Genomic DNA, 56,954 nt, shown 5'->3' with positions numbered 1-56,954 from the left:
CCGCGAGCATCGCCTCCCACAACTCGACCTGATTGCCGAGCATCAGGATCACGCGATCGCCCTTGCCGATGCCCAGCTCGGCCAGCCAGGTCGCCACCCGATCCGAGCGCGTGGCCATCTCGTCGAACGACACCTTGGTTTCGGTGCCGTCCTGCTCGCACAACCAGAGCGCGGTGCGGTCGTTGCCGCGAGCGATGACGTCGAACCAGTCGATCGCCCAGTTGAACCGGCCGGTGATGGCCGGCCACCGGAACTCACGAACGGCGGTCTCGTAGTCGCCGATGAGACGGACCATCTGATCTCGCGCGACGCGGTATCGCTCGGTGTTGGTCGTCGAGGGGCTGTCGGTGGCGGTGGTGCTGGTCATGAGTGCATGATCCACGTCACACCAGCGCCGTCAACACCCCCCGAAGTGGGGGCGGGACACCGGCCCATCCACCAACTCTATAGACTATGTTTCATAGTGCGGAATGTCGTTGTGCAGGCGGAGAAGCGGAGGAGCGCAAATGGCCGGGACCACCGGATCGAGTCTGAGCGACCATGTCGCCGGTTGGCGTCCCGAACCGATCACCGAGGTGGACCCCCTCGACGCGGCGCAGGCGACGCGGTTGGCCGCCACGCTCGGACTGTCGGAAACCTTCGCCGACGGCGATCCCCTGCCGTTGCCCTGGCACTGGATCTTCTTCTCCGAGTGGCCGCAGACCGCGGAACTGGGCGCCGACGGTCACCCCGCCCACGGCCATTTCCTGCCACCGATCCCGGACCGCCGTCGGATGTTCGCCGGTGCGCGGATCTCGTCCACGGCCCCGTTGGCTCTCGGCACGCGCACCGAGAAGGTGTCGTCGGTGGCCTCGATGACCGAGAAGCACGGGCGTACCGGCGACATGCTCTTCGTCACGGTCCGCAGTGAATACCGCCAGGGCGGAACCGTTGTGCTCACCGAGGACCAGGATCTGGTGTATCGCAGCGATTCCGGCAACGCGCGGCCCTTCGATCGGCCGAGTCCCGACCTCGCCGACGCGACCGCACCATGGACCGCGGAGCCGACACCCGACACGCCGCTGCTCTTCCGGTACTCGGCACTGACCTCCAACGCCCACCGCATCCACTACGACCGCCCGTATGCGACGGGCGTCGAGGGCTACCCCGATCTCGTCGTCCACGGACCGTTGCTGGCCACCTACATGGCCGAGCTAGCCCGGGCACATCATCACGGTAAATCGCTGCGCACCTTCGACTTCCGGCTTCGCAGCCCACTGTTCCTCGGTGACCGCTTCCGGGTCGAGGCCACCCCGGACGACGACGGTGACGCGGTAGAGCTCGCCGTCGTCACCGGACAGGGCACCGTTCACGTCTCGGGCAAGGGAGAATTCGCATGACCGACACCACCGATCCCATCGCATCGCTGCGCGTCGCGCGTAGCTTCCTGTTCGTCCCGGGTAATCGGCCCGAGCGTTTCGACAAGGCCGCCGCGGCGGGTGCCGATGTGGTGATCATCGACCTCGAGGACGCGGTCGACCCGGAGGACAAGGATGCGGCCCGCGAGCACATCGCCGGCTGGCTTGCAGCCGGCAAGCACGCCGTCCTGCGCATCAATGCCGCCGCAACGCCGTGGCACACAGACGATGTGGAACTCGCGGCCCGGCACGGCGCACCGGTGATGCTCGCCAAGGCGAGCAGCGCCGACGAGGTGATACGCGTGGCGCAGGCGACCGCGGCGCCGGTCCTGCCGCTCATCGAGACCGCGCGGGGCATTCTTGCGGCGCCGGCCATCGCGCAGGTACCCGGTGTCGCTCGACTGGGCTTCGGCGCCATCGACTTCGCCGTCGAGATCGGTGCCGACCCCGATGACCACGAGGCACTGCTGTTTGCGCGTTCGATGCTCGTCACGGCATCGGCCGCGGCGGGTGTCGCCGACCCCATCGACGGGGTGACCACGGCGCTGCGCGACGTCGAGAAACTCGTCGCCGACGTCGGCTACGCCGCGCGGATCGGCCTGACCGGCAAGCTCTGCATCCATCCCGCCCAGGTGGCAACGGTCCACGCGTGCCTGGCGCCGTCGGACACCGAGATCACCTGGGCGCGTTCGATCGTGGCGGCGGCCGGTACCGACTCCTCGGCGGTCGCGGTCGACGGACACATGGTGGACCCGCCGGTTGTCGCACGCGCACAACGGATTCTGGCGTCTGCTCCCCTCACCGAAAGCCCTGGGCCGGAGGACTCAGCGTGAGTCGCGCCGATGCTCGGCGAGCAGACGCCCGGCCTTGCCGATGTGCGCCGACATCGCCGCCCGCGCGCCGGCCGCATCGCGTCGGCGCAGGGCGTCGATGATGTCGCGATGATCGTCGGCCGATGCCTGCGGCCAGCCGTCGACCGACGAAAAGAACCGTCGGGGAGCATAATTGAGCGACGACTTGATCATCCACGACAACTTGGGCGATCCCGCCGCGGCATAGATCAGTCGGTGGAATTCGTGATTGAGCCGCTCGACCTCGTCGTTGTCCTCCGCGTCGGCGGCCGCCTCGAGTTCGACCTGCAGACGGTCGAGAGTGGCCAGGTCCGCGTCGTCGAGACGGGTGGTGGCGCGGGCGGCGAGTTCGCCGGCCAGCAGGGCCTGCCCGGCGAAGACGTCCTCGATGTCGGTGCTGCTCAGGGGTGCGACGACGAATCCGCGCCGCGGTTCGACCCGCAGTAGCCCCTCGCTCTGCAAGGACAGCAATCCCTCCCGTGCGGGCGTGGCCGAGACCCCGAGTTCATCGGCAACGGTTTCCGGGCGGATGAACTCGCCGGGTTGCAGTTGTCCGGAGACGATGAGCTCGCGGACGTACTCCGAGACCTCGTCGGACAACCGGGGACGGCGTCGGCGTCGCGCCGCCGGAGCGGGAGCGGCAGGATCAACCATAGAATATAGAATACAGTCGCGGCCTGGCCCTGTGCCGACCTCCCGGGTTGACCTCCCAGGAAGCGGTCAGTGGCGGGTTCTACAGTGGATGAAATGACTGTGGGTGACATGGCGCAGGAGCGCGAGGGCATGTTCGCCTCGCTGCACATCCACAACTATCGCCTGTACTTCGGTGGGCAGGCGCTCTCGCTGGTCGGTACCTGGATGCAGGCCACCGCCCAGGCCTGGCTGGTCCTGACCCTCAGCAATTCATCGACCGTGCTCGGCGTGATCGTCGCGCTGCAGGCCGTACCGATCCTGGTCCTCGGCCCGTACGCGGGGGTGATCGCCGATCGCGTGGATCGTCGCAAGCTGATGATCATCCTGCAGTCGGTGATGGGGCTGCTGGCGGCGGCACTGGCGATCCTCACCTTCGGCGGTTGGGTGCAGGTGTGGCAGGTCGGGGTCCTCGCCGTGCTGCTCGGACTGAACAACGCCTTCGAGAACCCCTCCCGCCAGGCGTTCATCCACCAGATCGTCGGCGAATCCCGGATCCGCAATGCGGTCACCTTGAACTCGGTGATGGTCAACGCGGCGCGGGCGGTCGGCCCGGCCGTGGCCGGTCTGGTCCTCGCCGCGGTCGGCGCGGGCTGGTGTTTCGCGATCAACGCGGCCAGCTTCGTCGCGGTGGTGGTGTCACTGCTGATGATGCGGACCGCCGAGATCGCCGAGGAGACACCGGTCAAACGCGGCAAAGGCCAACTGCGCGAAGGACTCCGCTACGTCGCCGGACGCCCCGTGCTGTGGGTTCCGCTGACGATGATGGCGCTGGTCGGCACCCTCGCCTACGAGTTCCAGGTGTCGCTGCCTGCCGCCGCCAAGGACGCCTTTCACGGCGGCCCCCAGGCCTTCGGCTTCATGACGGCGGCGATGGGGGTGGGCGCGGTCGTCGGCGGTCTGCTGGTGGCCGCGCGTGGCACCACCGGTTTGCGCACGTTGATCCTGGCCGCCATCGGGTTCGGCATCACCATCGCGGTGACCGCTGCGGTCCCGCACCTGTGGATGGCGATCGTCGCCCTGTTCTTCGTCGGCTGGCTCAGCGTGTCGTTCATGTCGACCGGAAACGCGACGCTGCAACTGAATTCGGACCCGCAGATGCGTGGCCGGGTGATGTCGTTGTGGTCGGTGGCGTTCATGGGGTCGACGCCGATCGGCGGACCGCTGATCGGGTGGATCAGCGAGGCGTCCGGGCCGCGGGCCGGCCTCGCCGTCGGCGCTGCCTCGTGTTTCGTCGCCGCGGCCATCGGCCTGGCCATCCATCGCCGCCGCGCGCCGCACCTACCGCGGATGGAATCGACGACCTGACGGCCACCCGCGACGCTCGGCGACGAAGGCGAGCACCGCGGGCACGGCACCGACGACGGCGACCACCCAGATGCGCGTACGCAGTGGTGCCACCACGGTGTCGAACACCGCGCGGGCCGCGTCCGGCGTGATGACGTCGGCGGGAACGGCATCGAGATACCGGCCGCGGGCCACCACCGATGCGACGGCGAGCAGCAGCATCACCGTGGTGATGCCCAGGCCCAGCCCCATCACCGCTCGCCACCGGCGGGTCGGAGCAGCGACACCGATCGTCGCGATGATCGCCAGCGCGGTCATCCAGGGCAGGACCAGCGCCGCGGTGTTCAATGCGGACACCGCGCGTTGAGCGCGGCGCAGTGCGTCGGACTGCCACAGGACGACCTGATGATGAATCGCCGGAATCTGCTCGGCGGCGGTGAATCCGTCGTCGATCAATCGCTGTCGGATCCGGGCAACCATCGGGGCCAGATCGATCGCGACGATTCCGGTGTCGCCGGCGAGAAGCCGATCGAGGGTGGCGTGCGCGGCACGATTGGCGGTCGTCCACGCGGTCGCGAACGCCGACGAGGACACGAAGCGCTCGACCGTGTCGTGGAGGTAGGACTGGAGTTGCGCCGCGATCAGCGGTGAGAGCACCTGCGCCGCTCGCGTACCGGTGCCGGGCGTCAGCGCCGAGAACGCCTCGGCGCTCAGTGCCGCGATGTCGACGTGATCGTCGATCACCGTCACGAGGGCATCGGTGACCTCGGCCCGGATCGCCGGGTCGGATGCCAGCGGAGCCACCATCGCCACGTAGCCGTCGGTGTCGAGCAGATCGGACCGCAGATAGCCCGCAAGCAGCGTCAACACCACCAGCACCACCGACACCACGGTCAGCAGCGCCGCGCCGACCGACCGGAGGCGACTGCGTCCCCCGCCGACAGTGGGATATGTCACGTCCACCGGGGAGGGTGTCGCCGCTCGATCCGCGGCATCACCTCCGGAGGAAACACCCGCATCGAGGTCCCCGTCTTCCTGCGGTTTTGGTGCCACGATGACATCCAAGCACGTGACATCGGCCACCACGCGGCATCCGCAGCGCCCCCGAGCGGTCGGTGTGAACGCCTCCGATGGCGTCACGGGCCGACTTCGGAACTTTCAGCAACAGGGAGTAGCCTCACCCTCTGCGACGTGCGAAGAATTGGACGGAGGTCTTCCGATCGTTACCGAACAGCCATCGACCGGTACCCCGGCGTCCGCGAAACGTCCGGAGACCGATCCGGTGACCGTCCCCGACCCCGTCGCAGGCGACGTCACCCCGACGGACTCCGGCGCCGAACCGGCCGCCAAGCCCGCGAAACGCGACAAGCACCTCTACCAGATCGACTTCGTCCGACTGGTGACCTTCGGTGCGGTGATCCTCGACCACGTGATGCTCAGCGTCACCGCCCCGACCAGTGTGGCCGCAGGCGCCGTCGAGGTCTTCCTCCGCTACACCCGCTACAGCTTCTTCGCCCTGACCGGCTTCGTCCTCGGCTACCAGTACCGCAACCGCGAGCTCAAGGCGATTCCGTTCTGGAAGCGACGTTACAAACTGATCGGCCTGCCCTTCCTCGTGTGGAGCCTGTTCTACTGGTTCTACGTCCGCTATCACTTCGGTGGCGTCGACGCGATCGCCAACGCGTGGAACAGTCTCGACGCCGCCGAGCGCTCGGTGAAATCGATCGTCTACGACCTCATCACCGGAAACGCCGCCTACCACCTGTACTTCCTGTCGGTGAGCATGCAGATCTATCTGGTGTTCCCACTGATGCTGTGGATTCTTCGGCGCACCTGGGGTTTTCACCGCTACCTGCTCGCGGTGAGCTTCATCTTCCAGATGGTGATGATGTACGCGATGGTGCGCTCACCCATCTCGTTCTTCACCTGGGGTATCCAGGGTGAGATCTGGAGCCACCTGGTGGTGACGATCTTCCCCTACCAGTTCTTCATCCTCGCGGGCTGTGTGTCGGCCATGCACTACGAGGCATTCCAGGCCTTCATCAAACGGTGGCGCTGGCAGCTCATCGGTGTCGGCGTCGTGGTGATCATCGCGACCTGGCTCTACTACCTCTACATCGTCGACCGCGGCGAGGACCTGTTCCGGGCGACCAACGTCTTCATGCTCCACAACATGTGGGCATTCATCGCGATCATCGTGATCCTGTACGGCCTCGGCACGCTCTGGCAGGAACGCCGCCACCCCGGCTCGATCCCCGACCGGTTCATGAAGACCGCCGCCGATCGCTCCTTCGCCATCTATCTCGCACATGTCCTCGCGATCTATGCACTGCTGCCACAGATCGCCGACGAACGCATCCACGCCCTGCCGCGCGTGATCCTGGCCTACCTCGCCACCGTCGTGTTGACCGTGTTCGTGGTGGAAACGTTGCGCCGCAGCCCGATCAGCCTCATCACCACCGGACGCAATCGCATCGACTGGCGTTCCCAGAACGCCGGACGGTCCGCGCTCGTCGGACTCGCCGCCATCATCGTCGGCCTGATCGTCCGCCTCGGCTTCGGCTGGTGGGCGGGCAATCTGATCGCCGCGACCGGCGCCTTCCTGGTGTTCTCGATGGCGATCGTCTACTGGCACCAGATCCGCCACCGCGACGCGGAGTACGTCGAAGAAGCGGTGTGATCAGCCGACGCAGCGCGTCGAAGAATCACCGACGCAGCGCGTCAGCGCAGCGCATCACCGACGCAGCGCGTCGACGATGAGGCGGGCGACGCCGGCCTTGCCGGAGGCGTTCGGGTGATACGGCACCGGGAGCTCGAATCCGCGCAGCCACGGGTCGGGTGAGCACACGGTGTGCTCGGCACCGAGCGGACCGGTGGTGACGAGCTCGGCACCCGAGATCTGCGCGGCTTCGGCGGTCACCTGGGCAAGCGCGTCATATACCCGGATGGTCGACTCGATCTCCTCCGGCGTGAGTGCGAGTTTGGGGCAGATCGGGCCGCCTGCGACCACCACCGGTGGATAGTCGACGAGGACGATCCGCGCCGCGGGGGCGCGCATCCGGACGGCGAACACCGTTTCGATCATTTTCTGCTCGACGGCTGCATACCGTTCGAATCCGGGTTCGGGAGAGATCGGTCGGCCGTGTCCACACACCCGCTCGGCGATGTTCTTGACCGGGTCGGCGACAGAGTTCTTGCAGCCCATGGCGATCAGGCGCTGCACGTACCCGATGTCGTTGCCGCCAGTGGTGATCGTCACCAATGCCGTGCCGGGCGTGACGGCGTCGATCTGGGGTTGCTTCACGAACCGCTGCGGACGGTCCAGGATGTTCTCGGTCGTCGCCCCCGAACACGTCGCGTCGACCAGGCTCATGTTCATGGCCTGGGCGACCTGGTGCGGATAGTTGTCCATGGTGCGCAGGCACCGGTTGCCGATCGAGTCCAGCCCGCCCGGGCCTGCGGCATAGGAGCTACCCAACGCCACATACTTCTGCGGCGCGGCGGCAGATGAGAGGGCGGTCTCGGGCTGGCGCTGCGCGGCGGTCTGCACCGTCGTCGACTCAGCCGCCGACGGCACGCTCGCACTCCCGGGGAGTACGACGACGGCGGCGGCGACCAACGCGGCGACGGCCGTGGCGACACGGCCGAAAAGTGCTCGAGACATCGTCGTACAGTTTCACACACCGCGATGACGGGAAGCGTCAACGCCCCGTGTTGAATTGCCCACGTGGCCTGCAGAAAAGCCGCTTTCGGGCGATTTCAGGAGAAGATCTCGGGCAGATCGGTCGCCACCGAATCGGTGAAGGTCGGTTCACGCTTCTCCAGAAACGACGTCACCCCCTCGGCGACGTCGGGCATCCGACCCCGCGCGTAGATCGCCGCGGAGTCCGCGTGATGGGCGTCGAGCGGGCTCGGCGCCCCGGCCATACGCCACAGCAACTGCCGGGTCAGCGCGACCGATACCGGCGCGGTGCCCGACGTCATCTCCCTGGCGGCGGCGATCGCCGCGTCGAGGACCTCATCGGGAGCGACGACCTGCTGCACCAGACCGGCCTCGAGCGCCTCTGCGGCGCCGACCATCTGCGCCCCCAACGTCCAGCGCAGCGCGGTCGGCAGCCCGACCAGGCGCGGCAGGAACCAGGTGGACGCCGCCTCGGGCACCAGTCCGCGCTTGGTGAACACGAACCCGAAGCGGGCGTTCTCCGAGGCGATGCGGGCATCGGCGGGCAGCGTCATGGTGACGCCGACGCCTGCGGACGGGCCGTTGATCGCCATCACCACGGGCTTGAGCGAGGCGAAGATCCGCAGCGTCAGCCGGCCACCGGAATCCGGCGGCACCTCACCGGGCTCCTTCTCCTCGAGCTCGAATGTGGTTGCGCCACCGGCGAGGTCGGCGCCGGCGCAGAACGCCCGGCCGGCGCCGGTGATGACCACCGCGCGCACCGAGTCGTCGGCGTCGGTCTCGTCGAAGGCCGCCTGGATCTGCTCACCCATCTCGAAGGTGAACGCGTTGAGCCGGTCCGGGCGGTTCAGGGTGATGACGGCGATCTCGTCGTGCCGGGTGACCGTGATGACCGGTTCGGGGGCCGCTTCGGCCAGGCCCTGCGTTGCTGATTCGGTGCTCACGGTGTGACGCCTCCACTCGGTGATATATGACGGCGCACCTGATGTTGCGCCGGTCACCATTGTGGCGGTGTCCTCATGATGCCCACACTCCGGGGTCGGACCCGGCGCCGACAGCCGACGGCGATGATGCCGACAACCCACGACGCCCGCCGCTCCAGAGAAGGAGTCGACGGGCGTCGTGGGTGTTCGCGGTCGGGCCGATCAGCTCTCGCTGCCGGCGTCACCTGCCTTGCTCAGCTCGACCGGGGCGTCGGGCAACTCACGCGGCTTCTCCGAGCCGGTGAAGGTGAACTTGGCGTCCTCGCCCTCACCTTCGCCATCCCAGTTGTCGACGTCGACCAGCACGATCTGTCCCGGGGTCAGTTCGTTGAACAGGATCTTCTCGCTCAACTGATCCTCGATCTCGCGCTGGATCGTGCGGCGCAGCGGCCGGGCGCCGAGCACCGGGTCGAAGCCGCGCTTGGCCAGCAACGACTTGGCCCGATCGGTGAGCTCGATCGCCATGTCCTTGTTCTTGAGCTGCGTCTCGACGCGATTGATCATCAGATCGACCATCTGGATGATCTCGTCCTTCGTCAGCTGGTGGAAGACGATGACGTCGTCGATACGGTTCAGGAACTCCGGGCGGAAGTGCTTCTTCAGCTCGTCGTTGACCTTCAGCTTCATCCGCTCGTAGTTCGACTTCGAGTCGTCACCCTTGCTGAAGCCCAGTCCCACGGCCTTCGAGATGTCGGCGGTACCGAGGTTCGAGGTGAAGATCAGCACCGTGTTCTTGAAGTCGACCGTGCGACCCTGGCCGTCGGTGAGACGACCGTCCTCGAGAACCTGCAACAGGGTGTTGTAGATCTCCGAGTGGGCCTTCTCGATCTCGTCGAACAGGACCACCGAGAACGGCTTGCGGCGCACCTTCTCGGTGAGCTGGCCGCCCTCTTCGTAGCCGACGTAGCCGGGAGGGGCACCGAACAGGCGCGACGCGGTGAAGCGGTCGTGGAATTCGCCCATGTCGATCTGGATCAGGGCGTCGTCCTCGCCGAACAGGAAGTTCGCGAGCGCCTTGGACAGCTCGGTCTTACCCACACCGGACGGGCCGGCGAAGATGAACGAGCCGGACGGGCGCTTGGGGTCCTTGAGACCCGCGCGGGTACGACGGATCGCCTTGGAGACGGCCTTGACCGCGTCCTCCTGGCCGATGATCCGCTTGTGCAGCTCGTCCTCCATGCGGAGCAGACGCGTGGTCTCCTCCTCGGTGAGCTTGAACACCGGGATACCGGTCCAGTTGCCCAGCACCTCGGCGATCTGCTCGTCGTCGACCTCGGCCACGACGTCCAGATCACCACTGCGCCATTGCTTTTCACGCTCGGCACGCTCGGCGACGAGTTGCTTCTCCTTGTCCCGCAGGCCGGCGGCCTTCTCGAAGTCCTGCGCGTCGATGGCGCTTTCCTTCTCCTTGCGGGCGTCGGCGATGCGCTCGTCGAACTCGCGCAGGTCCGGCGGTGCGGTCATCCGGCGGATGCGCATCCGCGCACCGGCCTCGTCGATGAGGTCGATCGCCTTGTCCGGCAGGAACCGGTCGTTGATGTAGCGGTCGGCCAGGGTGGCCGCGGCGACGAGCGCACCGTCGGTGATGGACACGCGGTGGTGGCTCTCGTAGCGGTCGCGCAGACCCTTGAGGATCTCGATGGTGTGCTCCACCGACGGCTCGCCGACCTGCACCGGCTGGAACCGGCGCTCGAGTGCGGCGTCCTTCTCGATGTACTTGCGGTACTCGTCGAGGGTGGTGGCACCGATGGTCTGCAGCTCACCGCGGGCCAGCTTCGGCTTGAGGATGCTGGCGGCGTCGATCGCGCCCTCGGCGGCACCGGCACCGACGAGCGTGTGCAGCTCGTCGATGAACAGGATGATGTCACCGCGGGTGTTGATCTCCTTGAGGACCTTCTTGAGGCGTTCCTCGAAGTCACCGCGGTAGCGGCTGCCCGCCACCAGCGATCCGAGGTCGAGGGTGTAGAGCTGCTTGTCCTTGAGCGTCTCGGGCACCTTGCCGTTGACGATCGCCTGCGCGAGGCCCTCGACGACGGCGGTCTTGCCGACGCCGGGCTCGCCGATCAGCACCGGGTTGTTCTTGGTGCGGCGGGACAGCACCTGCATGACCCGCTCGATCTCTTTCTCGCGGCCGATGACGGGGTCGAGTTTGCCCTCGGCGGCCGCGGCGGTCAGGTTTCTGCCGAACTGGTCGAGGACCAGCGACGTCGACGGGGTGCCGGACTCGCTGGACCGGCCACCCGTGCCGGCCTCCTGCGGCTCCTTGCCCTGGTAACCCGACAGCAGCTGGATGACCTGCTGGCGCACCCGGTTGAGGTCGGCGCCCAGCTTGACGAGCACCTGTGCGGCGACGCCCTCACCCTCGCGGATGAGGCCGAGCAGGATGTGCTCGGTGCCGATGTAGTTGTGGCCGAGCTGCAGCGCCTCACGCAGCGAGAGCTCGAGGACCTTCTTGGCGCGCGGGGTGAACGGGATGTGCCCCGACGGAGCCTGCTGGCCCTGACCGATGATCTCCTCGACCTGACTGCGGACCCCTTCCAGGGAGATGCCGAGCGATTCGAGGGCCTTGGCGGCGACGCCTTCGCCCTCGTGGATCAGGCCGAGCAGGATGTGCTCGGTGCCGATGTAGTTGTGGTTGAGCATCCGCGCCTCTTCTTGGGCGAGCACGACAACCCGCCGAGCGCGGTCGGTGAACCGTTCGAACATTGTTCTCCCTCATTTCGCTTTCGCCCCGGCCGTCGTGGTTGTCCCGGTGATCGGAAACCGCGGGCGGCGACCGATGCGAGGCGACAACTGCGATGGTGTCGGGGTACACGACGACCAGCTTGCTTCCACTCTAGAGGTCGTGCGGTGTGCACCTGCAGTTAACGCCCACCAGAAGTCAACGTCATGCACACGTCAACGGGGGTCTGCGCGGTACAACCGCCCTGCACATCAGCATGTTCCGAGCAGCCCGGGATAGCGCTACGCCCAGAGCGAACGGCCCCTGGGTCGGCCTACGACCCGAACGGCAAAGCCGTGATGTCGCCGGTGGACGGGCACCACAGCTGGAACTTGATCAACGGTCGGCCGGCTCCGCGCCGGTCCACCAGATTCGTGTACCACTGCTTGTCACCGGTGTGCTTGCCGTACGTCGCAAGCAAACACTGGACGGTGTTGTCGCCGAATCGAACGGTCAACGGAACGTTCTGCGCGAGATGACGGCCCGGCAACTGGTTCACGTCCACGATCTGCAGGCCCCACCGCTGTTCGAGGATGGCGGCTTCCACCTTCTGATCCCGATGCCCCGTCCCATGCGTCAGGAGCGACCCGGCCGTGGTCACCACGAACAGGACGATGACAAGCCACCGGGCGATCCGGGTGACACGCTCGGATTTGACCCCGTGGCGCTTGGCGATACGTCGGTTGATCACAGTCGCAGCGATCATGACGGCAATCATCGAGGCGTATCCGCCGAAGAACAGTGCGTTGGTCAGCACGGTCTCCGACCCCTGGTAGGTCCACACGGTCTCGTAGGTCGAGTGCGGCGCCAAGCCGTCGGGCGCTGCCAGCGGAAGGACGTAGACCACGCGAGCACGCTACGCGCCATCGCCACGTGCGGCCCGACACCGCCGGAGCAGGTATCGCACCCGAATGACAACAGCTACGCCTGGCTAACGAGAGCGGCGAAACACGCGAACAGGCCACTACGGGACATCGCTCCCGAGGTCGGGACCTGACACCACCACCAGGAAGGCCACATCATGACCTCTGCTCGACGCTCTCCGTCCACCCGACCACCGACCGAACTCCGGCGACTGCTCGTCCTGTGCCTCGCGGTGACCGGCGTGCTCGCCGGCTCACTCTCGGCCACCGCCCTCGGAGCCGGCGACGCCGCGGCCGCCCCGCCCGGCAGCGGGCACGGGCTGTGTTTCGATCTCAACTCGGCCCTCGCCCGTGACTCGCTCACCAAGATCGGCCGAGACGTCAACGGCGGAAGTTGGGAGCCTCGCAGCGCGAGCACCAATCCCCTCTCCCGCGGCTGCAACCTGGATTGGATGCTGGTCACCGGCAACGGGATCGGCGACGCCACCTACCAGTCGCGCGTCCTGCTCTTCCACAACGGCCGTTTCCTCGGCACCGTCGATCCGAAGCCGTACTCCTACACCTCCATCGCCGGCTGGACGCGTGACCACGTCACCGTGAAGTATCGCTGGCTGCGCGCCGACGACCCGTTCTGCTGCGCGAGCGGCGGACCGACCTACGTCACCGCATTCCAATTCGGCGGCAGGGTGATTCGTCTGGGGTTCTTCCCGCCGGCCTGATCGGCGGGCGCGAGTGTCGCCGGTCGTGCCGTACGGGCACGGCCGGCGACGCATTTTTCTGCCCAACACGCGTCGGGTTTGCGCCCCGGGCGACGACGATGAGGGTGTGAGTGGCGAACACACCGGCCCCGAGGCCCTCCTCGAGGTCTACGACACGGCTCTACCCGCGGTGTACGGGTTCGTCGTGCGACGGTGCTCGGACCGACGGGTCGCCGAGGACGTCACATCGGAGACCTTTCTCGCCGCGATGGATTCGGTTCGTCGCGACGCCGACCTGACCCCGACGGTGCCCTGGCTGATCGGGGTCGCCCGGCACAAGCTCGCCGACCACTGGCGACGGGCGCAACGCACGCCCGAGCCCGTGCCGGACGTGCCCGATCCGCCGGGCGAGGATCTCGCCGAGGTCCATCTGGACCGGATGATCGCCCACCACACCCTGGCGCAGCTCACACCGATCCACCGGTCGGTGCTCACGCTGCGCTACGTCGACGACCTCCCGGTCGCCGAATGCGCCGAGATCATGGGCCGCACCGTCGGTGCCACCGAGGCGCTGTTGACCCGGGCCAAGCGCGCCTTCCGCGCGGCCTACCCCGACCAACCGGCCCGATCCACCCGGAAAGGAGGACGCGCATGAGCCACGACGACGCCGAATTCGATTCGGCCCCCAACTCCCCCATCGGCGACCCGTTCGCCGTGTTGCGCGCCTCGGACACCCCCGGGTGGGACGCACCGGTGGCCCCCGATCCCGCCTTCGCCGCCCGTCTCCGTGATCGACTCGAACGCGGCGTCACCCTTCCGAAGGGAATCCTCATGTCCGATGCTTCCCGGCCCGCTCGCTTCGCTCCCGGCGCCGACACCACTATTGACAACGCCGTGAACGCAGCGGCCGTCTCAGCACCCGCCGCATCTCCCGTCGGACGCCCCGGCGCCCTGCCGTATCTCACGGTCCGCGGTGCGCGGCAAGCGATCGATTGGTACCGCGACAACCTGGGCGCGCGTCTACGCGGTGAACCGATTGTCATGAACGACAACCGAATCGGGCACGCCGAACTCGAGATCGGCGACGGTGTGCTCTACCTCGCCGACGAATCCCCCGACCTGGGTCTACACGCTCCGCAACCCGGGCACGTCTCGGTGAGCCTCATGCTTCCCGTCACCGACACCGATGAGGCCCTGGCCCACGCACAGCGCGGTGGCGCCGCCGTCACCCGCGAACCCTACGACGCCTACGGCACGCGCTCGGCGACCATCATCGATCCCTTCGGACACCGGTGGATGCTGACCGGTCCCGCACGGACCGCAGTGACTGCCGAACGTGTCCGGGTCGGCGACATCGTCTACCTGTCGCTGCAGACGCCCGACCGTGAGCGGGCCGCCCGCTTCTACGGCGCGGTTCTCGGCTGGGAGTACGACCTGGAAACCCGGCAGGTCACCAACATCGGCCACCGGCTCGGGATCTTCGACGGAGACGGCTACGGAACGGCCGGGACCCTCTACTGCGTGTACGCCGTGGAGGATTTCGATCGAGCCCGCGCAGCCATCCTCGCCGCCGGTGGTCGCGTCGGCGAGATCAGCACCGTCGCACGCGACGGATACCTCGTGATGGACGCCGTGGACGACCAGGGCGTCGCCTTCTCGGTCCACGTACCCGACCCCGGCGAGACCCGCGGGGAACAGCACCCTCGCACGCTCGGCGCGATGTCGTATCTCACCGTGCACACCCCGGACTCGGCCCGGTACCGCGATTTCTATGGCACCGTGATGAATTGGCGGTTCACACCCGGTCGTATCGACGACGGTTGGGAGGTCGACGGGGTGCATCCGCAGATCGGGATCTCCGGGGGCGCGGATCGGTCCTTGGCCGAACCGATGTGGAACGTGGCCGATATCGACGAGGCCGTCGACCGGGTGCGCGCTGCCGGCGGAGCCGTGATCGAGGAGCCCAACCGTCAGGTCTACGGCGCGGTGGCGCGATGCACCGACGACCAGGGCGCGCGGTTCTACCTCGGTCAGTTGTTCTGACGGGTCGCGTCGTAGGCCTCGCGTGCCCGCTCGACCGCCGCGAGATTGCCTTGGACGAGGTGTATCAGGGCGCGCAATTGGGTCGCGGCGTCGGCACCCAGGTCGGTCAGCGAGTACTCGACCTTCGGCGGGATCGATTGCAGCACAGTACGTGTGACGAAGCCATCGCGTTCGAGGTTGTGCAGCGTCTGCGAGAGCATCCGCTCGCTGACCCCGTCGACGCGGCGCCGTAACGCGCTGAATCGCAGGTCCCCCTCGGCCAGCGCCGCGAGCGCCAGCACACCCCACCGACTGGTCACGTTCTGCAACACATCACGCGAACTGCAATCGCGGGCGAAGACGTCGGCCTCCAGAGTCGGATCGACGGCGTCCGGGTCGGAGGCTGCGGAGCCGGGGGCGGCGGGGGTCATGGGCGCCATTCTAGGCGCATCGGGACGATGGTGCTAATTGTCACACATGCGCATGCTTACAGTTATTGCACCGTACGAATAGTAAGTGCATCATGAGTGAGAAGCTCGCACTTCCCGCCACCTACCCAGGAGGAACCATGACCATCTACGCCGTCACCGGAGCGACCGGAGGACTCGGTAGTGCCGCCGTCGAGGCGTTGCTCGAGCGGGGCGTCGCGGCACGCGACGTGGTCGCCGTCGTCCGCAACCCGGAGAAGGCCGACGCACTGCGGTCCGCAGGCGTCGACGTCCGGGTCGCCGATTACGGCGACCCGACCGCATTGCGCGCCGCCCTGACCGGCGTCGACCGCGTGCTGCTGGTCTCCGGCTCCGAGGTCGGGCAGCGAGTCCCGCAGCACCGCAACGTGATCGAGGCCGCGACCGATGCCGGCGTCTCCCTCATCGCCTACACCAGCATCCTGCGCGCCGACACCTCGCCGCTGGCCCTGGCGACCGAACACGTCGCCACCGAGCGCGTGCTCGCCGAGTCCGGCATCCCCACGGTGCTGCTGCGCAACGGCTGGTACTGGGAGAACTATCTGGCCGCCGCTCCGCAGGCCGTCGAGACCGGAGTGCTGTACGGCAGCGCCGGCAACGGGTCCGTCGCGGCGGCGTCGCGTCGTGACTACGCCGCTGCCGCGGCGACCGCACTCGTCGAGGCCGCAGGTGGTGAGGTCTACGAGCTCGCCGGCGACGAGCACCCGACCTACGCACAGATCGCCGCAACCCTTGCCGAGGTGAGCGGGAAACCGGTGCGCTACAACGATATTCCCGAGGCCGACTACGCGGCGGCGCTCACCGAGGCCGGCATCCCGGCACCGATGGCCGAGATCCTCGCCGACTCGGACGCCGGAGTCGCCCGGGGTGCGCTCGACTCCGACTCGACCGACCTCGCGACGCTCACCGGCCGGCCGTCCACGCCTCTGGTCGAGGTGTTGCGCGCGGGCTTGGCGGCCGTGACCACCTGATCTGCATGTCAGCCTCCCCCACGCAGGGCATGAGTGATTGACTGTCGCCATGCGTGTGGGGAGCAAGCGGGGCCGTCGACTTCCGTTCGGTATCGGCACCGTCGTGGTCGTACTCGCCGCCGTGATGGTTGTGTGCGTGGGGGCGGTGCTGGCCATCGGCACACCCGATCGCCCGGCGACCGGCTACACCTACGGCCAGCTGCGGTCCTACCCCGACCAGCCCGCCGTCGCGTGGAGGGTGTCGAGTCAGACCCTGCCCGACTACACCTCCAGCGATCAGATCAAGGTGGTCGCCACCGGCGCCGACCGCTGGCTGCTGAGCTACCCGTCGGGTATCGGTCGCGCCTATGTGATGGTCGATCGCAGCGACGGACATCTGCTGTGGAAGCATCCGCTGCGCGCGGGCACCGGGAGCTGCGGGATGACCGACGACGGCGTGGTCGGCTGCGCGGTCAACGCCAGCAGCGATCTCGCACAAGGCTTTTACCTCGTCGACGACGACGGCACCCCGTCCGGCCCGACCGCCCTCGACGACACCGCATCGGTCCTCGGCGCCGGATCGGACTTCGTCCGTATCTCCTCCTCCGGCTACCGGGTGTCGATGGCCACCCCGGACGGCCACGGACTGTGGTCGCGTACCTTCGCCCGCGCCGCGAGCGCCGAGGTGCTCACCGACGGGCTGCTGCAGATCACCACCAGCGACGCGGGCCGGTTCATCGTCGATCCGCGCACCGGCGCCGACCGTCTCCACTGCACCGACTGCACGATCACCGCGTTCCCGACCGGCATCACCGTCGAGTACACCGACCCCGACCACCGCATGTTCGAGACCTATGCCGTGACCGACGGCGTCCTCGATCCCCGTCGCATCGCGCATGTCGCGGGGATGCGGGTGCTGCCCGGGCCGTCCACCCTGCCCGTGTTGACCCAGACCGGGACCGCGCAGATGGAGGCGATGCAGGGCACCTACGTCGTCGTCGATCCGGCCAAGCCGGGAGCGCTGTGGCAGATCTCCGACGTCGAGCTGTCCAAGGCCAACACCCGACCGTGCGGTACCGCGGTGGCGTTCGCGTTGAAGAGCCGGTCGCGGTCGATCTACTCCCTCGCCGACGCCAAGCACCTCGGCTCATTGCCCGCGCCGGGCTTCGACGATCCCGACGCGAACCTCGACAACCTCACCTGCGTCGGGTCGAGCGGTGATCTCCTGGTGCTCGCCAGCAACAGCAGGATCAGCGCGGTCGACCCGTCGGCCGGCAGTTTCGCGTGGACGGTCGACGTGAACGGCCAGGTGGCGGACGTCGACGGATTCCTCGTCGCCTTCGAGGGCACCAGCATCCGGGTGTTCGCGCCGCACTGACCCCGCCGGCGCGGCATGTGGCCGGACTCACATCCGGGACTTTGGTCCCGGCATGACCTGCAACGGCAGCGATGACACTCAGCCGACTCCCAGGTTTCGGTAACGGCCAGATAACGGAACGGACACGGAAGTCGGTAGCCTCGTCCGCGGCCCACTGCCCCATGAAGTCGACGAACACCGCAATCGACGAGCACCGCGGCAGTGGGTAAACGATGTACCCGAGTCTGTAGTGAGGTCCGAAAGTTGGGGAAGCACTCCAAAACGCGCTCACCGTTGCTGCCGCGTTCCCGTAAACCGATGCTGGCCACCGCGCTGATCCCGATGGTCGGCGTCTGCGCCGCGGCCGCTGCTGCGGCCACCGACGACGCACAGGTCACCGCGGCTCCTGCCGCGTCGCCGACCACCGCGGCCGCACCCGAACCGGCCACGGCCGGCCATCCGGCACCGGCCCGCTCGAACACCCCGACGTCGCTGCCGACCCGTCCGGCCCACGACCTGACGGTGGCCCCCGTGCGTGCGACCCCGCCGCCGCCCATGCCGGCGAGCGTCACCGACGGCCAGGTCCCGGCCACCAACTACCGCGCCTACAAGCAGGCCGCCGACACCATCGCACGCACCGAACCGGTCTGCGGGATCGACTGGAAGCTCATCGCCGGAATCGGCAAGGTCGAATCCCACCACGCCGACAACGGCGACGTCGACCCGTCCGGCCGCCTGAAGACCCCGATCTACGGGCCCACCCTCGACGGCTCGCTGGCCGGCAACCAGGTCATCACCGACACCGACGGTGGTGCCATCGACGGCGACCCGGTCCACGACCGGGCGGTCGGACCGATGCAGTTCATCCCGCAGACCTGGAAGAAGTACGCCGCCGACGGCAACGGCGACGGCATCGCCGACCCGCAGAACATCTACGACGCCGCGCTGACCACCGCGCGCTACCTGTGCGACGGCGGGCTGAACCTGCGCGACATCGCCGGACAGACGGCCGCGGTGCTGCGCTACAACAACTCGATGACCTACGTCGACAACGTGCTCGGCTTCGCCCGCAGCTACTGAGGCGCTTCCACCGAGGTTGTTTGACCGGGCATCCGCGCCGGATAGGGTGGCGGAGCACCGAGGGCGGATTCGCTATCGCGAACTCTCCCGGACCTTTGTCACCACGATCGGAGAGCACCTTGCGTCGTACCCTGCGCATCCTGACCGTCCTCGTCGGACTCCTGCTCGCACTCGCGCCCGCCTATGCGGCGCAGGCAGCACCGCGAGCCACCGTCGGCGGCGGCAGTGCCATCGTGATCGACGGCCGATTCGGCTGCACGATGACCACGGTCGGGCACGATCGCGCCGGACGACTCATCGGCCTGACCGCCGGGCACTGCGGCCATGTCGGATCGAAGGTCTCCCTCGAGGACAACCCCGCCTCGGGTGTGGTCGGTCGTTTCGCGCGCAAGAGCGAACCGGGTGACTACGCGGTCATCACCCTCGACCCGAATCGGGTGAGCGCCGTACGCACCGCGGGCGGCGCGACCATCCGCAGCGTCGGGGCGTTCCCGCCGGCCGGCGCCAACGTCTGTAAGGCCGGACGCACCACCGGCTTCAGCTGTGGGCCGGTCCTGCAGACCAGCAGCACCGACAGCCTCAGTTATGTCTGCGCCAACCACGGCGACTCCGGCGGCCCGATCGTGATGGGTGATCGTGTCGTCGGCATGCTCAACGGCGGCCTCATCCTCGGCATCCCCGGCACCCCGATCAAGGGCGCGATCGGATGTGTGAATCCGGCGATCCCGATCTACAGCCCGCTGGTCGCCACCAAGATGACCGCGATCCTCGCCGACCTCAACGCCCAAGGCAGCGTCGGCGCGGGATTCCGGCCGGTCTGACCGACCGGCTCAGGCCACTGTGATCAGGCCTCTGTGCTCAGGCTTCGGTACTCAGGAAAGCTTGTAGCGCAGCGGAATACATCGGTACATCGGCGGCACCCATCAGCTCGCGGGCACTGTGCATCGCGAGTTGGGGTGCGCCGACGTCGATGGTCGTCAGACCGGTGCGCGTGGCGGTGATCGGCCCGATCGTCGATCCGCAGGGCAGGTCGGCGCGGTGGATGTAGCGCTGCATCGGGACCCCCGCGGTGTCGCAGGCCAGCGCGAAAACGGCCTCCCCGATCGCATCCGAGGCGTAACGCAGATTCTGGTTCACCTTGAGCACCGGACCGCCGTCGATGGCGATCTGGTGGGTGGGCTCGTGCCGCTCGGGATAGTTCGGGTGGGTGGCGTGGGCCATGTCGCCCGACACACAGATGCTCGACGCCATCGCCTGCAGGTAGTCGGCCCGGCTTCCCCCGCGGGACAACACGATTCGTTCGAGGACGGTGGACAGGAAGTCCGACGCCGCGCCGCGCTCGGAGCCGCTGCCGACCTCCTCGTGGTCGAACAGCGCGAGTACTCGGGTCGCGATGGCGGGCGAGCCGTCGAGCAACGCCCGCAGCCCGGCGTAACAGGTGCCCTGATTGTCCAGACGCGGTGCGCTGAGCAGGCTTTCGTCGGTTCCGATCAGCCGCGACGGTGCCACGTCGTGGGTCATCAACTCCCAGCCGAGCACCGAATTCGGTGCGATACCGGCATATTCGGCCACCCAGTCCAGCACGTCGGGCACGTCGGCACCGATCCCCCACACCCCGTCGAGGTGTCGTTGCGGGTCCAGGGTGACGCCCTTGCGGTCGGCGGAGAGGTGAATCGCCAACTGCGGCACCCGGACCACCGGCTCGGTCACATGCACCAGCACGTGCTCGACGGCGTTGCCGGAGCGATAGGCGAGTCGGCCGGACAACCCGAGATCGCGGTCGAGCCAGGAGTTCAGCCAGGCGCCACCGTAGGGTTCGAGCGCGATCGTGCGGATACCGGCACTGACGCGATCCGGGCGTTGCTTGAGACGCAGGTTGGGACTGTCGGTGTGGCCACCGACGATCCGAAAGGCATTGCCGTCACCGAGATCCCACGCGATGATCGAACCGCCGCGGATGACGTAGAAGCGACGCGTGTCGTCCAGTGACCACTCGCGCTCCTCGAACAGGCGCCGGAAACCGGCCTCCTCCAATTCCGCCGCCACCGTCGCACAGACGTGGAACGGAGAGGGCGAGGCGTCGATGAAGGCACCGAGCCCCCTTGCGGTGGCCGTGGTGGTCAGACGAGGAGCACTCATGCCGTGACCCGCCGCATCGTCACGCGTTGGCCAGGACGGCGTCGATCGCCGAGTAGAACAGGCCGAGGCCGTCGTCACTCGGACCGGTCAGGGCCTCGGTGGCGTGTTCGGGGTGCGGCATCAGTCCGACGATCCGGCCGTCAGGGCTGCTGATGCCGGCGATGTCGAGGGCCGAACCGTTGGGATTGCCACCGGCATAGGTGAACACGATCAGCCCCTCGCCCTCGAGTTCCTCGAGTTTGCGTTGCGGGGCGACGTAACGGCCCTCCCCCGACTTGAGGGGGATGAGGATCTCCGCGCCACGCTCGAACCGGGTGGTCCAGGCGGTCGTGGTCGACTCGACACGCAGCCACTGGTCGCGGCAGATGAAGTGCAGTCCCTCGTTGCGGGTCAGCGCGCCGGGCAGCAGTCCGGCCTCGCACAGGACCTGAAAACCGTTGCAGATTCCCAGAACCGGCATACCCTTGCCGGCGGCTTCGATGACCGAACCCATGACGGGGGCGAACTTGGCGATCGCCCCGGCGCGCAGGTAGTCGCCGTAGGAGAACCCGCCGGGCACGACGATGGCGTCGACGCCCTGGAGATCGGCGTCGCCGTGCCACAACTCGACGGCCTCGGCCCCGGCGAGACGGACCGCGCGGGCGGCGTCGACGTCGTCGAGGGTGCCGGGAAAGGTGATGACCCCGATGCGTGCGTTGCTCACAGTCGTCTCCGCCGCCTACTCGGCAATCCGGGAGACGTTGAAGTTCTCGATCACCGTGTTGGTCAACAACTCCTCGGCGATGCGCTCCAACGTGACGTCGTCGACGGAGTCGTCGACCTCGAGTTCGAAACGCTTGCCCTGGCGGACATCGGCGATGCCGGAGAATCCCAGACGGCCCAGTGCCCCGACGATCGCCTGACCCTGGGGATCGAGGATCTCGGCCTTGGGCATCACGTCGACCACCACTCGTGCCATCGGCAATAGCTCCCTATCGAATATCTCCTGGCCGTCGGACGACGAGGAGAAGGTTGGCTGAACACCGGTTACCTTACCGGCAGCGCCGCCTCGATCGCCGCGACGACCTCGGGTGCGGTCGGCTCGGTGCGCGGACGGAAGCGGGCGACGGGCTCGCCGTCGGCGCCGACGAGGAACTTCTCGAAGTTCCACTGGATGTCACCGGCCTCGCCGTCGGCGTCGGCGAGTTTCGTCAGCTCGGCGTAGAGGGGATGCCGCCCGTCACCGTTGACGTCGGTCTTCTCCAGCAGCGGGAACGTGACGCCGTAATTGGTGGAACAGAAGGTCGCGATCTCCTCCGCGCTGCCCGGTTCCTGGCCCATGAACTGGTTGCACGGCACACCCACGACGGTCAGTCCGCGCTCACCGTAGGTCTGGGCCAGTTCTTCCAGGCCCGTGTACTGGGGCGTGAGGCCGCATTTGCTGGCGACGTTGACGACCAGCAACGGTCCGGTGAAATCGGACAGCGACAGCGCCGATCCGTCGAGTGCGGCCACGGGGATGTCCTTGACATTGCTCATGGCTCCCGACCCTAATCGCCCTGGCGCGGTGGTGCAGATCACCGACTTTTCTGCGCTATGACACATATCACCGATAATTGTGTTCGCGCGATAGTTGCGTCCCCGTTAGCATTTTCGGGTGTCCACTTCGATCGATTCCGCGTGCCGCGCACTGCACGAGTTCCTGGATCGACTGACCTGCCTGAGCAAGGCCGCCGCCGTCGACGACCTCGCCACCACCGACCTCACCTTCTCCCAGATCCGGGTGTTGTTCGTCGCCGGTGACGCCCAGGCGCCGATGTCGGTCCACGAGATCGCCGAGGCCATCGGCTTGTCGCTGGCCGCGACCGGCCGGACCGTCGACCGCCTCGTGCGGCTCGGATTCGTCGATCGCCGCGAGGACCCCGCCGACCGGCGCGTCAAACGCGTCAGCCTCACCGCGGGCGGCCGGCACCTCGTCGACGAACAGCTCAGCGTGCGCCAGGAGATCATCAGCGACTTCGTCGTCGGCCTGCCCGCCGAACACCGTGACGCGTTGACCGACGCGCTGCGACCCATCGTCGACGCCGACACCGATTACTTCGACCTGACCCACCCCACTCTCGACACCCATCGGACCCACGACCAGAAAGTGCACTCATGACGAGTTCCACCTCCGCCGGCGGGACGGCCCACGCCGGCCCACCGGACACCAAACTCGACCGGCACGTGCTGACCGTTGCCGGCGTCGTCGTGCTCGGCGCCATCATGTCGATCCTCGACGTGACCGTGGTGTCGGTGGCGCAGAACACCTTCCAGGAGACCTTCAACACCAACGCCGCGGGCGCCGCGTGGACGATGACCGGCTACACGCTGGCGCTGGCCGCAGTCATCCCGCTCTCGAGCTGGGCCGCGGCACGATTCGGCACCAAGAAGGTCTACATGACCTCGCTGGTGCTGTTCCTCGTCGGTTCCGCGCTGTGCGCGGTCGCCTGGAACATCGGTTCGCTGGTGGCCTTCCGCGTCGTCCAGGGACTCGGCGGTGGTCTGCTGATGCCGATCGGCATGATGATCCTCACCAAGGCCGCCGGTCCCGAACGCGTCGGCTCGGTGATGGCCGTCCTCGGTATCCCGATGCTGTTGGGCCCCATCGCCGGACCCATCCTCGGCGGTCTGCTCATCGAGAAGGCCAGCTGGCACTGGGTGTTCCTGATCAACGTCCCGATCGGCCTCGTCGCCCTCGTCTACGCCTGGCTCGTGCTGCGTGACGACGAGGAGAAACAGCGCCCGACAATCGATTTCGTCGGATTGTTGATGCTCTCACCGGGTCTGGCGTTGTTCCTTTACGGCATCTCCTCGTCCACCGACGCCGGCACCTTCATGGACACGAAGGTGCTCGTCACCACGATCATCGGCGCCGTGCTGATCATCGCATTCATCTTCCACGCGCTGCGCGCGAAGAATCCGCTGCTGGATCTGCGCCTGTTCAAGAACAAGACGCTGGCCATCGCGGTGGTCACGATGACCACCTTCATGATCGCGTTCTTCGGTGCGGCACTGCTCTATCCGCAGTACTTCATCGGTGTTCGCGGCGAGTCCACGTTGATGGCCGGCCTGCTGCTCGCCCCGCAGGGTCTCGGCGCGATGCTCACCATGCCCATCGCCGGGCGCCTGACCGACAAGATGGGTCCGGGCAAGTTCGTCCTCGGCGGTATCGTGCTGATCTTCTGCGGCATGGGCTATTTCGTCTTCCTCGGCGCCGACACCCCCTACTGGGCGGTGTGCCTGGCGTTGTTCGTCCAGGGTCTGGGCATGGGTATGACGATGATGCCGATCATGTCCGCGGCGCTGGCCACCCTGAACAACAAGCAGGTTCCCGACGGTTCGACGCTGATGAACGTGGTGCAGCAGACCGCGTCGTCGATCGGTACCGCGGTGATCTCGGTGGTCCTGGCCAACATGTTCAAGTCGCATCCCGAGTCGCTGCTCGCGATCAGCTCCAATGCCGCACCGGAGAAGTACGCGCAGGCCGTGCAGGCGAGCGCCAACACCCCCGCCGCGCTTCCGGCGAACCCGCCGGATCAGTGGTTCTCCTGGGCGGCCGAAGCCTTCGGTACCACGTTCATCGTGGCGACGGTATTGGTCGCGGTGACCGTGATCCCCGCGATCTTCCTGCCCCGTAAGAAGATCGCCTCCCCGCTCGTCGAAGAGGACATGGATCGCACGCCGACGCTGCTGCACTGAGCGTCCACGGCACCAACGCACCAGGCCCGCACCCGATCATCTCGGGTGCGGGCCTCGTGCATTCGGCGGCCCGGGCCGCTGCAGCGATGAGTTCTGAACGCCGCGCCGGTCTGTCCCCGCATGAGCACATTGGTACTGAAGATGTCGATGTCGTTGGACGGTTTCATCGCCGGCCCCGACGGTGAGATGGACTGGGCCATGGCCGCACGCAGCGACGACTCGACCGCCTGGGTGCTGCGCACCCTGCAGGAGGCCGACGTACACCTGATCGGGCGGGGATTCCACGACGGGGTCGCCGCCTTCTGGTCGTCGGCGCAGGGGCCGATGGCCGCGGCGATGAACGACACCCCGAAGGTCGTCGCGTCACACTCCCTGTCGGCAGAAGCGGCACCGCCACCGGGCGGTTTTCCGTTCGCGGGAGCGGGCACGTGGGAATCGCCCTACCTCGCCGGCGGCGACCTCGTCACCGACGTCGAACGTCTGAAGGAACACACCGCAGGCGTCGTCCTCGTCAACGGTGGGGTGCGCTTCGCCCGCAGCCTCGTCTCGCTCGGACTCGTCGACGAATACCGGCTGGTGATCGCACCGATCGCATTGGGTCGCGGGCAGCCGCTGTTCAGCGACCTCACGCAACCACTCGACCTCGATCTCATCGACACCGCCGTCTTCGACGGTGGGATCGTCGCGCAGACCCTGGTGCCGAAGACTACGGCGTGACGGCTCCGGTCTGCTGGAGAATCCATGCGATCTCGAAGGCGACCTCTTCCCACTGCTTGTAGCGTCCGGAGACACCGCCGTGGCCCGCCGACATCTCGGTCTTCAGCAGGATCGGATTGTCCGAGGTGCTCAACTCCTGCAGGCGGGCAACCCATTTCGCCGCCTCGGTGAACAGCACACGGGTGTCGTTGAGCGAGGTCTGGGCGAGGATCGCGGGGTACGGGAGCGCCTCGACGTTCTCGTACGGCGAGTACGACTTCATGTACTCGTAGACCGTCGGATCGTGCAGCGGGTCACCCCACTCGTCCCACTCGATGACCGTCAACGGCAGCGACGGGTCGAGGATCGAGTTGAGGGCGTCGACGAACGGCACCGAGGCGAGGATCCCGTGGAACAGCTCCGGCGCCAGATTGGCCACCGCGCCCATCAGCAGTCCACCGGCCGAACCGCCCTCGGCGACCATCTGTTCCGACGTCGTCCAACCGCGTTCGACGAGATGACGACCCGAGTCCACGAAGTCGGTGAAGGTGTTCTTCTTGGTCAGCGTCTTGCCGGTCTCGTACCAGTGCCGGCCCATCTCGCCGCCACCGCGGACATGGGCGAGGACGAAGACCACACCGCGATCGAGCATCGACAGTCGTGACACCGAGAACGACGGGTCGAAACTCGCCTCGTACGAGCCGTATCCGTAGAGCAGCAACGGAGCCGGGGCCGCACCCTCGTCGCCGGGTGCCGCCACCGACTTGTGGCGCACGATCGACAACGGGATCTCGGTACCGTCGGCGGCGGTGGCCCATTCGCGCGACTGCACGTAGTCCTCGGGGCGGAAGTCGCCGAGGACGGGCTGACGCTTGAGCAGGATACGCTCGCCGGTGGTCACGTCGAGCTCGAAGAGTTCCGACGGTTCGATGAAGCTGCCGTACCCGAATCGCAGTCGTGGCGTGGCCCATTCGCGGTTGCCGCCGAGGCCGAGGGAGAACAGCTCCTGCGCGACGGCGACCTCGATGAAGTCCTCGGCGACCGGGATGCCGTCGATCCGCCGGAGATCGGCGATGGCCACCCGCGGCAGGGCGTCGGCGCGGTAGCTGAGCACGAGATAGTCGCGGAAGGCGTCGACATCCTCGATCCGGAAGCCGCGCCGATGCCCGATGAACTCGGTTCGGGCGGCCGGATCGTCGACGGGGGCGATGTCGACGGCGAAGTCCTCGGCCTTCTCACCGTCACGAACATCGTTGTGCACGATCAGGAAATAGTCGGTGCCGGCGATCTCGGCGTGTTCGACGTTGTATTCCACACCGTCGACCCGGGGTGCGACGCTGCGGAATTCGCCGGTGGGGTCGTCGGCGGACAGGACGAAACACTCGGAGGTGATCTTGGAGCCGACGGCGATCACCAGGTACTTGTCGCTGCGGGTCGACCCCATGCCGACCCAGTAGCGTTCGTCGGGCTCGTGGAAGACCTTGACGTCGGGGGTGCCGGCGCCGATGTCGTGGCGCCACACCGTATCCGGGCGCCACGCGGCGTCGACGGTCTGATAGAAGACGTGTTTGGTGTCGGTCGACCACACGGCCCCGCCCGCGGTGTCGGCGATGACGTCCGGCAAGAGTTCTCCGGTCCGAAGGTCCTTGAACCGCAACGTGTATCGTTCGTCGCCGACCACGTCGGTGCTGTAGGCCAGCCAGTTGCCGTCGTGACTGACCGTGAGCGCACCGACGCTGAAGAAGTCGTGACCCTCGGCCTCGTCGTTGGCGTCAAAGAGCACCTCCTCGCCCGGCAGCGGCGCATCCTCGGACACCGTCGGCGGTGTCCAGTCGTCGGGATCGACGATGGGGCAACGGCATTGCATCGCATACTGTTTGCCCTCAAGGGTGCGCGCGTAGTACCAGTACTCACCGCGCCGCGACGGCACCGACATGTCGGTTTCCTTGGTGCGCGAACGGATCTCGTCGAAGATCGTCGCCCGCAGATCCGCCAGCGCGGCGGTATGGGCCTCGGTGTAGGCGTTCTGCGCCTCGAGGTAGGCGATCACCTCGGGGTCGTCCTTGTCGCGCAACCACTCGTAGTTGTCGATGACGGTGTCGCCGTGGTGGGTTCGCTCGAGGGGAACCTTCTTCGCCACCGGCGCGGCGATGGTGGCGGCCGCTGCGTCGGTGTTGCCTGCGGCGTCGGTGTCGGCTGCTGCTGCGTCGGTCACGTGACTCCTATCCTTGCGGCCAGTCGGCGAAGGACTTCTGCGAAATCCATTCGTAGGCCTCGATGTATCGTTGCCGGGTGCGTGTCACCACGTCGGCGGGAAGGGCGGGTGGGGTCGCATCGGAGGCGCGATCCCAGCCGGACTCCGGTGAGGTCAGCCAGTTGCGGACGATCTGCTTGTCGAAGCTCGGCTGCACCTGTCCCGGGGTGTAGCCGGCGGCCTCCCAGTACCGCGAGGAGTCCGGGGTGAGCACCTCGTCGGCGAGGACCAGTGACCCGTCGGTCTCGCGTCCGAACTCGAACTTGGTGTCGGCCAGGATGATTCCGCGTTGTGCGGCGAGTTCGGCGCCGCGCCGGTAGATGTCGAGGGTCGTGCGGCGAAGATCGTCGGCCAACTCGGCCCCGACCTGCGCGGCGACGGCCTCGAAGCTGATGTTCTCGTCGTGGTCGCCCTGTTCGGCCTTGGTGGCCGGGGTGAAGATCGGTTCCGGCAGCTTGTCGGCCTCCTCGAGGCCGTCGGGCAATGCCACCCCGCACACCGCGCCGGTGGCTCGATAGTCGATCAGCCCGGAGCCGGTGAGGTAGCCGCGGGCCACACATTCCACCGGCACCATCGGCAGCTTGCGCACCACCATCGAGCGGCCCACACACCCGTCGGGGATGCGCTCGTCGGTCGGTCCGCCCGCCAGGTGATTCGGCACGCCGAGCGCATCGAACCAGTAGAAGCTCATGGCGGTCAGGATGGCACCCTTGTCCGGTATCGCCGGGCTCAGGATGTGGTCGTAGGCCGAGATGCGATCGCTGGCCACCATCAGCAGGGTGTCGTCGTCGATCTGATAGATCTCGCGGACCTTGCCGGAGGCGAGAAAGGTGTACGAGTCGAGAGCCGGACGCATGCCCTCGACCATAGTGTGCGCAGGTCGGTAGGGGCAGTCTGGGTGGCCGGCAGTCTGGGTGGCCCCGCAGCTCGGGGGGATCCGGCTCGGGGTGATCTGGCAGTCTGGGTCGTCATGGGCGCACCGCAGATCACCATCACCTACTGCACGCAATGCAATTGGTTGTTGCGGGCCAACTGGATGGCGGCGGAACTGCTGTCGACCTTCGGCACCGACCTCGGCTCGGTCATCCTGCGCCCGGGCACCGGCGGCGTCTTCGTCATCGAGGCCGACGGCGAGCAGATCTGGGAACGCAAGCGCGACGGCGGTTTTCCCGACGCCGCCGAACTCAAACGCCGCGTCCGTGATTCGGTGCTGCCCGACTGGTCGTTGGGGCACGCCGACCGCACGCCCGCCGATCCCGACGCGGGCTAGCCACGGGCTGCTCGCCCGGACCGACGAGTCAGTCGAGACAGAACTCGTTGCCCTCCGGATCGGCCATCACGAGGTGACCGCCCGCCAGCGGAGGCGCCGGTTCGTGCCGGGCGAGCCGCCGGGCGCCCAGGTCGATCAGTTCGGCACCACGGCGCTCCAGCGCCGCCATCCGCTCGCCGCCCGACAAGCCGGGGGCCGCCCGAACACAGAGGTGGACGCGGTTCTTGACGGTCTTGCCCTCGGGCACCTTCTGGAAGAAGACGCGCGGCCCCGCGCCTGCCGGATCGACCAGCGCCGAGGCGTCGTTGCGCCGATCCTCGGCGATGCCCATCGCCGAGAGCGCATCGTCCCACGTGTCGAAGCCCGGCGGCGGGGGCGCGAGCCGATAGCCGAGGACCTCGGCCCAGAACGCGGACAGCGCTGCCGGGTCCGCACAGTCGAAGGTCACCTGGAAGTCGATACTCATGCCGACATGGTTCCCCACACTGCGGACAGGCAGTGTCCTCGTTACAGAATCGGCGCCGGGATGTAGGCCGCTGCCTGCGGGTTCTCGGCGATGATCTTCTCGGCGGCGGCGATGACGTCGGCGACCTGGCGACCGGCCGCGCCGACGAAGGCCTCCTTGTCGTCGAGCAATGCGTCGAGCGCGACCCGGTCGAGCGGGATGCGGTCGTCGGCGGCGAGCCGGTCGAGCAGATCGGGTTCGCGCCCTTCCTCGCGCATGGCCAGTGCCACGGCGACGGCGTTCTCCTTGATCGCCTCGTGCGCGGTCTCACGCCCCACGCCCGCGCGCACCGACGCCATCAACACCTTGGTGGTGGCCAGGAACGGCAGGTAGCGGTCGAGTTCGTTGGCGATGACGGCCGGATAGGCACCGAATTCGGCGAGTACGGTCAAGAACGTCTCCATCAGGCCGTCGATGGCGAAGAAGGCGTCGGGCAGCGCCACGCGACGCACCACCGAGCAGAAGACGTCGCCCTCGTTCCACTGCGCGCCGGCGAGTTCGGCGGTCATCGACGCGTAGCCGCGCAGCACCACAGCCAGGCCGTTGACCCGCTCGCAGGAGCGGGTGTTCATCTTGTGCGGCATCGCCGACGACCCGACCTGGCCGGGCTGGAAACCTTCGGTGACCAGCTCGTGTCCGGCCATCAGCCGGATCGTGTGGGCCAGCGACGACGGTGCCGCGGCCACCTGGACGAGTGCGGAGACGACGTCGTGGTCGAGGGAGCGCGGGTAGATCTGCCCGACGGAGGTGAACGATCGCGAGAACCCGAGATGCCCGGCGACCCGCGACTCGAGGTCGGCGAGTTTGCCGGCGTCGCCGCCGAGCAGGTCGAGCATGTCCTGGCTGGTACCCATCGGCCCCTTGATGCCGCGCAGCGGATAGCGGTCGATGAGTTCGGTGAGTCGGGTCAGCGCGATCATCAACTCGTCGGCGGCCGACGCGAATCGCTTGCCCAGCGTCGTCGCCTGCGCGGCCACGTTGTGGCTGCGTCCGGCCATCACCAGCGACGAATACTGGGCGGCCCGTTCGACGAGCCGCGCGAGCACGGCGACACCATGGGCGTGGACGTGCCGCAGCGACTGCAGGATCTGCAGCTGCTCGACGTTCTCGGTAAGGTCGCGGCTGGTCATCCCCTTGTGGATCTGCTCGTGACCGGCGAGCGCGTTGAACTCCTCGATCCGCGCCTTGACGTCGTGGCGGGTGATGCGTTCACGCTCGGCGATGGACCCGAGGTCGATGTCGTCGACGACCCGTTCGTAGTCGTCGATGGCGTTGTCGGGCACGTCGATCCCGAGGTCGCGCTGGGCCCGCAGGACCGCGATCCAGAGTCCGCGTTCGGCGGCGATCTTGTTGGTCGCCGACCAGATCTCGACCAGATCGGTCGACGCATAGCGGCTCGCGAGGACGTTGCTGATGACAGGTTTCGACACGTCAACAGTGTAGTTTGCGGGCCGCCGGCGTCTTTACAGGGCGAAGCACAGGCCCCCGGAGCCGTACCCCTGGTGCACCCGGGCGATGGTGATCGGCGACGTGACGCCGTTCTGCACCGCATAGAGCATCCGGTCGCCGAGTCGGCGCGGCGTCCAGTTGACCGTCGCGATCAGTTGATACGCGGGCGCTCTGCCGATGAAGATCGGGGCGAATCCCTGGCGCTGCTCGTAGAAGGAGACCATGCCCACGGAGTTGACCGGCACCGTCAGGTTGTACGTGCAGCCGGTGCCGTAGACCACCGAGGAGAACGGCACACCCGCGTCGACCGGCCCGGTCGGTGCCGCCGACGCCGACCCGGTCCCCGCCAGTACCCCGGCGACCACCGCCGTACCCGCCACCAGCGATGCAGCCCACCGGCGTATCGCACCCTTACGCTCCCCCATGACTCACCTTTCTCTCCCCGACCCCTGATTTCGGTTGCAGGTCTTCACATTTGCGGTGCCAGGATGTCGACTACACCGTTCAGCGCCGCGCGTGCGGCTTCGAACGGCGAGGTCTCGGCACAGCCCAGGGTGCCCACGACGGCACCGTCCTCGACCGCGATCAACCAACCGACGTGATGCGGGTCGGAGCGACGGCCGGATTTCTCGAGAACCTCTGCGTGCATCGCCGAGACGTGGTGCCTGCGCTCCTCGACGACGTCGCGCAGTAGCGGATACCGGGGCGCGAGCGCGATCAGTTCGTAGCGTGCGGCGAGATCCTCGATGGGGGTCTGCGCCCCGATGAAGACCTCCGACAGCGCTTCCGCGGTCGCCCCGACACCGCGCCGACGCCGGGTCAACGCCGCTCCTCGGGCCGCGATCGCCTCGTCGGCACTACGGGTGACATACATGGCGGCCTCGGCCATCAGGTCTTCCAGCGAGGCGAAGTAGTAGGTCGTCGAGGCCAGTGGCAGGTTGGCCCGGTCGGCGACCGCACGATGCCGGACGGCGTCGAAACCCCCTTCGAGCAGGAGCGCACCGGCGGCCTCGATGAGTCGAGTCCGCCGCCTCGTTCCCTTCGGGGTGGCGGCCGATGTCATGGCGACCATGCTGCCAGGGTGACCTGGGTCACCACCCCTTTTTCGGCGGATCAGCCACCGCGAAGGACCGGTCGTTCGATCACCTGACAGATGGGGCAACAGTGCCGATTCCGGCACTAGCGTGACCCGCATGGATCTCGACGGTTTGCGCGCTGTCGCCAATTGCGGCGCCTGGTATGCCGGACTGCGCCGCGTCGCGCTGGATACCTACCTCACCCAGCACCTCGGCAGCTACACATCTGCCGTCGAGGGCACCACGGTGGTCTTCGCCGCAACCACCGAGCCGCGCCGGCGGATCTGCGCCCACCGATCACCGGTGGCCTCGGTACGCCGTGCCGGAGCGTCGGGCTGGGTGATCCGGTGGGCCTGGGCCGGCACCTCCCCCGACCTGCCGACCGATCTCCGTCTGGCCGAGCTGCGCCGCGCGGGCGAACGCCTCGGCGTTGCCGCACTGATCTCCCCGGAACTGAGCGTGCCCGGCACCGGCGGCCCGGATTCGGAGCGCGCGGATCTGATCGCCGCGACCCTCGGTGCCGTTGCCGCCCAACTGAGCGGCGCGGGACCGGTCGTGCGCATCGACGACGCCGACGGCGGGTTCGAGATCGTCCAGGTGACCGGCCTGCCACTTGCCGAACCGACCTTCTCCGACCTCGTCGCGACGCTGCCCACACTTCTCGGCGAGGTGGCCGTCGGCGATCATCGCGTGGCCCTGCACGGCTTGGCGGTCCGGCTCGGTTGGCACGTGATGTGGCAGCGCCCCAACGAGATCGCGACCCCGGCCGGTGCGGCTTCCGACATCTCGCAGTGCGTCCTCACCGACCAGAGATCGAGCCTGGCGTTGTCCTTCGACGTGAACGGCCGCCCGCTGGAGCGCGCCCTGCCCGCCTGACCCACCCCTTGCGGTTCGATACCCCCCTGGGTATATTCGTCGTCACCGACCAATACCCCCAGGGGTATCTGACGATGCGAGGGAGAATTCTCCGTGGACTCGACCGACCACTCCACCACCGTTGCCGACGACCCTGCACCCGCGGCGGCAGACGACACCCGGCCCGGCCCGATGGGACACCTCGGGGTCTGGACCGCGACGCACCGCCGGTGGGTGTTCGGCATCTGGTTCCTGCTCGTCATCGGCCTCGGTACGGCGGCGCCGAGTGCGTTCGGTTCCCTGGCCGGCGCCGGATGGCAGGCCAACGGATCGGAGTCGGTGCAGGTCCGCGAGCTCGCACAACAACACTTCGGCGGCAACTCGTCGGCTGCGGTCCAGGTGGTGATCCACTCCGACGACCACCAGGTCACCGACCCGGCGGTCGGGCACGTGATCGCCGAGATCACCGGGATCGCGCGCAGCGACCCGCGGTTCGGTCCGGTCATCGCCCCGACACCGGGAATGACCGTCAGCCGCGACGGCCACACCGCGATCGTCATCATCGGCGCCGCTGCCGACACCGACGCGATGGTCAAGGCGGTCGATGATCACAAGGCCGCACTGACCGGACTGTCGGGCAACGGGATCCAGGTGTATCCGACGGGGGCCTCGGCGCTGTGGAGCGACTTCAACAAGGCCAATCACGAGGCGATGATCAAGGCCGAGATGTTCTCCTGGCCGATCACGCTGGCGATCATGGTGATCGCGTTCGGTTCGCTCATGGCCGCGGGGCTTCCCCTGCTGTTGACCATCGCCGGACTCGTCGCCTCGGCCGGTGGCCTGGTGCTGCTGAACACGCTCACCCCGATCTCGGTGTGGGCCATGAACTTCGCGATGATGTTCGCCCTGGCGCTCGGTATCGACTATGCACTGTTCATGGTGTCGCGCTTTCGCGCGGCGATCGCGCTACGCGAGACACCCGAACAAGCGGTTGCCGAGACCATGGAGACCGCGGGCAAGGCAGTGCTGCTCTCGGGTCTGACGGTGCTGGTAAGTTTGTCCGCGGTGCTGATGGTCCCGGCACCCGCGGTGCGCACGATGGCCGTCGGGATCATGCTCGCCGTCGTCTTCGTCCTCGCGGCCACCATGACCCTGCTGCCGTCAGTGTTGTCGGCCCTGGGCAGCAAGGTCAATGCCGGCTCGCTGCCGTGGGCGAAGAAGCAGGAGCACCGGTCGCACCGTTTCGGGCGCTGGGGAGAGCTGCTGCATCGTCACCCGTGGCCGTTCGCCGTCGTCTCGCTCGCCATCCTGATCCTGTTGGCGCTGCCGGTGCTGGGATTGAAGGTCGCAATGCCGTCGATCACCGTCGTTCCCGACGACGCGCCGGTCCGCCAGGGCTATCAGATCGTCGCCGACAACATGGGTCCCGGCGCCCCCGGTGCACTGCAGATCATCGTTGCCACCCCGGACGCTCCGGCAACGGCCACCGCAGCCGCACAGACGCCCGGTATCGCCATGGTCACGCCGGCCCAGGCCGCACCGGACAACTCGGGATATTCGATGCTGCAAGCGATTCCGTCGGTCGATCCGTCCGCGCCGGAAATGGCCGGCATACTCACCGATCTGCGTGACCGGGTTCCTGCGGGCGCCCTCGTCGGTGGCGTCGCGGCGGAGAACCTCGATCTACAGGACGCGCTGAACACGTGGTTCCCGGTGATCGTTGCCGTCATCCTGTCACTGGGCTTCCTGCTTCTGCTGGTCGCATTGCGAGCCCCGGTGATCGCGTTGCTGGGAACCCTGGTCAGCTTGCTGTCGACGGGCGCGGCCTTCGGTGTCGCCACGCTGATCTTCCAGGACGGGCACGGTTCGGGTCTGCTCGGCTTCACCCCGCAGGGCTTCCTCGACGGCTGGGGTCCGGTGTTCTTCTTCGCGATGATCTTCGCGATCGCGATGGACTACACCGTCTTCCTTTTGGCGACCGCCAAGGAGCACTACGAGCGCACGGGTGATCCGCGGACCGCGCAGGTCGACGGACTCGCCTACTCCGGTCGCATCATCTTCGCGGCCGCCGCGGTGATGGTGGCGGTGTTCTTCACCTTCGCACTGGCCCAACCACTCCCACCCAAGGAGATGGGCATCATCCTGGGCGTCGCGGTCCTGCTCGATGCCACACTGATCCGCCTCGTGCTGCTTCCGGTGCTCCTGCGGATCACCGGTCATGGGGCCTGGTGGACGCCCCGATGGCTCGATCGGCTGCTGCCGACGATCTCGTTCGGCCATTGACACCTCCTCCGAGGTATACCCCGAGGGGTATCATGGGTGTCGGCACATCCACAGCGAAGGGAACCCACATGGTCGGCGACGAAGAAGCAATCGCGGTCGTACTCAACCGACTCCGCCGGGCGCACGGCCAACTCGCCGGTGTCATCGCGATGATCGAGCAGGGTCGCGACTGCAAGGACGTGGTCACACAGCTGGCCGCGGTGTCCAAGGCACTCGACCGGGCGGGTTTCAAGATCGTCGCCACCGGTCTGCGTGAATGCATCGCCGGCGACGAACCCACCGGCGAACCCATGACCACCGATCAACTGGAAAAGCTGTTCCTCGCACTCGCCTGACCACGAGTCGGGTCACACGAGTCACGAGAACGAGAGAAAGGAATCCCGATGGATCTGGCCATCGCCACCACACTGCCCGACACGAGCTTCGACGAGGCGGTGACGCGCACCCGAGAAGCACTGTCGGAACAAGGATTCGGCGTGCTCACCGAGATCGACGTGACCGCGACACTGAAGGCCAAACTCGGCGAGGACATGGAACGTTACCTGATTCTCGGCGCCTGCAATCCGCCGCTCGCCCACGCCGCACTCGGCGTCGACCGGCAGATCGGTCTGCTGCTGCCGTGCAATGTGGTGGTCCGCGAGGACACCTCGCGCGCGGGTTCGATCATCGTCGAGGCGATGAATCCCGACCTGATGGTCGCCGTCGCGGACGCCCCCGGGCTCCCCGACGTCGCCGCGACCGCCACCACGAAACTGCGCGCGGCCATCGACGCGCTGAGTACCACGGTGCGCTCGTGACCTCCTCGCCCACAACCGATCCCGGTGTCGGTGTCGGTGTCGTCGAGATCTACGTCGATCCGGCATGCCCGTTCGCCTGGGCCGCATCCCGGTGGTTGGCCGGCGTGGCCGAGCGTCGGGGCGTACCCGCCATCTGGCGTCCGATGAGTCTGGCTGTCCTCAACGAGGACCGCGAGGTCGGCGGCGCCCACGCCGAGCGGATGACCGTCTCGCGCCGGACGGGCCGGCTTCTGGCCGCCGCCGGAGACGAGGCGATGCGCGACTTGTACTTCGCGCTCGGCCGTCGACTCCACAGCGAGGGACGCGCACTGTCGGCGAGCCTGGTGGGCGAGGCACTCCAGGAGTGCGCACTGCCCGCCGATCTCGTTGCCGCGATGGATGATTCCTCCTTGGACGATGTGGTGCGCCGCGCTCACCGGGTCAGTCAGGAGGCGCTCGGCGGCACCGGCGGCAGTCCGATCACCGTCTTCGACGGACGCGCCTACTTCGGTCCGGTGCTCACCGGGATTCCCGGCCGCGACGAGGCCGACCGGCTGTTCGACGCACTGACCACCCTCGCCGGAACGGAGGCGTTTGCGCAGGTCGAGCGCCCGCGGTCCGGACCACCCGATCTGGCGGAGGTCGCCTGATGTGTCACGCCGTCCGATGCCGCGACTGCGGCAAGACCACCTGGTCGGGATGCGGCCGCCATGTCGCGCAGGTGAAGGCTTCGGTGCCCGCGGCGCAATGGTGCCCCGGTCATCCCGACGCGCCGCGCCGGGGACTGCTGCGCCGCCGGCGCTGAGCGGGTCCCGTCCCCCCACTATCGTTGTCGGCGATGAGCCGTGACCGATCCACCCCGAAGCGACTGTCCCGGCGTGGCGTGCTCGGCGGCGGACTCGGCGCACTCGCCCTCGGGCTCGCGGCGTGCGCCGACGACACCGTGGCGCTGGAGAACAACCGCGCCGCACTCCCACCGGCGGACGATCTGTTGCCGTCGCCATCCTCGACGATCCCGTCGTCGCCGTCGGTCGGCGACGGTCCGGCCCTGGTCACCGGCAGCTTCACCTCGTCACACATGCTCGGCCGCGACACCGGTTGGGCGGTGGCACGTCCGGCGGGCGTGAGCGGAACGCTGCCGGTGGTCGTGGTGCTGCACGCGTTGCGCACCGGCGAGACGACGATCTTCACCCCGCCACTGGCGATGCACACCGCACTGCAGACCCACGTCGACGCCGGCAACGCACCGTTCGCCATCGCGGCGGTCGACGGGGCGCGCAACTACTGGCATCGCCGCGCCGACGGCACCGACGGCGCGGCCATGGTCATCGATGAGTTCATCCCGATGCTGTCCGCCCACCCGGATCTCGACGTGTCCACCGATCGCATCGGCCTCTACGGCTGGTCGATGGGCGGCTACGGGGCGCTGCGGATCGGTGCGAACCTGGGCGCCCCTCGGGTCGCGGCGATCGCTGTCAGCTCACCGGCACTGTGGGCCGATCCACGCACCTTCCCGCCGCGCGCCTTCGACGATTATGCCGATTACCAACAGAATTCACTGTTCGGCCAGCAGGACGCGTTCCGTCGGATCCCGCTGATGATCGCGGTCGGCTCCAGCGATCAGTTCTTCACCTACACGCGTCAGTGGGCGGCCGGATTGCATCCGCCCGCCGCGTTCACCAGCGGTCCCGGTGGCCACGACAACCGCTACTGGCGCGGCGTCCTACCCGAGCAGATCGAGTTCCTCGGCCGCAGCCTGCAGGCGTGACCCCTCAAAAACCATTGGCGGACAACAGCTACCGGAGGACGGGGTGACAGGGAGACGGGCTACAGGGAGATCCGGCCCTCCAGTGCGGCCAGGCCGATGTCGGTGCGATGATGCGAGCCGGGGAGTTTGACACCGGCGACCCGCTCGTAGGCCTGCGCGCGTGCCGCCGCGAGATCCTCGCCCACGCCGACGATTCCGAGGACTCGTCCACCCGCGGAGACGATGTTGCCCTCCGCGTCGCGTTTGGTACCCGCGTGCAGCACACCGGGTCCCTCGGCGCCGGTGATCACGTCACCGGTTCGCGGGCTCGCCGGATAGTTCTCGGCGGCGATCACCACCACCACGGCGGCACCGTCGGCCCATTCGAGCGGCGGCAGGTCGGCCAGAGTGCCGGTCGCTGTCGCGTTGAGCGCTTGTCCCAGAGGGGATTTCAGCAGGGCGAGCACGGCCTGGGTCTCCGGGTCACCGAAGCGGCAGTTGAATTCGACCACCGCAGGCCCCTGCTCGCCGATCGCGAGCCCCGCATACAGCAGCCCGCTGAACGGGCAACCCCGCCGCACCATCTCGGCGGCGACGGGCTCGACGACCTCGGTGACGATCCGCGCGGTGACCTCTTCGGGCAACCAGGGCAACGGCGTATAGGCGCCCATGCCACCGGTGTTGGGGCCGGCGTCGCCGTCGCCGACGCGCTTGTGGTCCTGGGCGGGGATCAGTGGTACCACGGTCTCCCCGTCGACCAGGCAGAACAGCGAAACCTCGGGGCCGTCCAGGAAGCTCTCCAGCAGCACCGGGTGACCGCTCTCCAGGCATTCGGCGGCGTGATCACGCGCCGCGGCCCGGTCGGTGGTCACCACGACGCCCTTGCCGGCGGCCAGTCCGTCGTCCTTGACCACCCAGGTCGGCCCGAAGCGATCGAGTGCGGCGTCGAGATTCGCCGGGTTGTCGACGACCTCGGCGTGGGCAGTGCGCACCCCGGCCGCAGCCATCACGTCCTTGGCGAACGCCTTGGACCCCTCGATCCGGGCGGCGTCGGCGCTGGGGCCGAACGTGGCAAAACCGGCCGCGCGCAAGGCGTCCGCGACGCCGAGCACCAGCGGCACCTCCGGGCCGATGACGACGAGGTCGGCGGCGACGGTCCGCGCCAGGGCGACCACCTCGTCGGCCGAGGCGACGTCGACGCCGTGGTTGGTGGCGATCGCCGCGGTGCCGGCATTGCCGGGCGCGACATGGAGTTCGGTGACCGACGGGTCGTCGGCGAGACCGAGGAGCAGGGCATGTTCGCGGCCGCCCGAGCCGATCACGAGTACGCGCACGTGCATGACTCTAATTCGTCGGGACCCGGCCGGTCCGCGCGGGATTCTCGGCCACCGGCCGTCACCGCTCGGTGAGATCGATCGGGCAGTCCGGATGCCGGGTGGGCGCGTCCTCGGGCACACCGAGGGTGTTGGCGCGTCGCGTCGTCCCGAAGATCTCGTCGACCACCACGATGAACAGCGGCGCACACGCCACCAGCACCACCGCCGCCGACAGGGACAACCCCGCGTCGGCGGCCCAGACCCCGCCGACCAGGAACGCGATGGTGCCCGCCCCGCACAGAAGGGTCACCGGATCGAACGGCAACAGGTAGTCGTACATGGCCAGCATGCTCAGGCAGTAGATGCCGAGCGGCACCGCAACGGTCGCGACGACCACCCCCGGGCCGATCGCGGCCTCGTGTTCGGTCCACAGCGCGGCGACCTCCAGACCCGCGCCGGTGGCCGCGGCCGCCATGAAGATGATGATGTGCCCGTAGCCCCAGGGGAAGCACTTGTCGGGGCGCGCGTGCAATCGGTCGCCGACGGGGATGACGAAGTAGATCCACCACATCGCGAAGGTGACGACGATCGCCGCGACCCCGAAGACCGCGGTCTGCACCGACCACCCCTGCGCTTCGACGGCCGCCTGCATCACCGCGACGGTGGCGACCACACCCTCGCCGAGGGTGATGATCGTCAGCAGCGAGTACCGCTCGGCGATGTGGTGCGGATGCCAGGGTGTGGGTTTGACGAAGTTCTCGGCGACGATCGGACCCAGGAGTTCGATGAACGCGCAGAAGGCGATCGCGATGATGGTGGGCCATAGGGCGAGGTCGACGATCGCGACGATCACCCAGGCCACCTGCGCGATGAAGACCGCCGCGGCGTAGGTGAAGCAGGTGCGGCGATACTCCGCGCTCTGCAGACCCGCACGGATCCACTGCGTGAGCAAACCGACGCGCATCACCACGTAGCCGATGACGACGACCCGGATGTCGACGTGTTCGTGATGTTCGATCGAGCTGAACACCGGCGCCACACCCAACGCCAGGATCGCGACACCGATCATCTGGATGAGCACGACACCGCGGAAGAACCAGTCGTCGGTGTCGAAGGCCTAGGCGAACCAACTGAAGTTGATCCACGCCCAGATCGCGGCGAAGGTACACAGCACGTAGCCGAACACCGCTGTCCGGTAATGGCCCTCGGCGAGGTAGTGCGCCATCTGGGTGCCCGCGACGGAGAACACCACCACGAAGACGAGGTCGTAGAACAGTTCCAGACTGGTCGCGGCCCGCCCCGGTTGGTGCGGATCGCGGCCGGTCATCCGTGCGAGCCGATGCCCGATCCGTGAAGTCACCAGGGCACCCTAACGGATCAGGTCGGTGACGTCAGGTCATACAAGGTGACATTGTCGATCGTCAACTTGGTGAAATGACTCTCCACCCACTCGGTGATCTGTGCCGACGGGCCATCCGACCGCCCACCCATCATCATGCCGCCACCGATGAAGTAGTGGATCTCCTTCTGCTCCACCAGCTTCTGGAACTGCGCGAGTGTCGGCGACGGGTCGGTGCCGTTGAAGCCGCCGATCGGCATCACCGAGTAGCCCGATTCGAGTTGATATCCCGACGCCGTGTTGGACCCGATGGCCGCCGCGACCCAGGTGAAGTCGTCGGCGTTGCTGCGCAGCGTCGCAACCATCTCGGCGCTGGGCGTCGAGCCCATCAGCAACCCGCCGGCCGGACCGCCCATGCCACCCATACCGCCGTAGGCGCCGGTGCGCCCGCCGAATCCGCCGGGCATCTGACCCATGCCGGGGAACCGTCCCATACCGCCGGGCATCTGACCCTGGCCCATTCCGGGCATCTGACCCATACCGCCGGGCATCTGCGGGCGCCGGTTGCCGCGTCCGGGACCGCCGAATCCACCGGGTCCGTCGCCCTCGACGCGCGGTCCCGCGCTGATGATCGAGCCCTGCTTGGCGGTGGTGATGGTGTCGATCGTGTACGCCAGCGGACCGGCCAGGCCCGCGACGAGCGCTAACACCAGGGCCAGCGACGAGAGGTAGACACGATGCGCGAGGAGCATCACCGCACCGCCGACCACTCCCACGAACAAGACGATCCAGCGCAGCCACGGCACGAAATCCGGTGAGCGCCCGAGCAACACGAACGCCCAGATCGCGCCGAACCACACCGCGACGGCGAGCAGGATGCGCACCCACAGCCGTTCGCGCACCCGCCAGGCCACGGCGGCGCCGCCGGCGAGAACCGCCGCCACCGCGGGTGCGAGCGCTGCGGTGTAGTAGCTGTGGAAGATGCCGGCCATGAAGCTGAAGACCGCCATCGTGATGACCAGCCACAGCCCCCACACCGAGAGGTAGGCGCGACGCGGGTCGGTGCGCGCGGCGCTGCGGTAGCGGCCGAGGATCACCAGCGCACCGACACCCAGGATCAGCGCGCTCGGGATGAGCCAGGCGATCTGGCCGCCCTGGGCGGGCTGGAACATCCGCCAGATCCCGGTTTCGCCCCACATGCCGCCGCGACCGCCGGGGCCACCGGGTCCGCCGAAGTCGCCGGGAAAGCCCATGCCGCCGAAGGCGCCGCGGTCGTATCCGCGTCCGCCGCCGGGCATGACGCTGCCGGTCTCGTCGCCGGAGAGCCTGCCGAAACCGTTGTAGCCCAACGTGAGTTCGAGGATCGAGTTGTTCTGCGAACCGCCGATCCAGGGCCGCGACGACGCCGGCCACAGCTCGACGGTGAGAATCCACCAGCCCGCGCTGACGACGAGTGCGGCCAGCGCAGCCACCAGATGCCCGACACGTTTGACCCACCCGTGGGGCCCGAATGCGAGGTAGGTCAGGGCCAGCGGCGGCACGATCAGCATGACCTGGAGTTGCTTGGTGAGGAAGCCGAATCCGACGAAGACACCGACCAGGATCATCCACCGCAGCCGACCATCCTCGACCGCCCGCAGACACGCCCAGACCGCGGCGATCATCAGCAGGATGAGCAGCGCCTCGGGATTGTTGAAGCGAAACATCATCGCCGCGACCGGCGTCAACGCCAGCACGCCGCCGGCGAGGATGCCCGCCCAGTGCCCGAGGTAGCGGCGGGTGATCCAGTACAGCAGCGCCACCGACGCCACACCCATCAACGCGTTGGGCACCAGGATCGCCCACGAATTGAGCCCGAAGATACGGACCGAGATCGCCGGAATCCACAGCGAGGCAGGAGGTTTGTCGACGGTGATGGAGTTCGCCATGTCCGACGAACCGAAGAACCACGCCTTCCACGATTGCGAGCCGGCCTGGATGGCCGCCGAGTAGAAGGAGTTGGCCCACCCGTTGAGCGACAGGTGCCAGAGGTCGATGATCGCGGTCACCACGATCAGTGCGGCCAGCGTCGACCATTTCCACACCGCCGGCGGATCGGCGGGTACCGAGACAGGGCTACGGCCCCGGGAGTTCTCATCCGGGGCCGCAACAGGGGAGGTGGTACTGGTCGGGGGCGAATTCTCGGGGATCGAGGATTTGTCGCGTTCGCTCATGGTCTCTTTCACCGGCCCGCTGCGCGGGGGAGTTGTGATGCGCGGATCTGTCGGTTGCTCGCCGGAGTCAGGGCTGCGCGGACCCGGCGGCCGGGCGACGCTGCAGATGCGAGCGGAACACCCACCGTAGTCCGACGAATCGGGTGGCGGTGGCCACCAGGTTGGCGATCACGAGCACCAGCAACTCGACGTGCTTGCCCGCGCCGGGGGCGAAGTGATCGAGACCGAACAGCGACAGCGCGGTCACCGCCCACCCGAACAGGAACACCCCGAAACCGAAGAACTGATGCTTGACCGCATCCTCGCGCCCCTGCACACCGAAGCTGAAACGCCGGTTGGCCGCGGTGTTGAGGACAGCGGTGACCGCCAGCGCCACGAAGTTGGACACCTGCGCACCCAGGAAGGAGTGCAACAGCAGGTAGAGGACGGCGTAGGCGATCGTGCAGATGACGCCGACGACGCAGAACCGCACGAGTTGGCCGACCATGCCGTGCGGCACACCCGCGATCGCCGGGCCGGGCGCACGTTCGCGGCCGACCGTGGTGCGCAGGTCGGCGATCGGCAGCTTGCCGGAGGTGAGCGCGTAACCGACCCGTGCGCAGCCCTTGAGGTCCTCGACGGCGGTGGAAACGATGTCGACGGTGCTGTTGGGGTCGTCGACCCAATCGACCGGTACCTCGGCGATCCGCAACCCGATGCGTTCGGCGATGACGAGAAGCTCTGTGTCGAAGAACCACCCGGTGTCCTCGATGTAGGGCAGCACCTGACGGCCGATGTCGGTGCGCATCGCCTTGAAACCGCACTGGGCGTCGGAGAACTTGGCGCGCATCGTGGTTCGCAGGATCAGGTTGTACGAGCGGGAGATGAACTCGCGCTTCGGCCCACGCACCACCCGCGAATCCTTCGACAACCGCGTGCCGATCGCGACGTCGGAGTGGCCCGAGATCAGCGGGGCGATCAGCGGCATCAGCGCGTTGAGATCGGTGGACAGATCGACGTCGCAGTAGGCGACGATCTGGGCGTCGCTGCGGGACCACACGGCCTTGAGCGCGCGGCCGCGTCCCTTCTCATCGAGATGGGCGACGCGGATGCCGTCGAGCTCGTCGGCGATGCCCGCGGCGATGGCGACCGTGGAGTCGGTGCTCGCGTTGTCGGCGACGGTGATTCGCGCCGAGAACGGCACGTTGGTACGGAGATGTTCGTGCAGTCGCTGCAGGCATCGGGCGATGTCGTTCTCCTCGTTGTACACGGGAACGACGATGTCGAGGACGGGGGCAGCGGCGGAGCTGTCGGCGACCACCATGATCGGGGCGGCGGCCTGCGGGATCGCTTCTGTCGTCATGCCCATAAGCTTCGCGGCCCCGGCTGACCCCACTCTGCGCTCGACCTGCCAGTTACCTGTGAGCTGACACCCCCTGCGCACCGCGCCCGCGATGCCGGATCTGCGCAGGTCAGGGCGTTGTCGGCGCAGGACGATAGATTGGGCGCATGTCGGGCACCCAGACGCTGAACTCACCGGATCTCGCGGCCGCGCAAGCGGTCATCACCAGCCTCGCCGGGCCGGGTGCCGCGCTGCGCGATGATCAGCTCGAGGCGATCGCGGGGCTGACCACGGTTGCGGCCGCGCGGGTGCTGGTCGTGCAGGCCACCGGATGGGGCAAGTCCGCGGTGTACTGGGCGGCGACGGCCATTCTGCGGCAGCGTCGGCACGGCGCGACGCTGATCGTGTCACCGCTGTTGTCGTTGATGCGCGATCAGGTGTCGGCGGCCGAGCGGGCCGGCCTGCGCGCAGCGACGCTGAACTCGTCGAATGTGTCCGAGTGGAACCAGATCGAGGCGTCATTGCGCGCCGACGATCTCGATGTGCTGTTGGTGTCGCCGGAGCGGCTGGCCAATCCGGGGTTCGGGCGTCGCGTGCTCGACGCGATGGCCGGGCGGCTCGGTCTGCTCGTCATCGACGAGGCACATGCGATCTCGGACTGGGGGCACGATTTCCGGCCGGACTATCGGCGCGTCGCCGATGTCCTGCGGACGCTCAACCCGGACACGCCGGTGCTGGCGACCACGGCCACCGCCAACGAGCGGGTCACCGCCGACGTCGCGGCACAGATGAGCGCAGGCGGCGGCGCCGGTACACAGACCCTGGTGCTGCGCGGTTCGCTGGCGCGAAAGTCGCTGCACCTGAACGTGATCGACGGCCTCTCCCCCATCCAGCGGTACGCGTGGGTGGCGCAGCATCTCCCGGAGTTGCCGGGGTCGGGGATCGTCTACGTCCTCACCGTCGCCGACGCCGACCGGCTTGTCGGCGCGATCCGAGCGGTCCATGGTGACGACCTCCCGGTCGCCGCCTACACCGGGCAGCTCGATGCCGATCGACGCCACCAGCTCGAGGATGCGTTGCTGCGCAACGACGTCAAGGCACTCGTGGCCACCTCGGCGCTGGGCATGGGTTACGACAAACCCGACCTCGGTTTCGTGGTGCACGTGGGATCGCCGCCCTCACCGGTCTCCTATTACCAGCAGGTCGGTCGCGCCGGGCGTGCGCTCGACGAAGCCGTGGTGATGCTGCTCGCCTCGGCCACCGACGACGCGATCTGGGAGCATTTCGCCACCGCGACCATCCCCGACCCCAAGCGCATGCAGGTGGTCCTCGACGCGCTCGGCGAGGCCGACGAGCCGCTGAGCGTCGTCGCACTCGAGGCGCAGACGGGTGTGCGGCGGGGCCGAATCGAGTTGATGCTCAAGCAACTCGCCGTCGACGGCGCCACTGAACGCGGCTCCGACGGCTGGTCGGCGACCGGCCGGCCGTGGTCCTTCGACGCCGCACACTACGACGGCGTGCTCGCGGTGCGCCGCCGCGAGGCCGACATCATGCGCGACTACATCTCCTCACGCCGCTGCCTGATGCAGTTGCTCACCGAGTCGCTCGACGACCCGGATGCCGGGGCGTGCGGCCGTTGTTCGGTATGTCGCGGTCATCTCACCGAGCCACTCGACGACGCCGTCGACCCGGCGGTGGTGCGCTCGGTGACGGTCTCGCTTCGGCGGGCCGCGCAGGTCCTCGAGCCCCGCAAGATGTGGCCTGGCGGTGAGGTCGGGCGCGGCCGGATTCCCGCCGCGCGTCTGGCCGAACCCGGTCGGGTACTCGCGCACGCCGACGCACCGGAGTGGTCGGAGTTGCTTGCCGCCGCACGCGATCACGATGCGCAGGCGCTCGCCGACCTCGGTGATGCGGCGGTGGCGACACTGTCGGCGTGGGGCCGCGAGTCCGGTATCCGGCCGGATCTCATCTGTTCGCTGCGTCTGACCGGCACCACCCTGGCCGCCGATCTCGCCGCGCATCTGTGCTCGGTCGGCAAACGTGACGGCGTAGCGATGCCCGTACAGATGGGCGACGGCCCACCCCGGGACGCTCCCGGTGCCGCCGAGGCCGCGTTCTGGCAGGCCCGGCTCGGCGAGCCGCCGGCCGGGGTGGCGGGCCGGGCGGTGCTGCTGGTCGTCGACGAGTCCCGGTCGGGTTGGCCGATCACATTGGCCGCGAGCGCTTTACGCGATGCGGGCGCGACCGCGGTGCTGCCCCTGCTGATCCATCGGACGGTGTGAGGGCGCGGCACCGCGCCTCGAGACCCTGCGCCGGCGGAGCCGATTGATCAGTATGACGGTTCCTCCGGAATCCGGGTGAAACGTCATACTGATCGACGCGGGGGTCGACTGATGGACGTCAGTCGTTCACGTACTCGCTGTAGCCCGTCGCGCGCAGCGCGTCCCGGATCTTCTCGGCATCGGCGTCGAGTTCGGCGGGGGTGATGTCCTTGCGGGCGTTGGTCAGGTCGAAGGTCTCCATGCTCAGCGCCGGGAAGACGTGGATGTGCACGTGCGGCACCTCGAGGCCGGCGATCAGCAGTCCCATCCGCGGGGCGTCGAACGCCTCCTTGACCGCGCGGCCGACCTTCTGCGCGACGTCGGTGAGGTGGGTGAAGGAGGCGGTGTCCATCTGCTCCCAGTGATCGACCTCTTTGCGGGGTACCACCAGCAGGTGTCCGGGGGTGACCGGCTCGATGGTCAGGAACGCCACGGCTTGTCCGTCCTGCCAGACGAACCGACCGGGTAGCTCTCCGTTGATGATCTTCGTGAAAACCGACGACATGCACCTCAGTCTAGGGTGCGGCCGGGCCGCGGGGGTCCGGGCGCAGCCAAGATGTTCACCGCCGTGTCGGCCAACCGCCGTGTTGGCGACACACTGTCGGGGGCCCGTGACATCCTTGCTGCTGTGAGTCGCGCCGAGTCCCCCACCGCATCGTCTCGACGTGTCGCCTCGACCGACATCGTCGCCGCCGCGCAGCGCTTTCCGCGGTTGCGGTACATGGGCTCCAAGTACCGTCTGCTGCCGCATCTCGAGCGCACCTTCGCCGAGATCGGCGGCAGCACCGCCGTTGACGCGTTCTCCGGGTCGGGCGTCGTGTCCTACCTGCTCAAGGCGCAGGGATTCACGGTGGCCACCAACGATTTCCTCAACTTCCCGCACGTCATCACCCGCGCCACCGTGGTCAACTCGTCGGTGCGGCTCGAGGCCGACCTCATCGAGGAGATCTGCGGTCCGCCCGCCGACGACCGGGATTTCATCTCCTCGACCTTCGACGGGCTGTACTTCGACGCGGCCGATCGCGCGTTCCTGGATTCGGCTTGGTCGCACATCGACCGGCTGCGGGGTTATCGGCGGGATCTGGCGATCTCGGCGCTGGTGTTGTCCGCGGCGCGCAAGCAACCGCGCGGGGTGTTCACCTTCACCGATTCCAGCCGATATGCCGACGGACGCCGTGATCTGCAGATGTCGCTGCGCGACCACTTCCGGCTGCGGGCCGCGGCCGACTACAACGCGACCGTGTTCAGCAATGGCTCACGGCATCACAGTTCGTGCGGCGACGTTTTCGATCTCGACGCCACCGGAGTACTCGGGGGTGCGCCGGACCTGGTGTACCTCGATCCGCCGTACGCCCCGCCGTCCGACGACAACGACTACATCAAGCGCTATCACTTCCTCGAAGGGCTGTCGGCCTACTGGCAGGGCATGACCATCATGGAGAACACCAAGACCAAGAAGCTACCCAAGCGGTACACCCCGTTCGCCTACAAACACTCCATCGACGACGCGTTGGTGCGGACCTTCGACCATTTCACCGACGCCGGCGCGATCGTGCTGTCGTACTCGTCGAACGCGCTACCCGGCCCCGATCGCATCGTCGATCTGCTCGGCAAGGTCAAGCCACATGTCGAGGTCATCGCGATCGACCACAAATACAGCTTCGGCACCCATGCCGCGGCGGCGCGGCGTGACGTCAGCGAGTTCTTGTTCATCGGTCGGGACTGAGCGGGACCACCGAGCCGATGGCCGACGCGCCCGACTTCGACGAGTACCTGAAGACGCTGGGACGCTTGACCTCTCACGTCGATCCGACGGCGTCGACACCCGAGGCCGAGCACATCGCGGCCGCCACCGCCGGACTCGGTGAGCTGATGGCCACCGACGTCGCCGGTCTCGCGGCGTGGGTACGGGAGAATCCCGGTGATGTCCCGGTGCTGGGTCTGGCCATCGGACTGTCGCAGGAGAAGCTGAAAAACGTTCTGCGCGACCGGTTCGACACCTCCGGGTGGCACGGTCTGGCGCGGCAGCGGCCCGTCGAGTTGATCACGTGGCTCGACGAGGAGTTCGACCTGGTGCGCATGCTCACCGCCCAGATGGACCGTACCTACACCTTCGCCGACATCCTCGTCGCCCGCGCCGGCACCCGACTGACCGCAACACGCGCGGGTGCGTCGGGCCGCCGCATCGAGGACCACATCGAGGACATCGCCCGCGATCTGGGCCTCGACTACGTGACCCGCTCCCGGTTCTCCGGCCGCAACGGACGCACCGCACCGGCCGATCTGATCGTCGGTGATCCGAACGCACCCGACATCGTGGTCGCGGCAAAGGGTTTCGATTCGACCGGCTCCAAACTCACCGACGCGGTCCGGGAGATCGAGGAGATGGCCGAGGTGCGGTTGCCGCGGCAGCTGGTCCTCGCGGTGATCGACGGGATCGGATGGAAATCCCGCCAGGCCGATCTGCGGCGCATCCACCAGCTGTGGGTGGACCGGCAGATCGACGGCATGTACACCCTGGTCACCCTCGACCGTTTCCGCGCCGACGTCACCGAGTTCGCGCGGTTGCGCCGGCTGATCTGAGCGCACCCGATCGGCTCGTCGGCGCGCATCTGGTCAGGGCGTCAACTCCTTGGTGTACAACACCTGTCCGTGGGAGTCGCAGAGGGCGACGGTGAGGACCTTGGTGTCCTTGGCGATGCGGACCTCCCCGAAGTGCTGAAAGCCTTCCGCCGGTGAGGTGTTGGCCTTCTGCGGGGCGTGGACGTACTCGTAGCGCGGGCCGAACGTGGCGTCGAGCGGGCTGACCGGGAACGCGCCGGCGTGCAGGGGTCCGCTGACGAACTCCCAGAACGGGGAGAAGTCGCGGAAGGTGGCGCGGTCGGGCTCGTAGGAGATGGCCGCGGTGTAGTGGACGTCGGCGGTGAGGAACACCTTGCCGGTGACGTTCTTGGTCTGCGAAAACACCTTCGAGAAGGCGATCTCCCGGCCACGGGGCGCGCCCGGATCCCCTTGTGCCACCGCCTCCATCGACTTCGGGCCGTGACGTGGATCGGACAGCGCATCGGGAACGACGATGCTGATCGGCAGGTCGTTGGCGATCACCTTCCAGGTCGCCCTCGACGATCGCAGCGAGTCGATGAGCCAGCGCGTCTGTTCGGCACCGAGGATGCCGCCGTCGTCGGTGGTCGACCAGTTGGCCGGATTCGGGTCCTTGTAGGTGCGCATGTCGAGCAGGAAGACGTCGAGCAGCGGACCGTGGGAGACCTTGCGGTACACCCGGTTTTCGGTGGCCTCGGAGACCGGCTGCCATTCGCGCCAGGCCTGTCGCGCGTTACGGGCCAGGGTGTTGACGTCGGTCTGGGTGTAACCGTCTCGTTTCTGGCCGGTCAGGTTTTCCCCCGGGTACCAGTTGTTGAGTACCTCGTGGTCATCCCACTGGATGAGCTGGCCGACGCTCGCGGCGAATCGCCGGTAGTTTCCGTCGGTCAGGTTGTAGGCGTAGTTGCCGCGGAAGTCGTCGACGGTTTGTGCCACATGCGCTTTGGCGGGTGTGGTGATGCTGCGGTAGAGCTGCCCGTTGTTCTGCTTCTGGGTGGGGTCGATGGTGTTGTCGGCGTAGATGGCGTCGCCGGAGTGGATGAAGAAGTCCGGTGCGCGGTCGGCCATCACCCCGAAGACGGGGAGGCCACCGATGTCGGGGTTGATTCCCCAGCCCTGCCCGACGACATCACCCGACCAGAGGAAGTGCACGTCGCCGGCGGTGACCGGGGCGGTACGGAACATGCCGGTGACGGGCTCGCCGACCGCACCGGTGGGGCCTTCGAGGTGAACCCGGTAGTGGACGGTCTGTCCCGGTGGGAGTCCGGCGACCCGCACCCGGCCGGTGCCGTCGGTCAGCGGGGTCAGCAGCGGGCCCGTGAAAGTCCGTGTGTTGCGGAAGGTTTCGGTGGCCGAGGTCTCCACGATCATTCGGGCCGGCGAGTCCGAGCGTGCCCATACCACCGCGCCGCTCGCGCTCTGATCGCCCGCGGCCACCCCGTGGGTCAGGCGTGGGCGCGAACGCAGCAGGCCCGGTGAGGCGGGTGCGGCGCTCGCGCGGCCGGCGATCACCGATCCGGTGGGCAGTACCAGCGCACCGATCGCCGCCGCACGTAGCAACTCACGACGGGTGGAGGTGCCGGCAGATCGTGTGGACGTGGACGGTTCAACAGATCCTGGGGGCATGGTGTGAGAATCGCCCATTCCGGCGACGGGACCGCGAACTCCGGGTGACGTGGGGGTGACGGTGCCGGTCAGTCCGCGAGTCGCGGCAGCCGCACCCAGAAGCAGGCGCCCTCGCCCGGCGTCGAGTCGACCCCGACGCGGCCACCTTGCGCGTCGACCAGCGCGGCCACGATCGACAAGCCCAGTCCGCTGCCACCGCCCTCGCCCCGCGATCGCGAACTGTCGCCGCGATAGAAGCGTTCGAAGACGTGTGAGCGCTCGTCGGGGGTGAGGCCCTGACCGGTGTCGGTGACGGTGACCAGCACGTCGCCGACTCCGTCGAGCACGCCGACGCCGACGGTGATCGTCGCCTCCGGCGGGGTGTGGACGACGGCGTTGTTGACGAGGTTGCGGATGACCTGCACCAGCCGCGCCGAGTCGCCGCGCACGACGGGCGGTTCGTCCGACGGCGATACCTGCAGCCGGATCTCCCGGTCGGGGGCGGCGGCACGCGAGGCCTGCACGGTGTCGGCTGCCAGCATCAACATGTCGACGGGCTCGGAATTGAGGGGTCGGTGGGCGTCGAGCCGCGCGAGCATCAGCAGATCCTCGACGAGGAGCTTCATGCGGCCGGCCTCGTCGTCGATCCGGCGCATCGCATCGCCCGGGTCGGCGACCGCGCCCTGCCGATACAGCTCGGCAAACCCCTTGATCGAGGTCAGCGGGGTGCGGAGTTCGTGGCTGGCGTCGGCGACAAAGCGCCGCATCTTCTCCTCGGAGTGCCGCGCCTGCTGTTCGGAGGCGGCCGTCGTGGCGAAGGCGTGCTGGATCTGGCCGAGCATCGTGTTGAGCGAGGCGGAGAGGCTACCGACCTCGGTGTTGGGCGGGCCCGGGGCCACCCGCATGTTGAGGTTGCCCGCGGCGATCGCGTGGGCGGTCTCCTCGACCCGGCGCAGTGGCCGCAGGCTCGACCGGACCACCAGATAGCTGAGCACGCCGAGGACCACGACCACGGCCGCGCCGATGCCGAACTGCAGCCACATCAGTCGTGACAGGGTCTTGTTCACATCGGAGAGCGGCACGGCCACCACGGAAACCCCGTCGGGGCCAATGTGTTTGATGACACGCCACTGCGGGCCGTCACCGTCTTGCGACCCGACCGTCGTCGGCGAGACGTTGCCATCGGGCAGTCCGCTGAGGTCGGGGGTGTGGGTGAAATCGTTGGCGTTGGAGATGACCTGCCCGGAGTTGAGGGTGGTCATCACGAAGAACGACGATGGTGGCCGGCGCGGTCCGATGGGCGGGCCCTGCGTCTGATCCATGTCCGGGTTGCGGGGTTTGGCCCAGGTCCCCACCGCCGACACCAGACCCTGATCGGTGCGCGAGAGCAGGTCCGAGCGCATCGCCGAGGTCACCGCGATTCCTGACACCAGCAACCCGAACGCCACCAGCACCATGGTGAGCGCGACCAGCGAAATACGCAGCGGAACACCACGTGTGCGGATCTTTGCCGCCTTCGTCGCGGGTGGGGCTGCCGGGGCACCTGCCGGTGGGTCGGCCGGCGGCGCTGCCGATCGGGTGCGAACGCTCATGGGGATACCGTGCCGCAATCGGTCCGATCCGTGTCATGTGGGTTCGGGCCATGTGGGTTCAGGCTCACCGCGGCTCCCGCATGACGTATCCGACGCCACGCAAGGTGTGGATCAGCGGCGTGACACCGTAATCGAGTTTGCGGCGCAGGTAGGAGACATAGGACTCGACGACGTTGACCTCGCCCCCGAAGTCGTAGTTCCAGACGTGGTCGAGGATGCGTGGCTTGGACAGCACGGTGCCCGCGTTGACCATGAAGTAGCGCAGGAGGGTGAACTCGGTCGGCGACAACGAGATCAGCTTGCCGGCCTTCCACACCTCGTGGGTCTCGTCGTCGAGTTCGAGGTCGGCGAAGGTGACCCGCGAGACCTCTTTGGCTCGCTCGTCGAAACCGCTGCGCCGCAACAGGACCTGCAACCGCGCCACCACCTCTTCGAGGCTGAACGGTTTGGTGACGTAATCGTCGCCGCCGACGGTGAGTCCGTTGACCTTGTCCTCGACCGAATCCTTGGCCGATAGGAACAGCGCGGGCGCCGAGATCCCGTCGGCGCGGAGGCGCCGCAGCAGACCGAAACCGTCCATCCCCGGCATCATCACGTCGAGGATGAGGACGTCGGGTTTGAAGTTGCGGCATCGGTCGATGGCCTCGGGGCCGCCCGCGGCGGTCTCCACCTCGTAGCCCTGGAACTTCAATGACACTGATAGCAATTCACGAATGTTCGCCTCGTCGTCGACGACGAGGACCTTCGCTCCCTGACCCGTTTCGCTCACGTGTATCACCTTCCGCCCTCAGTCTGCCATGCGGCTGACATCCGGCTGGGAGCTTTCTGTAAGGCCTGACCAGCGGCGATGGGCAGACTGCGGGCGGCCGCTCAGGTCCGGGAGAGCGCGGCGTCGAGACTGGCCAGAGACTGCTCGAGAAAGCCGCGGCCGAAGGGCGGCATGCCGCCGACCTGCTCGCGGAAGGCCGACGGCGTGTTCGTCCAGTCATAGGTGAGCCGCACCACGGTGCCGTCCTCGTCGGGTGTGAGCTCGTAACGCCACCACCAGCCGCCGGATTCGTGGTCGCCGGAGTCGTTGAGCTGCCCGGGCAGCCACGCGATGACCCGGTCGGGTTCGTATGCGGTGACCAGGTTGTGGATCACGTAGTGCCCGCCGGCCTGTTCGAGAAACATGTTGACCGCGAAGATCTGTCCGGGCCGGGTGATCGGCGCGGTGTCGATGGCGTCGCGCACCCAGTCCGTCGGTTCGGTCTCCTGGTGTCGGACCGGGTCGCAGAGCAGGGCGAAGACCGCCTGCGGAGGGGCGTCGACGTGACGCGTGACGGTCATCGACTCGGTGTCGGGCTGATCGGGGGTGTCGGGCTGGGTGCGGTTGGCGCTCATCGCGGGCCCTCTCCATAGCTGTCGGCGATCTGCTCGCTGCCCGCCCATCCGGAGTAGGTGGGGCGTTGCGGCCAGCCGTCCGGGGAGTCCTGCCACACCTCCTGTCGTCCCCAAGGGAGCAGGTCGATCAATGCGAAGGTGTGGCTCAGCTGCTCGGTGCCCCGGCCGTTGGTGTGCCAGGTGCGGTAGACACGGTCCCCGTCGCGTATGAACACGTTGACCGCGAACCCGCCTCCGGGTGCGGCGTCCATCTCGGCACCGAAGTCGGTGCCCGCGGCGGAGAACCACTCCATCTGGTTGCCGACTCGCCGCTTGTAGGCCAACGCCTCGTCGATCGGACCGTTGGTGACGATCACGAACCGCGCGTCATAGTTCTGGAGGAACTCCAGTCGGGTGAATTGCGAGGTGAATCCGGTGCATCCGGGGCATTGGAACTCGGCGCCGTCGTTCCACATGTGGTGGTAGGTGATCAATTGTGACCTGCCGGCGAAGATCTCCGACAGTGATGTCGGGCCGTCGGCGCCGGTGAGCGTGTGGTCGGCGACCTCGACCATCGGCAGTTGGCGACGTTGCGCGGCGATGGCGTCGAGCTCACGGGTAGCAGCTTTCTCGCGACGGCGCAGGTCGGCGAGTGCGGCCCGCCACGTCGCCTCATCGGCAACGGGCGGTAGACCTCGGTCGGCTTCCGGGTGGGTCGGTGCGGTCATCGGAACCTCCTGGGTGTGGGTGTGCGCGGTGTGGGTGCGCGGACCTCCAGAGACTGACCGGCGACGGCACCGGAATTCATCGCGCCCGCAGTTCGCGCAGGTAGGGCGGTGGGTAGCCGGGCCGGAAGGGCACCTCACCGAGCCACTCCGACAGGGCATCGGCGCGGGCGGCGACGGCTCGACGTGCAGCCGCGGGCAACTTCTCGAAGAGGTGGACCTCTACCCGTGTGCCGGCCTCTCGATGCCAGCCGCCGACGATCCGCCCGTCCCACCACACCGTCTGGCCGCCGTTGCCGTTGCGATCGAAGATGGCATCGACGTGTGGGCCGAGGTAGAAGTCGCGCACCTTGTGACCCATGGTCGTCGGGTCGAGTTCGGGCAACAGGAGGGCTTCGGGCGGCAGCGGATCGTCGTCGGGGCCGCCGGGCAGATCGTCGGCGAGGACATACCCGACGGAACCGTCGTCGAGATCGACCTCGACAACGTCGAGCGACGCCAGCGCTTGTCGCACATCGCGTTTGGTCGATCCCAGCCACCAGACGAGATCGGTCTCGGTACCCGGACCGAATCGCGCGAGCCATCGCCGGATGAGTGCAATGTGTGCGGTGGCGGGATCGGGGACGTCGAGCGGTCTGCCGAGCCAGCGGTCCATCGCCGACCACGACGGCCTCGACACGTGCCAGCCCCCGTTGTTGGGACCGCGTACGACTTCTCCTGCAGCACTGCACATGTTGAGAACTCGCGGGAGCAACGGACTCGAACCGCCGTATGATTTGCCCGGGCTCACGACGACCTGCCGATCGAACTCCGGCACGCGAGCACGCAGTTCCGCCGACGTCATCGTGGTGCCGTCGGCGAACGCGGCGAGCACCGCGGCACGTGCGTCATCGATCCACCCTTCGGGATCGGCGATGTCCTCGGCGCGGCGAAGATCACGCAGCATGTTGGTTCGCTCGGAGGCCGCGACCCGCGCACCGATCGCCCCGACCGCGTCGGGAAGGATGCCGTCGGGGAACACGAAAAGTGTTCGGCGCATGGCCAGTTGCTTGATCAGCGTTCGGTCACCGTAGAGGGCCGCGCTCATGCTGTCGGTATTGAAACCGTCGATCCGCGCCCACGCCGAGAGATACACCGTCGACGGCGTCGTCGCGTGCAATCCGACGACGGCCGCGGCAGCGTCGACCACCGACGCGGCGTGGTGACCTTCTGCGAGACAGTGTCTGCGCAGCAACCGGTTTCGGCGCTGGGCATCGGTGATCCGTGGTCGCGCACCACTCATGGTCGCTCCCCCGCTCACGACTGCGGCGGCGCGGCCACCGCGTCGACCTCGACGACCTGCCCGTCGTACGGCAAGACCGACACACCCATCATCATCGTCGGCGGGACTACATCGAACTCGGCACTCACCGCTTCCCATGCGACGTACAGATCCGCCTGAAGAGGTTCTGCCACATAAACTGTCAGCTTGGCCACGTCGCCGAACGTCGCCCCCTGCTCGCCCAGCACCGCCGCCAGGTTCCCCAGACACGCGCGCACCTGCGCGACGACATCGCCGGGCTCGATCACCGCACCGTTCTCATCCAGCGGGCTGATCCCGGCCGTGAAGAGCAGCGGGCCCGGCGACACCGTCGAACTATACGGAAATCCACCGTCGTGCAGGGTCGTAGATCCATTGAGGTGCACTCTCGACATGCGCCGATCCTACCGTCGCGGAATCCGGCGTCTCGCATGTTCGCCGTACCCATGCCGCCCGCCCGATGGTCGAGCACTTCCATCACCCGACGCTCGCCCCTTCCCCCGGTGGTCGAGCACTTCCATCACCCGACGCTTGGCCCTCCTCCCCCGATGGTCGAGGTGCGAGCCGCGTGCGGCGAGCCTCGAGACCGCCTGCAGCGGAGCTGGTTCCGGCTAACCGAGTGGTGCGGATACTCATCGGCGAGAGGGGTCTCGAGGCTCGTCGCTATCGCTCCTCGGCACCTCGACCATCGGAGTAGAACGACGGCGTATTTTCTGACCGACGCTCGCTCCATCCCCCCGATGGTGGAGCGCTTCCACCTCCCGACGCTTGCCCTCCTCCCCCGATGGTCGAGGTGCGAGCCGCGTGCGGCGAGCCTCGAGACCGACTGCGCCGGCGCTGGTTCCGGCTAACCGAGTGGTGCGAATACTCATCGGCGAGAGGGGTCTCGAGGCTCGTCGCTGGCGCTCCTCGGCACCTCGACCATCGGAACGGATGACGGCCGTTTCCTGACCGACGGCGCATTTCCTGACCGATGGTCGACCCTTCCCCCGGTGGTCGAGGTGCGAGCCGCGTGCGGCGAGCCTCGAGACCATGGTGAGATGACAAGTATCGCAACCACATCCACTACCCGCTCGACGCGCCGGAGAATAGTTGTCCACAAATTCTGTCGAGCTGACGTTAGCCGGACCGGTTTTGTCGGTACCACTTCGTACACTTGTGCCCATAAGGTTCGATCGCTGCGGAGGGGAGGTTGTTCGGATGTCGAGTGTGTTGACGTTCACCGATCCGGATGCCGACGCTGCCGCGATCACGTCGATGTCGCGCGATGAGCTCATCGAGATCGGCCCGGATCTGCTGCGCGAGTCCCGCAAGTACGAGGCCCGGACGGTCCTGGCTGCCGCGGCGCTGGCGGAGCGGGTGTTTCGTGAGCATCTCGCTGGTCGGTCCGAGACCGGCGTGTGGGGTTCGGTCATCGAGCATGCCGAGAGACTCGGCCGG

54 protein-coding genes and 2 pseudogenes (1 of these 56 running past the window's edge) are annotated in these 56,954 nt (G+C 67.7%); 26 read left to right on the top strand and 30 right to left on the bottom strand.

The features are described from left to right. Positions 1-367: the 5' end (the start) of an AMP-binding protein gene (locus tag GOPIP_RS11060; protein WP_085949123.1), read on the bottom strand. It extends 1,355 nt beyond the left edge of the window; 367 of the gene's 1,722 nt are visible here — the first part of the coding sequence; the start codon lies at positions 365-367; its stop codon lies beyond the left edge, outside the window. Between the two features lie 139 nt (positions 368-506). Here GOPIP_RS11060 and GOPIP_RS11055 point away from each other — a divergent pair, with 139 nt between their 5' ends. Both GOPIP_RS11055 and GOPIP_RS11050 read left to right on the top strand, forming a co-directional pair. After that, positions 507-1,379 carry an HTD2 family dehydratase gene (locus tag GOPIP_RS11055; RefSeq protein WP_006369728.1) on the top strand — a complete coding sequence of 291 codons (873 nt, stop codon included), beginning with the start codon at positions 507-509 and terminating at the stop codon, positions 1,377-1,379. After that, the gene (locus GOPIP_RS11050; protein WP_006369727.1) at positions 1,376-2,230 is read left to right on the top strand and encodes an HpcH/HpaI aldolase/citrate lyase family protein; all 855 of its coding nucleotides are present in this window, start codon (positions 1,376-1,378) and stop codon (positions 2,228-2,230) included. Before GOPIP_RS11055 ends, GOPIP_RS11050 begins: the two co-directional genes overlap by 4 nt. Here GOPIP_RS11050 and GOPIP_RS11045 read toward each other — a convergent pair. Next, complete coding sequence (locus GOPIP_RS11045; RefSeq protein WP_014361440.1) at positions 2,222-2,902, bottom strand: GntR family transcriptional regulator; 681 nt, start codon at positions 2,900-2,902, stop codon at positions 2,222-2,224. The genes GOPIP_RS11050 and GOPIP_RS11045 overlap by 9 nt on opposite strands. 93 nt (positions 2,903-2,995) lie before the next feature. On the opposite strand from GOPIP_RS11045, the gene GOPIP_RS11040 reads away from it, so the two are divergent. Further along, complete coding sequence (locus tag GOPIP_RS11040; protein WP_210739112.1) at positions 2,996-4,246, top strand: MFS transporter; 1,251 nt, start codon at positions 2,996-2,998, stop codon at positions 4,244-4,246. On the opposite strand, the gene GOPIP_RS11035 is transcribed toward GOPIP_RS11040, so the two are convergent. Further along, positions 4,220-5,182: a hypothetical protein gene (locus GOPIP_RS11035; protein WP_244421136.1), complete on the bottom strand. Its 963-nt coding sequence runs from the start codon at positions 5,180-5,182 to the stop codon at positions 4,220-4,222. The two genes, GOPIP_RS11040 and GOPIP_RS11035, sit on opposite strands and share 27 nt — an antisense overlap. 325 nt (positions 5,183-5,507) lie before the next feature. Here GOPIP_RS11035 and GOPIP_RS11030 point away from each other — a divergent pair, with 325 nt between their 5' ends. Further along, positions 5,508-6,905, top strand: a complete 1,398-nt coding sequence (locus GOPIP_RS11030) for an acyltransferase (RefSeq protein WP_006369723.1) — start codon at positions 5,508-5,510, stop codon at positions 6,903-6,905. A 54-nt stretch (positions 6,906-6,959) separates the two neighbouring features. On the opposite strand, the gene GOPIP_RS11025 is transcribed toward GOPIP_RS11030, so the two are convergent. From GOPIP_RS11025 to GOPIP_RS11010, 4 genes are all read right to left on the bottom strand, one after another. Then, positions 6,960-7,889 carry an SGNH/GDSL hydrolase family protein gene (locus tag GOPIP_RS11025; RefSeq protein ID WP_006369722.1) on the bottom strand — a complete coding sequence of 310 codons (930 nt, stop codon included), beginning with the start codon at positions 7,887-7,889 and terminating at the stop codon, positions 6,960-6,962. Between the two features lie 95 nt (positions 7,890-7,984). Further along, positions 7,985-8,851 (bottom strand): enoyl-CoA hydratase-related protein, encoded by an 867-nt coding sequence (locus GOPIP_RS11020; RefSeq protein ID WP_006369721.1) that lies wholly within the window; start codon positions 8,849-8,851, stop codon positions 7,985-7,987. Positions 8,852-9,052: 201 nt separating this feature from the next. After that, positions 9,053-11,596, bottom strand: coding sequence for an ATP-dependent Clp protease ATP-binding subunit (locus GOPIP_RS11015; RefSeq protein WP_006369720.1), 2,544 nt, complete (start codon positions 11,594-11,596; stop codon positions 9,053-9,055). 290 nt (positions 11,597-11,886) lie between these two features. Continuing rightward, positions 11,887-12,459: a hypothetical protein gene (locus tag GOPIP_RS11010; protein ID WP_006369719.1), complete on the bottom strand. Its 573-nt coding sequence runs from the start codon at positions 12,457-12,459 to the stop codon at positions 11,887-11,889. 174 nt (positions 12,460-12,633) lie between these two features. On the opposite strand from GOPIP_RS11010, the gene GOPIP_RS11005 reads away from it, so the two are divergent. From GOPIP_RS11005 to GOPIP_RS10995, 3 genes are all read left to right on the top strand, one after another. After that, positions 12,634-13,194, top strand: a complete 561-nt coding sequence (locus GOPIP_RS11005) for an LppP/LprE family lipoprotein (RefSeq protein ID WP_006369718.1) — start codon at positions 12,634-12,636, stop codon at positions 13,192-13,194. A 106-nt stretch (positions 13,195-13,300) separates the two neighbouring features. Next, complete coding sequence (locus GOPIP_RS11000) at positions 13,301-13,828, top strand: RNA polymerase sigma factor (RefSeq protein WP_014361446.1); 528 nt, start codon at positions 13,301-13,303, stop codon at positions 13,826-13,828. Then, on the top strand, positions 13,825-15,216 hold the full coding sequence (locus tag GOPIP_RS10995; protein WP_006369716.1) for a VOC family protein: 1,392 nt from the start codon (positions 13,825-13,827) through the stop codon (positions 15,214-15,216). The genes GOPIP_RS11000 and GOPIP_RS10995 overlap by 4 nt, the downstream gene beginning before the upstream one ends. Here the strand turns inward: GOPIP_RS10995 and GOPIP_RS10990 are convergent. Next, the gene (locus GOPIP_RS10990) at positions 15,204-15,626 is read right to left on the bottom strand and encodes a winged helix-turn-helix transcriptional regulator (RefSeq protein ID WP_006369715.1); all 423 of its coding nucleotides are present in this window, start codon (positions 15,624-15,626) and stop codon (positions 15,204-15,206) included. The genes GOPIP_RS10995 and GOPIP_RS10990 overlap by 13 nt on opposite strands. A 137-nt stretch (positions 15,627-15,763) precedes the next feature. Here GOPIP_RS10990 and GOPIP_RS10985 point away from each other — a divergent pair, with 137 nt between their 5' ends. The 4 genes from GOPIP_RS10985 (at position 15,764) to GOPIP_RS10970 (ending at position 19,870) form a co-directional block, all read left to right on the top strand. Beyond that, complete coding sequence (locus tag GOPIP_RS10985) at positions 15,764-16,633, top strand: SDR family oxidoreductase (protein ID WP_035727769.1); 870 nt, start codon at positions 15,764-15,766, stop codon at positions 16,631-16,633. Between the two features lie 49 nt (positions 16,634-16,682). Next, positions 16,683-17,990 carry a hypothetical protein gene (locus GOPIP_RS10980; protein ID WP_035727747.1) on the top strand — a complete coding sequence of 436 codons (1,308 nt, stop codon included), beginning with the start codon at positions 16,683-16,685 and terminating at the stop codon, positions 17,988-17,990. A gap of 243 nt (positions 17,991-18,233) precedes the next feature. Then, positions 18,234-19,049 carry a lytic transglycosylase domain-containing protein gene (locus GOPIP_RS10975; protein WP_014361450.1) on the top strand — a complete coding sequence of 272 codons (816 nt, stop codon included), beginning with the start codon at positions 18,234-18,236 and terminating at the stop codon, positions 19,047-19,049. Positions 19,050-19,168: 119 nt separating this feature from the next. Continuing rightward, on the top strand, positions 19,169-19,870 hold the full coding sequence (locus GOPIP_RS10970; protein WP_006369711.1) for a S1 family peptidase: 702 nt from the start codon (positions 19,169-19,171) through the stop codon (positions 19,868-19,870). A gap of 37 nt (positions 19,871-19,907) precedes the next feature. Here GOPIP_RS10970 and GOPIP_RS10965 read toward each other — a convergent pair whose 3' ends face one another. The 4 genes from GOPIP_RS10965 to GOPIP_RS10950 all read right to left on the bottom strand — a co-directional run bounded on the left by GOPIP_RS10965 (position 19,908) and on the right by GOPIP_RS10950 (position 22,706). Then, positions 19,908-21,188, bottom strand: a complete 1,281-nt coding sequence (locus GOPIP_RS10965) for a M18 family aminopeptidase (protein WP_006369710.1) — start codon at positions 21,186-21,188, stop codon at positions 19,908-19,910. Between the two features lie 19 nt (positions 21,189-21,207). After that, positions 21,208-21,891 carry a phosphoribosylformylglycinamidine synthase subunit PurQ gene (gene purQ, locus GOPIP_RS10960; protein WP_006369709.1) on the bottom strand — a complete coding sequence of 228 codons (684 nt, stop codon included), beginning with the start codon at positions 21,889-21,891 and terminating at the stop codon, positions 21,208-21,210. Between the two features lie 15 nt (positions 21,892-21,906). Then, complete coding sequence (gene purS / locus GOPIP_RS10955) at positions 21,907-22,146, bottom strand: phosphoribosylformylglycinamidine synthase subunit PurS (protein WP_006369708.1); 240 nt, start codon at positions 22,144-22,146, stop codon at positions 21,907-21,909. 68 nt (positions 22,147-22,214) lie between these two features. Then, a complete protein-coding gene (locus tag GOPIP_RS10950) occupies positions 22,215-22,706 on the bottom strand; it encodes a glutathione peroxidase (RefSeq protein WP_006369707.1) in 492 nt (163 codons plus the stop codon). A gap of 118 nt (positions 22,707-22,824) precedes the next feature. Between GOPIP_RS10950 and GOPIP_RS10945 the strand changes: the two genes are divergently transcribed. The 3 genes from GOPIP_RS10945 (at position 22,825) to GOPIP_RS10935 (ending at position 25,625) form a co-directional block, all read left to right on the top strand. Continuing rightward, entirely contained in the window at positions 22,825-23,328 is a 504-nt protein-coding gene (locus GOPIP_RS10945; protein ID WP_006369706.1) for a MarR family winged helix-turn-helix transcriptional regulator, read from the top strand. Then, positions 23,325-24,908, top strand: coding sequence for a DHA2 family efflux MFS transporter permease subunit (locus GOPIP_RS10940; RefSeq protein ID WP_006369705.1), 1,584 nt, complete (start codon positions 23,325-23,327; stop codon positions 24,906-24,908). Before GOPIP_RS10945 ends, GOPIP_RS10940 begins: the two co-directional genes overlap by 4 nt. Before the next feature lie 120 nt (positions 24,909-25,028). Next, a complete protein-coding gene (locus GOPIP_RS10935; protein WP_035727745.1) occupies positions 25,029-25,625 on the top strand; it encodes a dihydrofolate reductase family protein in 597 nt (198 codons plus the stop codon). On the opposite strand, the gene GOPIP_RS10930 is transcribed toward GOPIP_RS10935, so the two are convergent. Both GOPIP_RS10930 and GOPIP_RS10925 read right to left on the bottom strand, forming a co-directional pair. After that, positions 25,615-27,819, bottom strand: coding sequence for a S9 family peptidase (locus tag GOPIP_RS10930; RefSeq protein WP_006369703.1), 2,205 nt, complete (start codon positions 27,817-27,819; stop codon positions 25,615-25,617). The genes GOPIP_RS10935 and GOPIP_RS10930 overlap by 11 nt on opposite strands. 7 nt (positions 27,820-27,826) lie before the next feature. Beyond that, complete coding sequence (locus tag GOPIP_RS10925; protein WP_014361459.1) at positions 27,827-28,714, bottom strand: phosphoribosylaminoimidazolesuccinocarboxamide synthase; 888 nt, start codon at positions 28,712-28,714, stop codon at positions 27,827-27,829. Positions 28,715-28,828: 114 nt separating this feature from the next. On the opposite strand from GOPIP_RS10925, the gene GOPIP_RS10920 reads away from it, so the two are divergent. After that, positions 28,829-29,128, top strand: coding sequence for an Rdx family protein (locus GOPIP_RS10920; protein WP_006369701.1), 300 nt, complete (start codon positions 28,829-28,831; stop codon positions 29,126-29,128). A 28-nt stretch (positions 29,129-29,156) separates the two neighbouring features. Here the strand turns inward: GOPIP_RS10920 and GOPIP_RS10915 are convergent, their stop codons facing one another. The 4 genes from GOPIP_RS10915 to GOPIP_RS10900 are packed head-to-tail and all read right to left on the bottom strand — an operon-like array spanning position 29,157 to position 32,154. Then, positions 29,157-29,594, bottom strand: a complete 438-nt coding sequence (locus GOPIP_RS10915) for a VOC family protein (protein WP_006369700.1) — start codon at positions 29,592-29,594, stop codon at positions 29,157-29,159. A 41-nt stretch (positions 29,595-29,635) separates the two neighbouring features. Then, positions 29,636-31,063 (bottom strand): adenylosuccinate lyase, encoded by a 1,428-nt coding sequence (gene purB / locus GOPIP_RS10910; protein WP_006369699.1) that lies wholly within the window; start codon positions 31,061-31,063, stop codon positions 29,636-29,638. A gap of 33 nt (positions 31,064-31,096) precedes the next feature. Then, complete coding sequence (locus GOPIP_RS10905) at positions 31,097-31,507, bottom strand: hypothetical protein (RefSeq protein ID WP_006369698.1); 411 nt, start codon at positions 31,505-31,507, stop codon at positions 31,097-31,099. Between the two features lie 44 nt (positions 31,508-31,551). Next, entirely contained in the window at positions 31,552-32,154 is a 603-nt protein-coding gene (locus GOPIP_RS10900) for a TetR/AcrR family transcriptional regulator (RefSeq protein WP_006369697.1), read from the bottom strand. A 121-nt stretch (positions 32,155-32,275) separates the two neighbouring features. Here GOPIP_RS10900 and GOPIP_RS10895 point away from each other — a divergent pair, with 121 nt between their 5' ends. The 7 genes from GOPIP_RS10895 to GOPIP_RS10870 all read left to right on the top strand — a co-directional run bounded on the left by GOPIP_RS10895 (position 32,276) and on the right by GOPIP_RS10870 (position 37,840). Further along, a complete protein-coding gene (locus GOPIP_RS10895; protein ID WP_006369696.1) occupies positions 32,276-33,034 on the top strand; it encodes a DUF6882 domain-containing protein in 759 nt (252 codons plus the stop codon). Positions 33,035-33,205: 171 nt separating this feature from the next. Next, positions 33,206-35,296 carry an MMPL family transporter gene (locus GOPIP_RS10890; protein ID WP_081482497.1) on the top strand — a complete coding sequence of 697 codons (2,091 nt, stop codon included), beginning with the start codon at positions 33,206-33,208 and terminating at the stop codon, positions 35,294-35,296. Between the two features lie 68 nt (positions 35,297-35,364). Continuing rightward, positions 35,365-35,631: a metal-sensitive transcriptional regulator gene (locus tag GOPIP_RS10885; RefSeq protein WP_006369694.1), complete on the top strand. Its 267-nt coding sequence runs from the start codon at positions 35,365-35,367 to the stop codon at positions 35,629-35,631. 48 nt (positions 35,632-35,679) lie between these two features. Next, positions 35,680-36,093: a DUF302 domain-containing protein gene (locus GOPIP_RS10880; RefSeq protein WP_006369693.1), complete on the top strand. Its 414-nt coding sequence runs from the start codon at positions 35,680-35,682 to the stop codon at positions 36,091-36,093. Beyond that, entirely contained in the window at positions 36,090-36,722 is a 633-nt protein-coding gene (locus GOPIP_RS10875; protein WP_006369692.1) for a mycothiol-dependent nitroreductase Rv2466c family protein, read from the top strand. Before GOPIP_RS10880 ends, GOPIP_RS10875 begins: the two co-directional genes overlap by 4 nt. After that, positions 36,722-36,877: a DUF8730 family Cys-rich protein gene (locus GOPIP_RS29985; RefSeq protein WP_211543704.1), complete on the top strand. Its 156-nt coding sequence runs from the start codon at positions 36,722-36,724 to the stop codon at positions 36,875-36,877. The genes GOPIP_RS10875 and GOPIP_RS29985 overlap by 1 nt, the downstream gene beginning before the upstream one ends. 33 nt (positions 36,878-36,910) lie before the next feature. Further along, positions 36,911-37,840 carry an alpha/beta hydrolase gene (locus GOPIP_RS10870; protein WP_006369691.1) on the top strand — a complete coding sequence of 310 codons (930 nt, stop codon included), beginning with the start codon at positions 36,911-36,913 and terminating at the stop codon, positions 37,838-37,840. A 59-nt stretch (positions 37,841-37,899) separates the two neighbouring features. Here the strand turns inward: GOPIP_RS10870 and purD are convergent, their stop codons facing one another. The 4 genes and pseudogenes from purD to GOPIP_RS10850 form a co-directional block, all read right to left on the bottom strand. Continuing rightward, positions 37,900-39,153, bottom strand: a complete 1,254-nt coding sequence (gene purD, locus GOPIP_RS10865) for a phosphoribosylamine--glycine ligase (RefSeq protein ID WP_211602017.1) — start codon at positions 39,151-39,153, stop codon at positions 37,900-37,902. Positions 39,154-39,214: 61 nt separating this feature from the next. Next, positions 39,215-40,462 (bottom strand): annotated as a pseudogene (locus tag GOPIP_RS10860) (low temperature requirement protein A). A gap of 50 nt (positions 40,463-40,512) precedes the next feature. Beyond that, the gene (locus tag GOPIP_RS10855) at positions 40,513-42,687 is read right to left on the bottom strand and encodes an ArnT family glycosyltransferase (protein WP_006369687.1); all 2,175 of its coding nucleotides are present in this window, start codon (positions 42,685-42,687) and stop codon (positions 40,513-40,515) included. Between the two features lie 67 nt (positions 42,688-42,754). After that, the gene (locus tag GOPIP_RS10850; protein ID WP_170320194.1) at positions 42,755-44,029 is read right to left on the bottom strand and encodes a bifunctional glycosyltransferase family 2/GtrA family protein; all 1,275 of its coding nucleotides are present in this window, start codon (positions 44,027-44,029) and stop codon (positions 42,755-42,757) included. Between the two features lie 146 nt (positions 44,030-44,175). On the opposite strand from GOPIP_RS10850, the gene GOPIP_RS10845 reads away from it, so the two are divergent. Next, positions 44,176-46,290, top strand: coding sequence for a RecQ family ATP-dependent DNA helicase (locus GOPIP_RS10845; RefSeq protein WP_006369685.1), 2,115 nt, complete (start codon positions 44,176-44,178; stop codon positions 46,288-46,290). A gap of 118 nt (positions 46,291-46,408) precedes the next feature. Here the strand turns inward: GOPIP_RS10845 and GOPIP_RS10840 are convergent, their stop codons facing one another. Next, on the bottom strand, positions 46,409-46,834 hold the full coding sequence (locus GOPIP_RS10840; protein WP_006369684.1) for an HIT family protein: 426 nt from the start codon (positions 46,832-46,834) through the stop codon (positions 46,409-46,411). A 51-nt stretch (positions 46,835-46,885) separates the two neighbouring features. Between GOPIP_RS10840 and GOPIP_RS10835 the strand changes: the two genes are divergently transcribed. Next, positions 46,886-48,055, top strand: a complete 1,170-nt coding sequence (locus tag GOPIP_RS10835; protein WP_006369683.1) for a DNA adenine methylase — start codon at positions 46,886-46,888, stop codon at positions 48,053-48,055. Between the two features lie 17 nt (positions 48,056-48,072). After that, positions 48,073-48,912: a hypothetical protein gene (locus GOPIP_RS10830; protein ID WP_006369682.1), complete on the top strand. Its 840-nt coding sequence runs from the start codon at positions 48,073-48,075 to the stop codon at positions 48,910-48,912. 33 nt (positions 48,913-48,945) lie between these two features. Here GOPIP_RS10830 and GOPIP_RS10825 read toward each other — a convergent pair whose 3' ends face one another. The 7 genes from GOPIP_RS10825 to GOPIP_RS10795 all read right to left on the bottom strand — a co-directional run bounded on the left by GOPIP_RS10825 (position 48,946) and on the right by GOPIP_RS10795 (position 55,909). Beyond that, positions 48,946-50,556: an alkaline phosphatase D family protein gene (locus GOPIP_RS10825; RefSeq protein WP_244421135.1), complete on the bottom strand. Its 1,611-nt coding sequence runs from the start codon at positions 50,554-50,556 to the stop codon at positions 48,946-48,948. A 68-nt stretch (positions 50,557-50,624) separates the two neighbouring features. Continuing rightward, entirely contained in the window at positions 50,625-52,127 is a 1,503-nt protein-coding gene (locus GOPIP_RS10820) for a HAMP domain-containing sensor histidine kinase (RefSeq protein ID WP_035727738.1), read from the bottom strand. Between the two features lie 64 nt (positions 52,128-52,191). Beyond that, positions 52,192-52,896 carry a response regulator transcription factor gene (locus GOPIP_RS10815; protein WP_006369679.1) on the bottom strand — a complete coding sequence of 235 codons (705 nt, stop codon included), beginning with the start codon at positions 52,894-52,896 and terminating at the stop codon, positions 52,192-52,194. A 101-nt stretch (positions 52,897-52,997) separates the two neighbouring features. Continuing rightward, entirely contained in the window at positions 52,998-53,510 is a 513-nt protein-coding gene (locus GOPIP_RS10810) for an SRPBCC family protein (protein ID WP_006369678.1), read from the bottom strand. Continuing rightward, on the bottom strand, positions 53,507-54,217 hold the full coding sequence (locus GOPIP_RS10805) for a DUF899 domain-containing protein (RefSeq protein ID WP_006369677.1): 711 nt from the start codon (positions 54,215-54,217) through the stop codon (positions 53,507-53,509). The genes GOPIP_RS10810 and GOPIP_RS10805 overlap by 4 nt, the downstream gene beginning before the upstream one ends. 76 nt (positions 54,218-54,293) lie before the next feature. Continuing rightward, positions 54,294-55,496, bottom strand: coding sequence for a winged helix DNA-binding domain-containing protein (locus GOPIP_RS10800; protein WP_006369676.1), 1,203 nt, complete (start codon positions 55,494-55,496; stop codon positions 54,294-54,296). 14 nt (positions 55,497-55,510) lie between these two features. Then, positions 55,511-55,909, bottom strand: a complete 399-nt coding sequence (locus tag GOPIP_RS10795; RefSeq protein WP_020170045.1) for a RidA family protein — start codon at positions 55,907-55,909, stop codon at positions 55,511-55,513. Between the two features lie 805 nt (positions 55,910-56,714). On the opposite strand from GOPIP_RS10795, the pseudogene GOPIP_RS10785 reads away from it, so the two are divergent. Then, positions 56,715-56,954 (top strand): annotated as a pseudogene (locus tag GOPIP_RS10785) (HNH endonuclease); the annotation flags it as partial.

This window comes from Gordonia polyisoprenivorans NBRC 16320 = JCM 10675, from assembly GCF_000241325.1.
GTDB classification, from domain to species: Bacteria; Actinomycetota; Actinomycetes; order Mycobacteriales; family Mycobacteriaceae; genus Gordonia; species Gordonia polyisoprenivorans.
Note: the sequence above shows the minus strand (reverse complement) of the source record. Positions and strands in the feature narration are given on the sequence as shown.

Bases quoted from the DNA above. Each gene is read 5' to 3' on its own strand.
- GOPIP_RS10805 (WP_006369677.1), bottom strand. From the start codon at position 54,217: ATGACCGCACCGACCCACCCGGAAGCCGACCGAGGTCTACCGCCCGTT.
- GOPIP_RS10830 (WP_006369682.1), top strand. From the start codon at position 48,073: ATGGCCGACGCGCCCGACTTCGACGAGTACCTGAAGACGCTGGGACGC.
- GOPIP_RS10845 (WP_006369685.1), top strand. From the start codon at position 44,176: ATGTCGGGCACCCAGACGCTGAACTCACCGGATCTCGCGGCCGCGCAA.
- GOPIP_RS10980 (WP_035727747.1), top strand. From the start codon at position 16,683: ATGCGTGTGGGGAGCAAGCGGGGCCGTCGACTTCCGTTCGGTATCGGC.
- GOPIP_RS29985 (WP_211543704.1), top strand. From the start codon at position 36,722: ATGTGTCACGCCGTCCGATGCCGCGACTGCGGCAAGACCACCTGGTCG.
- GOPIP_RS10900 (WP_006369697.1), bottom strand. From the start codon at position 32,154: ATGGTCGCCATGACATCGGCCGCCACCCCGAAGGGAACGAGGCGGCGG.
- GOPIP_RS11050 (WP_006369727.1), top strand. From the start codon at position 1,376: ATGACCGACACCACCGATCCCATCGCATCGCTGCGCGTCGCGCGTAGC.
- GOPIP_RS10935 (WP_035727745.1), top strand. From the start codon at position 25,029: ATGAGCACATTGGTACTGAAGATGTCGATGTCGTTGGACGGTTTCATC.
- purS (WP_006369708.1), bottom strand. From the start codon at position 22,146: ATGGCACGAGTGGTGGTCGACGTGATGCCCAAGGCCGAGATCCTCGAT.
- GOPIP_RS10885 (WP_006369694.1), top strand. From the start codon at position 35,365: ATGGTCGGCGACGAAGAAGCAATCGCGGTCGTACTCAACCGACTCCGC.
- GOPIP_RS10995 (WP_006369716.1), top strand. From the start codon at position 13,825: ATGAGCCACGACGACGCCGAATTCGATTCGGCCCCCAACTCCCCCATC.
- GOPIP_RS10965 (WP_006369710.1), bottom strand. From the start codon at position 21,188: ATGAGTGCTCCTCGTCTGACCACCACGGCCACCGCAAGGGGGCTCGGT.
- GOPIP_RS10905 (WP_006369698.1), bottom strand. From the start codon at position 31,507: ATGGGGGAGCGTAAGGGTGCGATACGCCGGTGGGCTGCATCGCTGGTG.
- GOPIP_RS10880 (WP_006369693.1), top strand. From the start codon at position 35,680: ATGGATCTGGCCATCGCCACCACACTGCCCGACACGAGCTTCGACGAG.
- GOPIP_RS10825 (WP_244421135.1), bottom strand. From the start codon at position 50,556: ATGCCCCCAGGATCTGTTGAACCGTCCACGTCCACACGATCTGCCGGC.
- GOPIP_RS10850 (WP_170320194.1), bottom strand. From the start codon at position 44,029: ATGACGACAGAAGCGATCCCGCAGGCCGCCGCCCCGATCATGGTGGTC.
- GOPIP_RS10835 (WP_006369683.1), top strand. From the start codon at position 46,886: ATGTTCACCGCCGTGTCGGCCAACCGCCGTGTTGGCGACACACTGTCG.
- GOPIP_RS11045 (WP_014361440.1), bottom strand. From the start codon at position 2,902: ATGGTTGATCCTGCCGCTCCCGCTCCGGCGGCGCGACGCCGACGCCGT.
- GOPIP_RS11025 (WP_006369722.1), bottom strand. From the start codon at position 7,889: ATGTCTCGAGCACTTTTCGGCCGTGTCGCCACGGCCGTCGCCGCGTTG.
- GOPIP_RS10915 (WP_006369700.1), bottom strand. From the start codon at position 29,594: ATGAGTATCGACTTCCAGGTGACCTTCGACTGTGCGGACCCGGCAGCG.
- GOPIP_RS11015 (WP_006369720.1), bottom strand. From the start codon at position 11,596: ATGTTCGAACGGTTCACCGACCGCGCTCGGCGGGTTGTCGTGCTCGCC.
- GOPIP_RS10820 (WP_035727738.1), bottom strand. From the start codon at position 52,127: ATGAGCGTTCGCACCCGATCGGCAGCGCCGCCGGCCGACCCACCGGCA.
- GOPIP_RS11055 (WP_006369728.1), top strand. From the start codon at position 507: ATGGCCGGGACCACCGGATCGAGTCTGAGCGACCATGTCGCCGGTTGG.
- GOPIP_RS10840 (WP_006369684.1), bottom strand. From the start codon at position 46,834: ATGTCGTCGGTTTTCACGAAGATCATCAACGGAGAGCTACCCGGTCGG.
- GOPIP_RS10950 (WP_006369707.1), bottom strand. From the start codon at position 22,706: ATGAGCAATGTCAAGGACATCCCCGTGGCCGCACTCGACGGATCGGCG.
- GOPIP_RS10870 (WP_006369691.1), top strand. From the start codon at position 36,911: ATGAGCCGTGACCGATCCACCCCGAAGCGACTGTCCCGGCGTGGCGTG.
- GOPIP_RS11005 (WP_006369718.1), top strand. From the start codon at position 12,634: ATGACCTCTGCTCGACGCTCTCCGTCCACCCGACCACCGACCGAACTC.
- GOPIP_RS10920 (WP_006369701.1), top strand. From the start codon at position 28,829: ATGGGCGCACCGCAGATCACCATCACCTACTGCACGCAATGCAATTGG.
- GOPIP_RS10990 (WP_006369715.1), bottom strand. From the start codon at position 15,626: ATGACCCCCGCCGCCCCCGGCTCCGCAGCCTCCGACCCGGACGCCGTC.
- GOPIP_RS10890 (WP_081482497.1), top strand. From the start codon at position 33,206: ATGGGACACCTCGGGGTCTGGACCGCGACGCACCGCCGGTGGGTGTTC.
- GOPIP_RS10985 (WP_035727769.1), top strand. From the start codon at position 15,764: ATGACCATCTACGCCGTCACCGGAGCGACCGGAGGACTCGGTAGTGCC.
- GOPIP_RS10940 (WP_006369705.1), top strand. From the start codon at position 23,325: ATGACGAGTTCCACCTCCGCCGGCGGGACGGCCCACGCCGGCCCACCG.
- GOPIP_RS11040 (WP_210739112.1), top strand. From the start codon at position 2,996: ATGACTGTGGGTGACATGGCGCAGGAGCGCGAGGGCATGTTCGCCTCG.
- GOPIP_RS10800 (WP_006369676.1), bottom strand. From the start codon at position 55,496: ATGAGTGGTGCGCGACCACGGATCACCGATGCCCAGCGCCGAAACCGG.
- GOPIP_RS10925 (WP_014361459.1), bottom strand. From the start codon at position 28,714: ATGCGTCCGGCTCTCGACTCGTACACCTTTCTCGCCTCCGGCAAGGTC.
- GOPIP_RS10855 (WP_006369687.1), bottom strand. From the start codon at position 42,687: ATGAGCGAACGCGACAAATCCTCGATCCCCGAGAATTCGCCCCCGACC.
- GOPIP_RS10795 (WP_020170045.1), bottom strand. From the start codon at position 55,909: ATGTCGAGAGTGCACCTCAATGGATCTACGACCCTGCACGACGGTGGA.
- GOPIP_RS10810 (WP_006369678.1), bottom strand. From the start codon at position 53,510: ATGAGCGCCAACCGCACCCAGCCCGACACCCCCGATCAGCCCGACACC.
- GOPIP_RS10895 (WP_006369696.1), top strand. From the start codon at position 32,276: ATGGATCTCGACGGTTTGCGCGCTGTCGCCAATTGCGGCGCCTGGTAT.